Here is a 57,671-nt window from a genome sequence, read left to right as displayed (position 1 = left end):
CAAACGGCACTGGCACCGGAAGGGATCATCAATGTGCTGCTGCTCAAGATGCAGCTCATTGATCATCCGGTTCTGTGGCTTGGCGTCGGCAAATATTTCTGGGGAATTCTCGGAGCAACAGAGGTCTGGAAGAATGTCGGCTGGAACACCATCATTTATCTGGCGGCCATCACTTCTATCGACCCGTCCCAATATGAAGCGGCCGAGATTGACGGGGCTTCCCGTCTGCAAAGAATGTTCTACATTACACTTCCAGGCATCAAACCAGTTATTGTGCTGATTCTAATTATGAATCTGGGCCATATTCTCGAGTCCGGGTTCGAGGCACAGTACCTGCTGGGCAACGGTATGAATTTGGACTTCTCGGAGAATCTGGATATCTTCGTACTGAAATACGGGATGCAGATGAACAACTTCGGGCTTGCCACCGCAGCGGGTATATTCAAGACGCTGGTCAGCTTTATCTTCTTAATCTCAGCCAATAACATCGCCAAACGTATGGGCGAAAGCAGATTGTACTAGAAAGGAGGACACATGTTATGACTCAATCCAAATCATTCCGCAACTCTTCAGTAAGTGACCGGATCTTTGATATATGCAATTTTATCTTCATGATTCTATTGATTATTGTCACCCTCTATCCGTTCTTGAATATGTTCGCTTTATCGTTTAATGATGCGAATGATTCCGTCCGGGGGGATATTTACATTTGGCCGCGGGAATGGACGCTGCGAAACTTTGAATATGTGTTTAGCGAATCCAATATCTTCTATGCCACGTTTATCTCTGCGGCACGGACCATTGTTGGGACTGTGGTCTCTGTATTCTGTACTGCGATGCTGGCCTATACGGTAAGCCGCCCGGAATATAAGCTGAAGAAGTTTGTGTCCGTCACTTTTATTTTCACTATGTATTTCAGCGGCGGTCTGATTCCGGGCTACCTGCTGATCAAAGAGCTGGACATGCTTAATACCTTCTGGGTCTATATCATCCCGGGCATCATCGGCGTATTTAATATGATTGTCATCCGCTCCTTCATCGAAGCATTGCCTGAAGGGCTAATGGAATCAGCCAAAATTGACGGCGCTGGGGACTTCATTACGTTCGCGCGCATTGTACTCCCGTTGACCGTTCCGGCCCTTGCTACAGTCTCATTGTTTGTGGCAGTCTATCAGTGGAATTCCTGGTTCGACGTATTCCTGTATAACTCTTCCAAGCCAGGTCTGAGTACCCTGCAGTATGAACTGATGAAAATGCTGTCCACCACAAACACCTCCTCTGCAAGCTCGGCAGCCGATGCCTTTGCTAACGCACAAGCCAACAAGGGCGCCGTGACACCGACTTCTGTACGTGCAACGATGACTATTGTGGCCAGTGTGCCTATTATTATCGTGTATCCATTCCTGCAGAAGTACTTTGTCAAAGGGATGGTTGTCGGTGGTGTGAAAGGCTAAGGTGCAAGCTAAAAGACTACCAACAGGGCCAGCCCTCACGTAGTAAAATAGAGTCATTATAAACAAGCGATCTTCGAGCGGCAGCCAGCCTCTTCTTGAAGATCGCTTGTTTGCTTATAGGGGCTTAACTTTCTAAGGAGATAGTCTTGGGAATCAACGCTTACATCATCCTGATCAAGGATAAAGTTCATTACATATTGTCTGATTCGGGCGGCCGATTCCCGGTCTCCAACCAATTTCCGGACCATTTTGTACGTTCTCACAAGGTCAGGGAAGTCGGTAAATGTGAAATGTGAGGAATCTTTAATTTGAATCCATATCCGTTTATTCGTTGAATGGGCAAATGGATCCTGACTCAGATGTCGATCTGAGGCCTCATTCCTACGGGACCGAGGTCAAGAGAATGATCTGAAGAGGATAAATCGATAGGCGCAGCTATTATCAATGTTATTGTTAGTACTGGTATTAAAAGAATCTGCCGGCAGAAGAATGGTGGTTACATCCACTTTCGTATTCCTATTGCTATTGACGGCATCCCCCGCCGGTATATATATTGAAATTAATATATTCCCGTGGTGTAACGGGTTGACAGACTGCAGAGGAGAACAGAAATGAGCCCGACCCAAGTATGGATCCCCATCGTGTTTTATTGGTTGCCGATGCTCTTCTTCTTCTACATGGGGGTGGACGTGCTGCTGCGCAACCCCAAGAAGATTGAACATCGTCTGGTTAGCGCAACGATCCTGTGCTACTTCCTGCTGTTCCTGGAGGAGTATATCCGGTATATGCTGCCGATTGAATATAGTCCTGTGCTGGCTGCGTTCTGGTTCGCCAATGCGGGCATCTTCATTCCCGGGCTCGGCTTTCACCTCGTTGCCCGGTTGATTGGCTTGCATAAGCGGCTGCCGCGGCCCTGGTACCCATACCTGTTTCATGTACTGGTGCTGGCTATTCCGGCTGGCCTGATCAGTCATCAATCGTATACCTCTGTCCAGGTGTTCGTTACCGCAGGAGTCTGGAAATGGCCGGTGGCCAACGCGGCTTATTACGGTACCTTGACGGCAAGCCTGCTGCTTAGCTTCATCCCCATCGTGATGTTGCGCAGCGCACGCAAATGGAGCGCGGCGGATCCGGCTTACCAGGAGCATGGAGGCATCTTCAAGCTGCTGGAGCACGGCTCCTGGGTTACGTTCGTCTGGGTAGCACTGTTCGGCTATATCCGCTTCGAGGAATTCATGCCGCCCTATGCCTATATTTACGGAGGACTGATCTGGTGCTTCGTGCTGCGTCTATCCATGCAGAAATACGAGTTCCTCAATCATGCGGGACAACGCTACGAGAAGATGTTTCAGATCAACTCCCAGGCAGCACTGCTCGTCTCGCTGCCCGGCAGCATCAAGGAAGCGAATTCGAGTGCCGGTAAGATGTTCGACCGGCTGGCTCTCGGGACGGCCAATCTTACCGATCTGGGCGGTGCGGATATCGTAGCCAAGCTGAGGGAGCAAGAGGATATCGGCGAGATGGAAAGGGTGCTGCGTAACGGAGACAGTATGATCGAGGTCATGATTAATGGTGATTACGTGTCGGTGGATCATGAAATCCATGCTGTTCTGCTTATTCGTGACATCGGGGCGCGCAATCAGCATTTGCGTCAAATCGCGTTCATGGCCTATCATGATCCGCTTACAGAGCTGCCGAACCGCAGGCATTTCTATGATGAGCTGGAGAAGGCTCTTACGGAAGCGGACCGTAACGGTGACGAGCTGGCGATTATGCTGATTGATCTCGACGGGTTCAAGCAAGTTAACGACCGGTACGGCCATGCGGCTGGGGATCTTGTGTTATGCCGGGTGGCCGTCATTATCCGTGAGCTGGCCCAGCCATCCGGACTGGCTGCCCGCTTCGGCGGCGACGAATTCGTGCTATTCTGCCCCTTGGGACACGATGGCCTTACTGCCGCGGAACTGGAACGCCGGCTGCAGGTAGCCTCCGAACAGGCTGTACTGGATTACGGGGGCGAGCAGCTGAAGATTGATATGAGCATCGGCATCAGTCTGTACCCGCGAGACGGCAGGACATCGGACGATCTGCTGCGGCAGGCCGACAAACGGATGTATGAGGTGAAGCGAAGAAGTCCAGGAGCTCCCACTGACAGAGACGATATGGCAAGTGAGACATTGCTGTAAGCTTGTACACAACTGAATAGAACCAGCAATAAAAACCCTTCTGGCGAAGGGTTTTTATATCGTTTATACTGAATAAACCAATTTACTTCATAGGAGCTGTGCCCAGAACATGATAAAGAAAGAAGCCGCACATATACGTAAGCAATTTAAGATGGACCATGATCAGCTGCATCTGTTCGATATTCTGAACGTGTATATTATGAAGGAAACCAATGAGATCTATCATTGTGAGCGCCAGCCGTTCGCTATGCTGGACCGCGAGAAGCAGGAGCTGTACATGGGCAATTTCCGGAAGCTGCTGACCGGAGAGCTGGATCATAAATTGTTCGAGCTGAAGTTCCTGGAGGAAGCCGAGGAACCGTCCCAGGTCATGCTTCACCAGGGTCTGGTGACGGGTGATCCGGAGGAATGGCAGGATCTGATGCTGATGCTCGTGGACAAAATGCTGGTGGATGTCAAGTATGAGAAAGATGCGGTAATCACATTTGTCCGCGGACAATACTTCCGGCCGACCAAGGCACGGAATGACGAAGCCGAAGAGACCGGTAAGGATGAGATGTTCTCACATCCGTTCATTCTATGCAGTGTGAACTCTACGGAGCAGCAGCGCAAAACCCTTCTGTTCGATTACGTGGAGCGGGAGTTCAAATACAACGTGATGGTCGATCCGATCATCAAGCTAAGTACGCCGGAGCAAGGGTTCTTCTACCCGAGTGTGACGGACAACTATTCCGATGTAAATCGTGTTCTGTATTGTACGGGGAGCTCGAATAATCCGAACCCGCATTTCATCGAACAGGTGCTCAATGCGGAACGGTCCGTGACAGCCATGGAAGAGAGATCCATCTTCGAGGATATTGTGAAGGAAATAACGGGCGAACAACTCGACGTGGCGACCATTGCGCAGGTATACGAGGAGATTCACCAGGTCATCGAAGACCACGAGGATGAGGAAGAACCGCCGAAGCTCGATTACCGGGATGTGGAGCGTGTCCTGAAGGCGAGCGGTGTAGAGGAAGTGACAATGGACAAGGTAGAGCGTGCATTTGAAACCATCGTCGACAACAAGCATTATGAGATGAAGGCAACGAGTGTGATACCGAAATTCACATCCAAATCGATCAAGATTGATACGAAGGTAGCTTCGATTACGGTCAGCCCACAGGATCTGAAGTATGTGAGACAGGTGAATTATCAGGGGAAACGCTGCATCATGATTGAGATTGATGAAGATGCCGTAATTGAAGGCTTCACGCTGCTTACGGAGATATGATAATAATCTTGGGTGTGCAGATAGACTTATCATAGAAAATATAGATAGAAAAGTAATGGGTTATCCCCGAAGTCTCTACAGACAGGGGATAGCCCTTGTTGCATTTGTAAGAATAGTTACTAATAAATGCGGAATCCAAGCTTTGGCAGCAGATATTTGATGGGTCCCGTCGCCCTTAAGGTTATAAGCTCAGCACCTTGGGCGGCAGCATCCTGGGCTGCAGCAATGATTGCAGCGGTAGCAACGCCTCTTCTTCGGAACGCGCTAGACACTGCAACAAACTCCAGGGAGAAGATTCCATTATGATTCATAAGGGAGGATACGCCAGCCAGTATTCCTTGATCATATATATTGAAGCATGCAAGAATACCTTCCTGACACACAGGGTAATGAAACTCGGGATGGATAATCGGATAACCTTGGTGAATGACAAAATTATTCAATAGCGCCCATAGCTTGAAATCCTCAGCACTGCTAACCTTCTTGATGCTAATACCTTCGGCTATGTCTGGATAATCAGGCATGTCGGCAACCAGCAGAGCCATCCCTGCCTCATCCTCATTAGGCTCTGACAATGGCTCTGGTCTATGTGCGCCTTCCCCAAAGTACTGAAGCAATCGCTCAGAGGGATACATCCCCCAGAAGGTATGCTCCTTGTGGTCTTGGATCTCCTGAACAACGCGAAGCGCTTCGGATTCTGGCAGCTGATCGATTTGAATATTATAAATGGACGTTCCGCCATGCTGTCCCTTTATAGGACGTATGATCGTGTAATGTGGAAGCTGCGCTGTCTCCATGTGTTCAGATTTTCCTAGAATATCCAGATAAAAAGTAGCGCTTTCTTCGATATGCCTTCTTATAGTTTGGTGATCCATATTCATCGCCCATTTCATATTTTTTTGTAATGTATACGCTATCATTTTGCTTGATTATACGGAATACGGATGAGAAGTACTGTAATAAATGTCAGCGGACTTTAAATTAAACAGGCCTATTCTGTTCAGTGGACAGAGTAGGTTTTTTGTATTGTCTCATGATAATGCAAGGGCGAAAGATATATTAATATCACTTTTTGATATATTTTTTTGTCTAAATGATTAACTTTTTTGCGAAAAATGTCGATAAACTAGGATGTAAACAATTTAACGCTGTAATGGAGAACATCGCGTAAGCGCCATCAATAATATAGGAATGGTCATTCGACAAGGAGGAAAGCTATGTTAAAAAAGATAGGGAAAATAGGAATGGCTTTGATGCTGGTAATTGGGCTGCTGCCGGTGATGTCACTCCGGGCTTATGCTGCCATACCTTCATTCACTGAAAAGGCAGACTTTGTTATTGAGCCTCCGTTAGCGAACACCACGAACAAGAGTGTAACTGATGCTGAGGGTCTTCCGAACGGGAATACGGCAGTAATTCTAAGCACATTTAATTATGTAGGGAATTCGTATGTTTATACTCATTTTTTGAAGGTTTATGATAACACAGGAGCGCTGATTACTGATATTAATCTGAGCAGCTTAATGGATACCTATTACAAAATGACAGATGTGAGTATGCTTGCGCTAAGTGACGGAAATCTGTTGATCACGTACAACAAAAGCGACAGCAGCAGTAACAATCTGCAATTAGGAACCGTTATCGAGAGCACTCCCAATACCTATTTCATGGTGATTAACGAGTCGGGACAGAAGGTGACTAGTCAGACTCAGATTAATACATTTTCTGCCGCCAGCAATCCCGCACTCACGCGTTTTGTAACGATCGCGGAGTTGTCTGACGGCAATATAGCTTTTTCGTGGCAAAGAAATGACAATGTCAGCACGGTTACGCGTGTATTCAGTGCTACGGGCACACCTGTTTCAAGCGAAACACTTCTAGTGAACTATAATGCAAGCATGTCTTATGTATCCGCTGGAGACGGCGTGTATATGGTTGCATACAACTCTGGAGCGTCAGCCGATAACATCTATCTGAAGCTCTTCACTAACAGCGGTGCGCTGTTAAAGACCATTGACTTGGGAGCAAGAACAGGCGAGAAACAGCTGTTTCTGTCTACGCTGGGCAACGGGAATTTCATGTTTAGTCAATATGACTGGAGAACCGGGAACTCCGAGGTCTCCTTATATGACAACGAGGGTACAAGCCAAGGCGGATTTACAGTAAGCGGCTATCTGGGCGAAACCTCAGCTGCTGTTTACAGGAATGGTGCCATGCCGGGCTTTGTAACCATAAGCACGGACCCCACCTCCAATGCTGCAATCAACGATGCGTACAATATCGGTACAGAATGGTCAGGAACCCAGTATGCTTACCTGAATTATTATGACTATGACGGTTACCTGGTCTCAGCACCCAATCAGCCTGTGGATTCCGCTCCGGTGGTCTTTGAGGGCTACAATGAAGCGACCTGGATGTTCGATGTGGAATATTATCCGAAATTCTCTGTATATCCCGCCTTCGGCGATAAAGTTGTCTTCATCAAAACAGATAATACCGATGCCAGCCATTACAGGATTAACGGGAAGCTGTTTGATACCGGACCGGCTCAGGGCAATCATGTATTTACGGTCACTAATACGAATGACAGCGGTGCGGGTTCGCTGCGCTGGGCATTAGAGCAGGCGGGTGCTGTCAGTGGCGGGCAGGTTGATTTCGATCCTTCGCTTGCGGGCCAGACGATTACGCTTCAGTCGAATCTGACAGGCTGGAACGATCAGGACTGGAAAGGTACGACCATCGGCGACGCTTCAACCGGCGGCTTCAAGCTTACAGGTATACAGGATGCCACGGGTCAACCGGCCATAACGATTAACGGCAATGGATACCGGGGCATTCTGGCCACCGGTTCGGGGATATTCGAAATGTCGGATGTTCGCCTGACTGGCTTTGATATTACCGACAGCAGTGGTATGTATGATGCTTTCGGCTCCGCGCTGGCGGTCGGCGGCAACTACTACAGCAGTATTCAACTGAATAACATAGTTTTTGACGCTAACACAATGACGTATAAGCAGACCGGATCGATCGCATCTCTAGCCGCGCTTGCTGCTCCGTACGAAGTTGATCTTGACCGGATAGTGTTCAAGGACAATGTGCTCACAGCCACCAGTACGACTGAAGTAATTCAGGGAGCTGCGCTATACTACAATGGTTACATGGATGGCGTAATCAGCAATTCTCTGTTTGCTAATAACAGCTCGAACAGCAATTCTACAAATGATGCTTACGGATCGGCCATCGGTGTAATGTTAGATCCGCATCTGAAGATCTGGAATAATACATTCTATAACAATCATGCGAATAATACAGGGACAGGGGCATCTTATGGTCCGGCAATGTATGCTGTGTCCAGTTCTCCCGGCTCCAGCTCACTGGATATCTACAATAATGTGCTGATTGGGAATAAGCAGGAGGCGGCTCCGGCAGGCACTTTGGAGGAATTGTTCTACAATTATAATAACGATACTCTTGTTGAGAGCGGAAATAATGTCATTTCCGGCGATCCGTTTGTGGATGCAGCGGGCGGCAATTTCCTTCTGAAGGGCTCCGCAGTATCGGCAATTAATCAAGGGGATAACACGAAAACAGCTGGAGCCCTGGATTTGGCAGGAGTGGCGCGTATTTACGGGGGGACGGTAGATATCGGAGCATATGAGTATGTTCCCGGACCTGCAGTCCCGGTTGCACTGCAATCGGTGGTTGCTGACGGCGTATCCGGAACAACAACCTCTACGAAGATTGATCTGACCTTCGATACCGCGATTGCCGGACTTACGGCAGATGATATCACGATTACGGATGGCACAGGCTCCGCATTAAAAGGGACTTTGAGCGGCGCAGGCACCCATTGGAGCATAGCGCTGACTTCTGTAACACAAGAAGGTACCGTATCTGTAGCGGTAATTGCACCTAACGGTTACACAATCAGCGGTTCGCCGATGGAGGCGACCGTATCGCTGTTCACGGCATCGCCGGAAGCGACGCCATCAGCCGTCATTGACTATGCGGCAGAGCAGCTGATGGACCTAACGCCGAATGGTTCGTACACGGTGAACGGTATGTTATCGGTAACGGCGACAGCTGGCGGTAAGCTGGCGATCGAGAGCAGCTGGCTCGGAACATCACTGAGCATCGTGAAGAAGGGCAACGCATCGACGACTATAGACAGTGCGGTGCAGACACTGAGCCTTCCTGTTCGTCCGGAGGCACCGACTAGTGTGACAGCGACGGATGAAACAGCGATCAGTGCGAATAACGGGACACTGACAAACGTGACTACCGCGATGGAGTACAAGAATGGCGCGACAGGCGCCTGGACGAATGTAGCAGGCACAACCGTAACAGGGCTTATCCCGGACACGTATTATGTCCGGACGAAGGCAACCTCGATGGCGTTTGCCTCAGAAGCACAGAGTGTAACGGTTGTGGCGTTTGTGCCAACAACGGAAGCGACCCCGGTCGCAGAAATTGACTATGCGGCAGAGCAGCTGATGGATCTGACGCCGAACGGTTCGTACACGATAAACGGTACACTGGCGGTAACGGCGACAGCCGACGGTAAGCTGGCTATAGATAGCAGCTGGCTCGGAACATCGCTGAGTATTCTGAAGAAAGGCAACGGTTCGACAACTATAGACAGTGCGGCGCAGACAGTAAATATTCCTAATCGTCCGGCGGCACCTACTGGTGTGGCGGCAACGGATGAGACAGCGATCAGTGCGAATAACGGCACGCTGACAAACGTGACTATCGCGATGGAGTACAAGAAAGGCGCGACAGGCGCCTGGACGAATGTACTCACGACAAGCGTGACGGAACTGATTCCGGACACGTATTATGTCCGGACGAAGGCAACCTCGATGGCGTTTGCCTCAGAAGCACAGAGTGTAACGGTTGTGGCGTTTGTGCCAACAACGGAAGCGACCCCGGTCGCAGAAATTGACTATGTGGCAGAGCAGCTGACGGATCTGACGGCAAACGGCGAGTACACGATAAACGGTACGCAGACGGTAACGGCGACAGCCGATGGTAAGCTGGCTATAGATAGCAGCTGGCTCGGAACATCGCTGAGTATTGTGAAGAAGGGCAACGCATCGACGACTATAGACAGTGCGGTGCAGACACTGAGCCTTCCTGTTCGTCCGGAGGCACCGACTAGTGTGACAGCGACGGATGAAACAGCGATCAGTGCGAATAACGGCACGCTGACAAACGTGACTATCGCGATGGAGTACAAGAAAGGCGCGACAGGCGCCTGGACGAATGTACTCACGACAAGCGTGACGGAACTGATTCCGGACACGTATTATGTCCGGACGAAAGCGACCTCGATGGCGTTTGCCTCAGAAGCACAGAGTGTAACGGTTGTGGCGTTTGTGCCAACATCGGAAGCGACCCCGGTCGCAGAAATTGACTATGTGGCAGAGCAGCTGACGGATCTGACGGCAAACGGCGAGTACACGATAAACGGTACGCAGACGGTAACGGCGACAGCCGATGGTAAGCTGGCTATAGATAGCAGCTGGCTCGGAACATCGCTGAGTATTGTGAAGAAGGGCAACGCATCGACGACTATAGACAGTGCGGTGCAGACAGTAAATATTCCTAGTCGTCCGGCGGCACCGACTAGTGTGACAGCGACGGATGAAACAGCGATCAGTGCGAATAACGGCACACTGACAAACGTGACTACCGCGATGGAGTACAAGAAAGGCGCGACTGGCGCCTGGACGAATGTAGCAGGCACAACCGTAACAGGGCTTGTCCCGGACACATATTATGTCCGCACGAAAGCGACCTCGATGGCGTTTGCCTCAGAAGCACAGAGTGTAACGGTTGTGGCGTTTGTGCCAACATCGGAAGCGACCCCGGTCGCAGAAATTGACTATGTGGCAGAGCAGCTGACGGATCTGACGGCAAACGGCGCGTACACGATAAACGGTACGCAGACGGTAACGGCGACAGCCGATGGTAAGCTGAGTATCGAGAACAGCTGGCTCGGAACATCACTGAGCATCGTGAAGAAGGGCAACGCATCGACGACTATAGACAGTGCGGTGCAGACACTGAGCCTTCCTGTTCGTCCGGAGGCACCGACTAGTGTGACAGCGACGGATGAAACAGCGATCAGTGCGAATAACGGCACACTGACAAACGTGACTACCGCGATGGAGTACAAGATTGGCGCGACAGGCGCCTGGACGAATGTAGCAGGCACAACCGTAACAGGGCTTATCCCGGACACGTATTATGTCCGGACGAAGGCAACCTCGATGGCGTTTGCCTCAGAAGCACAGAGTGTAACGGTTGTGGCGTTTGTGCCAACATCGGAAGCGACCCCGGTCGCAGAAATTGACTATGTGGCAGAGCAGCTGACGGATCTGACGGCAAACGGCGCGTACACGATAAACGGTACGCAGACGGTAACGGCGACAGCCGATGGTAAGCTGAGTATCGAGAGCAGCTGGATCGGAACATCACTGAGCATCGTGAAGAAGGGCAACGCATCGACGACTATAGACAGTGCGGTGCAGACGATAAGCCTTCCTGCTCGTCCGGTGGCGCCTACTGATGTAGCCGCTACGGATGAAACGGCGTTAAATGCTAACGATGGTACATTGACGAACGTAACAACCGAAATGGAATATAGGAAGGGGACTGCGGGTGCCTGGACAGATGTAGCAGGCACAACCGTAACAGGGCTTATCCCGGACACGTATTATGTCCGGACGAAGGCAACGGCAGCGGCATTCACCTCGGCTTCGGTGCAACTGACGGTATTGTCGTTCACGGCAACGCCTGAAGCGACTCCGGCAGCGGACATTGAATATGCGGCTGAGCAACTGACCGGTCTGACACCGAACGCTTCATACACAGTGAACGGTATACCTATAACAGCGGCAGCGGATGGTAATTTAGCCATCGATAAGAGTTGGCTGGGATCGTTACTGAGTATCGTGAAGAAAGGTAACACCTCGACGACTACAGACAGTGCGGCGCAGACATTGAGTCTTCCAGCCCGTCCGGCAGCACCGGTTGGTGTCAGTGTTACAGATGTAACGTACAACGGGGCGAATGACGGTATTCTGCAGAATCTGACAGTACAAATGGAGTACAAGATAGGCAGTACAGGCCTTTGGTCAGAAGTTACAGACACAATCATTACTGGCCTTGCACCAGACACGTATTATGTACGGGAGAAGGCAACGGCAACAGCATTCGCTTCTAATATTGCTCAGGTTACCGTTCATGACTCGGATGCAGTCATCCCGGCTGCACCTGAAGTGGCAGCGGATGACCAGAACAATACCATTGTTGGTCTGGATACCAGTATGGAATTCTCAGTGGACGACGACGGAACTTTCGTACGCTACGACGGAACCAACCTGCCGGACCTCAGCGGTGAACACACCGTTAAGGTAAGGGTTGCGGCCAGCGGATCGGTTCCGGCGGGGCCGGCAACTACGCTAACCTTTACAACTAATGAGCTTATCCCTGCGGGGGGCTTGACCGTGAGCGCCAGCGATCCAAGTGGTACGGGGAATAACGGATATACGCAGATCAGCGTTACACCGGAGCCAGCTCCAGGACATAAGCTGCTGTACAAGAATTTTGGCACTGGCAGCGTTGTTGCACCTAATGCGGGGGAAATCCTGACGGGATACACCCTTATAGGAATCAATGGGCTGATTCCAGCGGCTAATGGCGATAGGATCGGGATAGCAGAAGTAGATGCTGACGGTAAGGTAGTGAAGTACGGCAGCACAACAGCTGCTGTGGTGGCTGAGGTTGTTGCACCGGAACCCGATCCGGTTAGCCCGGGAAGCGGAAGCAACCCGAATAGCGGAACTCCTACCGGGAACACGGCGGGCAATGTTACCGATGTGATCGTCCTTGTTAACGGCAAGGAAGAGAACGCAGGCAAAGCAACAACAACGACCTCCGGAAACTTGAGAACAACTACAATTGCCGTAGACCCCGCTAGACTCCAAGCCAAGCTGGATGCGGAAGGTAATGGAGCTGTAGTTACCATTCCGATGATGCTGGATTCGAATATTATCGTTGGCGAGTTGGACGGCCAGATGATCAAGAACATGGAGAATGTATCGGCTACCCTGGTGCTTCAGACAACCAAAGGTACGTATACTTTGCCGGCATCCGAGATCAACATTGGTGCGTTGGCCGAGAGACTAGGAAACGGGATTAAGCTGGAGGACATTACGCTGAAGATTACGATTGGCGGGACCCCGGCATCCATGAACCAGGTAGTGACAGCTGCTGCAGGCAGAGGGAGCTTTACCCTTGTTGCACCGTCTCTGGATTTCACCGTTACCGCAACTTACGGTACATCGACAGTGGAAGTGAGCCGGTTCAATGCTTACGTGGAGCGGACAGTAGCTCTTCCGGATGGTATTGACCCTAACCGGATTACGACGGGAATCGTGGTTGACCTGGATGGAACAGTACGTCATGTACCAACCAGACTCGTCCAGAAGGACGGCAAATATTACGCAGAGATTAACAGTCTGACGAACAGCACGTATTCTGTGGTCTGGCATCCGCTGACTTTTGCGGATGTAGACAATCACTGGGCGAAGAACGCAGTGAACGATATGGGATCGCGTCTGGTCATTAACGGTGTGAATGAAACGACCTTCAACCCGAATGCAGATATCACCCGTGCAGAGTTCGCAGCGATTATCATACGCGGCCTGGGATTGAAGCTTGGGGAAGGAACATCGGCGTTTGCAGATGTTGCAGCGGATAGCTGGTATGCAGCGGCGGTGGAAACAGCATCCGGATACGGGCTGATCACCGGATTCGAAGATGGAACCTTCCGTCCGGAAGCCCGGATCACACGTGAGCAGGCCATGAGTATTATCGCCAAGGCGATGAAGCTGACAGGCCTGGCAGACCAGACTGGTACAGTGGATACAGCAAGTGTACTTGCAGCCTTTACAGATGCAGGCAGCATAGGCGCCTGGGCCGGGGATAGCCTGGCACTTGCTGCTAAGGCGGGCTTAATCACCGGCCGTGGGGACAGCAAGCTGGAGGCGAAAGCTAATGTTACCCGCGCGGAAGTGGCAGTGCTGATTCAGCGGCTGCTGCAGAAGTCGGATTTAATTGATTAATTAGGTTAATTAAGGAGAAGCGAATTCAGACGTAGAGCTGAATTCGCTTTTTTATTGTTTAGAAAATTATACAATTTCCAGAAATATGGAGATGGAGTTAATTGATATTGATTATCAATATCAATTATGTTAATATAATTTTGTTCACTAGCGAACAAAATAAAACAGTCTATAGCTGACACTGAACTTGGTCTGCAACTATTACAAGAGAGGGGAGATAGCGAAATTGGAGTTTCAAAATAATTTTAAGGGTCATCTTTACGAGCAATATATTAGAATGCTGCATCTAAATGAGTTGTATACAGAACAAGAATTTAACTCGTTTCGGCAACAGGCCAGAAAATACCAGATTGATATGCTCTCTAACAATATTACGAGTGTACACGTGATTGATTGCATTGGTGACAATGAACCGATAAATCACACCGGGATTGTGGAGAAGATGGGGTTGTCCAAAGCTGGCATTAATAAAATTTGTTCAAAGCTGCTGGAAATGGGCTTCATTATGAGAAGTCAACTGAACAACAATCGTAAGGAGATTTACTTTAGTTTAACGGATAAGGGAAGACACGTTTATGATTTGCATAAAGAGCTCCACAAAGAAAAAGAAGAAAGGTTCTACCAATTCATTGAATCCTATACAGAGGCTGAACTGCAGACTATTGGCAAATTCATGAGCGATTTGGTGGCGCGTGCCGAAGAATACTCCGAAGGGAAGTTTACGATAGATGACGACATTGAAGATTGAGGAATTAAGATCCAAGATTGAAGGGAAAGAAATTTTAAAAGGGCTCTCACTGGAGATTCAGGGCGGAGAGATTCATGCGATTATGGGGCCCAACGGGACGGGGAAAAGTACGTTAGCTTCAGCTTTAATGGGCCATCCCAAATATGAGGTTACTGGCGGCAAGGTGACACTAGACAATGAAGATCTTTTGGAGATGGAGGTGGATGAGCGTGCCCGGGCAGGCTTGTTCCTCGCTATGCAATACCCAAGTGAAATTGCCGGTGTAACCAATTCGGATTTTCTCAGAAGTGCCATCAATTCACGGCGTGAAGAAGGAGAAGAAATATCCTTAATCCGTTTCATCCGTGAAATGGAGAGCAAAATGAAGGGGCTGGAGATGAACCCGGAATTTGTACATCGTTATTTAAATGAGGGTTTCTCCGGCGGTGAAAAAAAGCGGAATGAGATTTTGCAAATGATGCTGCTTGAACCCAAGTTTGTGATCCTGGATGAAGTGGACTCCGGGCTTGATATTGATGCACTGCGTATTGTGGCCAATGGTGTAAATGAGATGCGCAGCGCGGATAGAGGCTTTTTAATCATCACCCATTATCAACGATTGCTGAATTATATTACCCCGGATTTTGTGCATGTCATGATGAAGGGCCGGATCGTTAAATCTGGCGGTCCGGAGCTTGCCAACCGTTTAGAGGCAGAAGGGTACGATTGGGTAAAAGAAGAGCTTGGGATTACCGATGAGGCAGTAGGCGAGGAAGTTTAAGGGCCGGAGAGGAGGAATAGCAAATGGCTATACAAGCAAGAAATTCAATGAATGTGGACAATTTACGCGCCTTGTCAAACGGTAAGGATGAACCCCGTTGGCTGCTTGAACGCCGGATTCAGGCACTCGGGCTGGCAGGGACGCTGGAGCTGCCAAGCGTGGAGAAAATCAAACTCGAAAAATGGGATATCCACGAAAGTGGAGATTACAAAGCTGAGAATGCGTGGTCAGGTTTGGAAGATGCGCCAGAGATTGTTCGAGGTTTGGTGGCTTCTCCAGTGAAAGGCGGACTAATCGTTCAGTTCAATTCGGATGTAGTGTATACGGAATTGTCCGGGAGCTTAGCCGCCCAGGGAGTAATTTTAACAGACCTGCATACTGCGGCAAAAGAGCATGAGGAGTTGGTTCAACGTTATCTCTTTCATGCAGTGAAGCCGGAAGAGCACAGATTGTCCGCTGTGCACAGTGCCTTATGGAGTGGTGGCGTTTTTCTATATGTCCCAGACGGTATAGAGGTAGAAGTTCCCATTCAAGCGATCTTTTATAGCGATACGAGCGGGGGGCGCTTTGCTCCTCACATCTTAATTGTGACTGGTAACAACAGCAAGATCAGCTATGTGGATCATTATATATCGAGCAGAGATGATATCAAGGTTTTGCATAACGGTGTGGTAGAGGTGTTTGCAGGAGCAGGCTCCAAGGTGCAGGTCGCTTCTGTTCATCAGCTTGCTGCAGCAACAACGGACTTCACCCAGCGGCGTGCGGTTGTGCTTGCGGATGGCGGTGTAGAATGGATTGTCGGCGAGATGAATAATGGCTATACCGCCAGTGATACCAAGACATTACTCCAAGGCAACGGGTCCATCTCTGACGCTAAGGTGATTGCGATAGGCTCTGGGGGGCAGAAATTGAGTTTCACTACGCAAGCCCAGCATTTTGGCAGAAGCTCGGTGAGCCAGATGATCACACGCGCAGTAATGCGTGAAGAAGCTACAGCCATTATCAACGGGATTACAAAAATTGAAAAAGGTGCGATCCATTGTGATGGTCAGCAAACAGAACGTGTACTGATGTTAAGTCCAAATGCGCGCGGCGATGCCAATCCGATCCTGCTGATAGATGAGGATGATGTAACCGCCGGTCATGCTGCATCCGTGGGGCAAGTCAATGCGGAACAAATCTATTATCTGATGTCGCGCGGGATCTCACGGAGTGAAGCCGAATATCTTGTTATTTTCGGATTCCTCGCTCCTGTCATTTCGGAGATCCCGCTGGAGGGAGTGCGTAGCCGTCTGCAGGATGTAGTGGAGAAAAAGCTTGGCAGATCATAGGGAATCAGGGGCCAATCAAAGTGAGTCGTATGAAGGTTAAAAGGAGCGATACTAATGGCTAAAAAAGCGCCGGATATGGGTGAATATAAATATGGGTTTCGCGATGAACACCAGTCTATTTTTCAATCTGGAAAAGGTCTGACTGAAGAGATTGTCCGGGAAATTTCCCGAATCAAGGAAGAGCCGGAGTGGATGCTCGATTTTCGGCTGAAAGCTTTGAAGCAATTCTACAAAATGCCGATGCCTGGGTGGGGAGCGGATTTGTCCGGGCTAAATCTTGATAACATCCAATATTACGTTCGCCCTTCCGAAAAACAGGGAAAGACCTGGGAGGAGGTTCCCTCCGAGATTAAAGCAACCTTTGACAAGCTAGGTATTCCTGAAGCGGAGCAAAAATTTCTGGCAGGCGTATCCGCTCAATACGAGTCGGAAGTAGTCTATCACAGTATGCGGAAGGAACTGGAGGATCAGGGAGTGGTTTTCCTTGATACGGATACTGCTTTAAAGCAATATCCTGAAGTGTTCAAACAACATTTTGGAACGATCATCCCTCCCGCCGACAATAAATTCGCTGCGCTTAACAGCGCGGTTTGGTCAGGTGGCAGCTTTGTATACATCCCGAGAGGTGTTCAGGTTGAGGTTCCGATCCAAGGGTACTTCCGGATTAATTCTGAAAATATGGGACAATTCGAGCGGACATTAATTATTGCCGAAGAGGGCAGCTTTGTCCATTATGTTGAAGGATGCACAGCGCCTATTTATAGTACCAGTTCTCTGCATAGCGGAGTTATTGAAATTATTTGCCGGAAAGATTCCCGTGTCCGTTACACGACCATCCAGAACTGGGCTCCTAATATCTACAATTTGGTAACCCAAAGGGCTGTGGCAGAGGAAAATGCCACAATGGAATGGGTGGACGGCAACATCGGCTCCAAGGTAACCATGAAGTATCCGGCTGTACTATTGAAAGGAAGGGGAGCTAAGGGGTCCATCCTGTCTATTGCCGTAGCCGGAAAAGATCAGCATCAAGATGCCGGCGCGAAGGTGATTCACCTTGCTCCCGAGACAACATCTACGATTATATCCAAATCCATCAGCAAGCAGGGCGGCAAAGTAAACTACCGGGGATTGTCCAGCTTCAGCCGTGATTCCGCAGGCTCCAAGGCTAATATTAAGTGTGATACGTTGATTTTGGACAATCTGTCATCATCAGATACGATTCCGTACAATGAAATTAAGAACGATCAGATTACCTTGGAGCACGAGGCAACAGTATCCAAAGTGTCCGAGGAGCAATTGTTTTACTTAATGAGCCGCGGGCTTACAGAACAAGATGCCACACAAATGATTGTAATGGGCTTCATTGAGCCGTTTACCAAAGAATTGCCGATGGAATATGCCGTTGAAATGAATCGGCTGATTCAATTTGAGATGGAAGGAAGCATCGGTTGATTCATAAAGGAAGTACGAGGTGTTGGTAATGAAGAAAAAGAATTCGGACAATTCAGAACTAGCTCAACTTACCCGGGAGATACGGAAACTTCAGTTCTACTACAATATGCTGTCAGGATTGAGCGCAAGCTGTGGTGCGTTGATACCTTTAGACTCTGTTTATACGCTTATAAGGGAACTTTCGGATCAAGAGGCCAATCTTAGGAAAAAAGCAAAGGACCACTCAGTAAAACAATGAGAGGAGTTGGCATAATGGAGGAGAATGGAATTTTATTCGATGAAGTAGCGGAAGTGCTACTCAAACTACGTCCTTTCTTACTGCGTGACGGTGGTGATGCTGAACTCGTCGAGGTTGAAAACGGTATAGCCAAATTAAGATTTTTGGGAGCTTGCAACGGTTGCCCAAGTGCTACGATTACGTTAAAGGCTGCTATTGAGCGCGCAATTCTTGAGGAAATCGATGATATTAAAGAAGTTGTACAAGTATTCTAAATTCCTTTTAACAGAAGAGGCTGTTATACAAAAATCCGCATAGAAGATGTCGCCGGAAAGGAACTCTTCAGGGGTTCCTTTTTCAATACTCATACCGTTCTTCATCATGAGGATGACATCCGCAGAAAAAAAATGCCGAATCATTAAGACATACGAAGGAAAGGATTGATTTAAAAATGTTCGAGAAAATTTTCGTGGCCATCGATAATTCTGAAATAACTAACAAAATCCTTGAAGCAACCGTTGAAATTGCACATAACAAAAATACTCAGGTAACTTTGGTGAATGTCAGCCATGCATATGTAAACAGCGGAATGTCATATATACCAGAGAGCTACTTGGAAGAAATGTTAAATGAAATGGAAAAGATGAGTTTAGAACAGCTTCAACAAGCCCAATCCAAATTAGCGACTGAAGGGATCTTTGCAGAAACGATTCATCTTAAGGGAGACCCTGCGCATGAAATATTAAATTATGCTAAAAACACCAAACAGCAACTAATTATTATTGGAAGTCGTGGGCTAAGCGGTATAAAAGAAATGATGTTAGGTAGTGTCAGTCACAAAGTTTCACAGTTATCGAATTGCCCCGTCCTGATTGTTCACTAAATTTCATATTTTTTGGGTGGAGGCCAGAACGAGCACGGCCCGACGGACCTGAACCGGATCGGATCTCTGATGGGGCACTAGTTGGAATTTCTCCACTTGCTCATGAACGGAGGCACCCTTGCCGGGCAACAGTTGGATAATCAGCACTTAATATGCCGGAAATAGTCCACAATAGAGGGAATGCATGAAATTAAATGACGTTTATACAACTAATTACTCCAGTCACTCCGAAACGTCTAAATTAAGATACGTTTATCCATTTACTAATGTTATCAATCGATTGATGTAGCGGGGAAATATCTGATGCCGGGCTGATCAATGCGCATATCCATCTGTTTGTAGATGGTAAGCCGTTCACGTTGTCCGTCAGCGAAGGGCTGCTGCATTTTGCCTATCATCATATTCTGAAACGAAGCTTGGCCGGAGTGTACTGAAGAAAAGAATGAAGCGGAATGCTCTGACCGCACTGCATTCGGGGGTAACCACTATGCGCAGTGTAGGGGAGTTCTTCTATACAGATGTTCAGTTAAGGGATGAAATGAAGGCGAAACCAGTATGTTGGGCCTAATCTGCTGGTCAGTGGATGAGCTACTTGATTCGGTATAGGGCATTCAGGAGTGATCCTCTGCGAGTTTATCCACCTGCTTGTTGTAAGACGCACGTAAACCAAGTTCCCGCATGTACTTTCCTACTGTCCGCTCGCTAATAATATAGCCCTCTTCCCTTAAGAGGAGGGTGATTCTTGGACTGCCGTATTGGCCGTGGTTAGCCTCAAAGAGGTAAGCGACCCGCTTTAGCAGTAAGGCTTTGCGCTTCGCCTGAGGGCTGACTTCGGCACTTCTCCATTTGTAAAATCCGCTCCGCGATACTTCAAGAAGGCTGCACAGCTTCTCTACCGAAAATTCGGAGCTATGGTCTTCGATGAACTGAAATCTCTGTGCTTTAGATGGCGGAAGATATGCGCGGGTCTTTTTTAGGACGGCAAGCTCCTCTTCTTTTGCCAGCACCTGCTTGTTCAGTTCGTGAATCTTGTCTGCAAGGATAGACTTTTCACCCTCATTATTCATTCTCAAACCCACCCCGTAAATTCCAGAATACTTGCCTTCGCCGACTGCGTCTCGGACTGTGCACTCTTACGCCATTCCTTGGGCGACGTGCCCATTAGCTTAGAGAAACAGCGGTTGAAGCTGGAGATGGAATGAAACCCCACCTTTTCAGAAATCTCAAGAATAGAATCCTCGGTGCTTTTCAGCTGCTTGCAGGCCTCTTCGATCCGGGTACTGCTCAGGAAATCGAGAGGGGCGGTGCCCATCATTTCATGGAATTTGCGGCGGAAGTGGGTGGTGCTCAGGTGGCAGAGGTCAGCCAGGAAGTCGATGGTCATCGGCAGCATATAGTTTCTGGTGATATACTCCAGCGCCGGGGAGATGACGAAGTCGCCCTTCAGATTATGCCCTGCTTCCTGATCGGTCAGCGCCTCATTCGTGGAATGGATTCGGAGCAGCTCGATATACAGCGACAGCAACATGCCGTAGGCGCTCTCCTGATAGTAAGGCTTCTGCTGCAGCAATTCCTCTACGATCGACGTGGCCAGGGTATACACCATAGGATGCTTGTCCTTATTCAAAATACAGTTCATCCCCTGCACAGCCCACAAATTCGGCTCGAAGTTGCTATAGGCGCTTTTGAAGGAATGCTGAAAGAGGTCCTCCGGCGAGAAAAAGAGATAAGACCACAGACTGGCCTCACCCGGAGAACTATACGTCGTATGTGGAAGGTACCGGGGGAGGAAGGTCACATCACCGGCTGTAAAAGGTACAGACTCGCCCTTGATCTCCATGATGCCGCTATCCGAATAGCAAATTCCAATCTCCAGGTGGTTATGGAAATGGAGGTGCTCACTTTTGATATCGGAGATCTTCCAGCGTTCACCGCAGAGCAGCAGCACCGGGAAATGGATCGGCAGGCTGTAGTGGCGGTACTCGATGACGGGCTTCTTTTTTCTGGGCATATCCGGGGTCTCCTCTAGAATATTAATTAGATAAATGGTCGAAAATGCGCAGTTTTGCTATGAATGTGCTTAGATATAGAGTATTTTACTGCTTACAATGGAGTATGTAAAGCGCTTGCAAATGAGACGGTTAGTAAGCGCTCTTGAGGTGCGTGAGACAAGAGAGGGGTATGGAGATGATTCAAGTGGATTTCAACAGGGAAGAGATTCTGAGTATTATCGACAAGATCACCCAAAAGACACTGGCGATGGATTTAACCTGGGAATGGCCTTGCGGCGTAGCATATTACGGGGTAACAAGAGCTTACCAGACTACGGGTAACAAAGAGTATATGGACAGGCTTGTGCAGTGGGTGGATGAATATATTGAGCTGGGGCTGCCGGACTGGACGGTCAACACCTGTGCCATGGGCCACATGCTGATCACCTTATATGAAGCGACTGGAGAGCAGAAATATTGGGATATTGCCATGAGCAAGGTGGAGTACATCCGTAAGAATGCGCTGCGGTTCGGAGACAATGTGCTGCAGCATACGGTATCAATTTCTAATGATTTTCCGGAGCAGGCTTGGGCGGATACGCTGTTTATGGCGGCATTTTTCCTGCTGCGTGTGGGCAGTAAGCTGAAGGATCAGGAGCTGATCCAGGATGCCCTCAACCAATACTACTGGCATATCAAGTATCTGCAGGACCCTGGCACCGGCTTCTGGTTCCATGGCTACAACCATGTGAAGCAGGATCATATGTCCGGATTATACTGGGGCAGAGCGAATGCCTGGGGTGCGTATACGATGTCGCAGGTGAAGCCGCTGCTCAAAGACTGGTATTTGTATCCGCAGTGTATGGACGTGGAATGCTCGCTCCGTGATCAGCTGGCGGCGCTGAAGCTTGTCCAGACGGAGAACGGCTTGTGGCGGACGGTGCTGGATGACGAGGAATCTTATGAAGAAGTATCGGCATCCTGCGGAATTGCAGCAGCAATGATTAATAACGGCAATCCGCTGCACACCAAATATGTGCAAAAAGCGCTAAAGGGCATTCTTGCAAACATCAGCGAAGACGGACGCGTACTGGGCGTATCGGGCGGCACAGCCGTAATGAAGGACCGGGAAGGGTACCGCAATATTCCAAAAGACTGGATTCAAGGCTGGGGCCAGGGCTTAGCACTTGCTTTCCTGTCCGATATGCTTAAATAGGAGGGAAGCGAATTGTCCAAACCATCAACAGGCGCTTTCACACTGCCGGGAGAATCCGGTTACGAAGCGCTGACGCTGGAGCTTGCTGAACGCTGGGGTGCGGATGTCATCCGTGACAGTGACGGTACGCAGTTGTCGGATGAGATTATCCATGCCGGATACGGCATTTACTCGACGATCTGTATCATTCGGGATCATAACGAATGGGCATCGCAGAATCCGGATAAGCTGCAGCAGAGCTTCCTCATTACGAATCCGAAGGTGGCTGTGCAGGATTATTTGTGGGTCTACCTGATGGAGGATTTCTTCGCTGCACAATTCAGGGTGAACGATTCCCGTGAGGCGTATAAGTACTGGCAGGTGTATGACCGGACGACTGGTGAAGAAGTACCGAGAGAGCAGTGGAATTACGACCGGGAATCAGGCAATGTGGTGCTTACCGGAATCATACCCTGGCATAAATACACCGTCAGCTTTCTGGCCTACCGGATCTGGGAAGAGATCTCCATGTACAATCACACCACGAATAACTGGAATAAAGAGCATCTGATGCAGATTGATCCTATGTATCGAGACACGCAGAAATACCTGCTGGATTGGATGGAAGACTGGTGCGAACAGCACAAGGAAACAACGGTTGTCCGCTTTACTTCTCTTTTCTATAATTTCGCCTGGATCTGGGGCAGCAGTGAGCGTAACCGCCATCTGTTCTCAGACTGGGGTTCATACGATTTCACGGTGAGTGCCAGAGGTCTGGATCTGTTCGCCCGGCAATACGGCTACTCGCTGACGGCAGAAGATTTCGTGAACGGCGGCAAATACCGCGTCAGTCATATCCCGGCGGAGCAGCGTAAGCTCGACTATATGGCTTTTATCAATGATTTCGTGATCGGATTCGGCAAGCAGCTAATTGAGATTGTACATAAGCATGACAAGCTGGCGTATGTCTTCTACGATGACAGCTGGGTTGGCGCAGAGCCTTACAATGACCGCTTCGGTGAGTTTGGTTTCGACGGAATGATCAAATGCGTGTTCTCGGGTTATGAAGCAAGGCTCTGTTCAGGGGTGAAAGTGGATACGCATGAGATCCGGCTGCATCCGTACTTGTTCCCGGTGGGTTTAGGCGGCACGCCTACCTTCATGGAAGGGGGGAATCCGACACTGGATGCCAAAAAATACTGGATCAACATCCGGCGAGCCCTCCTGCGTGAGCCGATTGACCGGATTGGCCTGGGCGGATATCTGCATCTGGTTGAGCCTTACCCGGATTTCTGTGATTATATCGAGAAGATTGCGAATGAATTCAGAGAGATTAAAGAGCTGCATCAGCAAGGCAAGCCTTATCATATCAAGACCAAGGTTGCTATTCTGCACAGCTGGGGCAAGCTGAGATCTTGGACCTTGTCCGGCCACTTCCATGAGACGGATATGCATGATCTGATTCACATTAATGAAGCCTTGTCCGGCTTGCCGGTTGAGGTGAAGTTCATTGATTTCGAGGATATCCGCCAGGGCGTGCTGCAGCATGTGGATGTGGTGATTAATGCAGGCAGCGCCGGTACAGCCTGGAGCGGCGGGGACTACTGGAAGGACAATAAGTGTGTGGACGTTCTGACTGAATGGGTCTATGGGGGCGGTACCTTTATCGGAGTTAACCAGCCTTCAGCGGTTGAGGGTTACGACTGTTACTTCAGAATGGCGCATGTTCTAGGTGTGGATGAGGACACGGGTGCGCGGGTAGCACATGGCAAATGGACATATGAGGTTCAAGCTGAGCAAGGTCTTGTGCCTGATGGCACCAGCATTACACCGAAGAATGGCATCCATCTTACGGATGGTTCCGCTGCGGTGATCAGTGAGGCAGATGGAAAAATTACATTGTCTACGAATAACTTCGGCATTGGAAAAGGAATCTATCTGCCTTCCTTCGAATTCGGCTGGGAGAATACCCGCCTGCTGCTAAACCTGATCCGCTATGCCGGTAAGGAGCTACAGGAAACGAAGTATATTCCGGATAACCTGTATACCGAGTGCGCGTATTATCCGGAGAGCAAGATGCTCGTCGTGATCAATAACAGCGACCAGCTGCAAAAGACTACGATCGAGACGGAGTATGGACCGCAGACGCTGGAAGTAGAACCGTTCGATACGATTATTCGGACTATTGGGGAATAGGAATAATGAAAAGCTCAAGCCTGGGGTATTATGCCGGACTTGCGCTTTTTTTGTGTGGTGTGAGGTGTTAACCGGGCCTAGTGTATGCGAAAAATTGTGTCACTAGAAGGAGTTCCTTAACATCTGTGGAATTACAAAGCAAAGATGCTGAAGCTTTCAGCGACAAGCTCCCGGAGGACATTCCATGGACAAATCCGCCCGCTTCAAGCAATCCATAGCCTTCATAGAGGAACATTTATACGAAGACATCAACCTCGGACAAGCTGCGCAGGCCGGGTACACCTCGCTGATGCAGCTGTATCGAGACTTCTATACCTATACCGGACACTCGGTGAAAGAATACATACGCAAGCGCAGGCTGTCAGCCGCGCTCGGGCTGATCCGGGCTTCGCAGAGACCGCTTGCCGAGATTGCTTACTCCTGCGGCTATAGCTCCCAGCAGGCTTTGTGCAAATACGTGAAATCCGCAACCCATATGACACCGCTAGCCTACCAGAAGAGTGAAGCCTGCTACTTCTTCCCCAGATTCGACAGTGAAGCCATCCGGCAGGTAACCGTCACCGCTGAAACGATCCCCAAGACTATACACATACAATTCTATGATCCCAACCAGCATGGCATTGAACAGCAGGCGTTGGCTGCACTGCGTTCCTTTTTACCTGAATACCAGGGCAGAATCTTTGGCAGAGAAGGGCAGCTGCGGGACGGCTTATTCTGTTATGAGCTCGCTGTGGAGTATAATACAGATTTACTAGACAGACTTGCAGACAGCACTATTCAGGGAATAAAGGTGGCTCAAGAATTCAGTTTAACCTTCGCGAAGACAACCGTTAGGAACGATGAGGCCGAGATCAGGCTGGCGTGGGATTATCTCTATCTGAAGTGGCTGCGAACCAGTATGTTCGTGCAGGATAACGGGCGTTATTTCGAAGAATACATCTGCAAAAGCGGGCAAGTGAGGAAGCTGATTCTATATTTGCCGGTGAAGAGGCGGACGGATTATGACAAGAGCAGTGTAAATTTCTGTGCAGGCTTAGAGTTTCTGGTATCGTCCCGGGAAGGGGGTCAGGCAGAGGAAGAGGCATCTGCTGCGGTGATGAACTATATTTCCCGGCATACCCCTGAGGCGATAAGCATAGTAAGGGAATTCTATGTAGCCCAAAACGGCTTAAGCTACACCTGCGGAGTGCGGCTGGAACAGGCCATCGAGCTTCCGGTGAATAGCGGGCTTGAAATACTGCGGATTACCGCAGGCCGTTATGCGATGCTTGAGAGCGGCAGCTGTAGTGACCGCGGAGTGTTTATTGCTCTTTTGGATGCATGGGTACAGGAGAACGGATGGAGTAAGGACGATCTGCCCGCTTTTACAACCTATGAGACCGGAGGTCAGGCTGACCCGGACGCTATCACAATGAGAGTGTGGATCAAGCTGAAAGATGTTAAGAACGGATAATATTTAGCATGCGTTCATCTATAAACTAGATCTATATAGGAAAGGAGCACAATAATGAATCTAAGAAAACAAGCACTGCCGCAGCAAACGCCCGAAGACTACAGCCCCCGTGTGAAGCCGGTAATCCTGAGAATGGTGGAGGAGATGAAGCAGATGGAGATTCCAAGTGAGATTCAGGTAGAACAGATTACGGAGCTGTGCAGTATTGTGGACCGGCCGGAGATGAAAGTGGTGGGTATCGCGCTGCCGGTTTCGTATGAGAGCCGGGGGTATGGCGGTTTCTATGGTTTTGAGCATGCGAGCTGTACGTTGAATGATTACTTTTATACCAAGAAGCTGACTTCAGAAGGCGATATGGCGCTCCTCTCTGGTCTCATCAGCCGGCAAATCAAAGGCAAAGAGGTTGTTACCGTACGATCAGAGGTGCAGGGTGACGGCAATTATAAAGTCATTGTGGGTTATGAGGTAAGCAGCTTCGACGGGTTGCCCGCCCATTTGCCGGAATATACGGAGACGCTTACAGTACCTGCTTGCCGCTATGCCAAAGTCCTGATCAACGAGACTAAGGAGGCTGGACGGATCGGCTACGATGAGCGGATGCATGCAGATGAATATTTTATCGGCCAATTCCGTAATGACACCGGCTACGTCTATAACTCTTCCGGCCTTAGCTTCAATACATATGACGACTCAGGGGATATTCTCACCAAATACGAGCCCGTTAGAATTCCGGAAAATGATGCGGAGCGGTTTGACTCTTTGCGCTTCAAGGCGGTGACATTGCCGGAGATGAAGATCGCGTGCAGCATGACGCTGCCGGATGATGAGGAGTTTGTGATCACGAAATATTTCGGTGTGCAAGACCAGGTATTCGCCACTGAGGCGGCTAAATATTATCTGCATGATTATTACGGTTTTCCGGTGAATAGTGAGGAGGAGGGGAAGATTAACTCCTGCTTCGGCACAAGAGTCAGCACCTTTGAGTCACTTCCTGACTGTGTTGAAAAAATTACGGTGCCCGGAGGCATCTATCTGCACATTACCCAGCTCGAAGTGAATGGTGATAATCCCGGAATACCGTATGATGTGGCGTTCAATCATCTGGATGAGCTGTTTCTGAATGCTCACCCGGAGTATACGCGTGATTGGAGCAGGCATGTGATCGCCCGTTTCCGGCAGGCGAACTGTGCCTCTGTATTTGTGCCTCTTGTGCTTGAATAACTTCCCCGGAGCCTGTGAGGGGGAATTATGATAGTATATATAAAGGTATATTTAGTTTTCCCCGCGGGGGTAGAAAAGAGAGCAGCATGAGAATCATTATATCGCCTGCCAAGAAGATGAAGACGGACACGGATTTCTTGGATTACCGCCAAGTGCCGCAGTTCATCAGCGAATCGCAGACTCTTCTGGCCTTATTACGCAAGTTGAATTATGAAGAAGCCAAAGCGCTATGGAAATGCAATGATGCCATCGCCACGCTGAATATGGAACGGATCCGGGAGATGGATGTCACCAGGAATCTGACGCCGGCTATCTTCTCATATGAGGGAATACAGTACCAGTACATGGCGCCCGGAATCTTTCAGACGGAGGAGCTGGATTATCTTCAGCAGCACTTGCGGATTTTATCCGGATTCTATGGAATCGTTAGACCTTTTGACGGCGTTGTGCCGTACAGGCTGGAGATGCAGGCTAAGCTGGGCGGGAGGGGCTTCAGTTCTCTCTATGCGTTCTGGAATAGAAGACTGGCGGATCAGCTGTTCGCGGAGAGTGACATCATTCTGAACCTGGCCTCTAAGGAATACAGCAAGTGTATCTCCCCGTACCTTGGCAAGGACGCTCGAATGATTAGTGTGGTGTTCGGGCAGGACATCGGCGGCAAGGTGGTTGAGCGGGCGACGCTGGTCAAGATGGCCAGGGGTGAAATGGTCCGCTACATGGCCGAGCGGCAAATAACCCGCGTAGAGGATATCCAAGGCTTTAACGGGTTTGATTTCGCATTTGCTGAGGCCTTGTCGGATGAGAAGACTTATGTGTTTATCCAGCAGAAGCATGATAAGAATGAAATGGTAGAGTAAGCCATACAACAGGCAATCTTGAAGACGGTTGAATAACCGTATTTGGGATTGCCTTTTTTTGAAATATAAGAATTTATATGTTTCACGCTATAAATTATCCTTCTATTTCTCGCTGGAACGGTACCGTCCTTTATAAGGACGGCGAAGCCGTTTCTGCTTGTTAAGAAGATTATCTAAGATGAATACAAGAAAATAACAATAGCGCAAAGGATCGGAGGGCTTATGATTTTGGCTGGAAGCAGCGAAGAAGCTGGGCACATCCCTGGTAATCAACGCCATTGCCGTCTCGCCTCCATAAGACCTATAAAAATTGGGATTAAACCTTTAATTTGGAGAGAGAAATGTAAACGCTTACCTTATATAATTTACTCGTGAAGGAGGACAAGTAAATATCTGGGAGAAGACTCAGGATAAGTTAGAATCTGCGGACAGAAGCTACGGCAAGTGAGGGCGGGGAAGAAAGGCTGTACACCACAAATTATTCTTAGGAGGTAATTCAATGTTTAAGCTAAACAAGAAAATTCTAACGGTATTCATGGCAGCCACAATGAGCTTCAGCGCGTTTGCAGCGACCTCAAGTGCAGCGACAGATTATTGGCAGAACTGGACTGATGGCGGAGGTACAGTCAATGCTACGAACGGAACTGGCGGAAATTACAGTGTGAACTGGTCTAATACCGGAAATTTCGTGGTCGGTAAAGGCTGGAATGTTGGATCGCCAACACGAACAGTCAACTACAATGCAGGCGTCTGGGCGCCATCCGGCAACGGGTATTTGACCCTGTACGGCTGGACAAGAAATTCACTCATCGAATATTACGTTGTTGACAGCTGGGGGACCTATAGACCTACCGGAACGTATAAAGGCACTGTGAACAGTGACGGGGGTACCTATGATATCTATACCACTATGCGCTACGACGCGCCTTCCATTGATGGTAATGCCACATTCCCTCAATACTGGAGTGTAAGACAGTCGAAGAGAGCGACGGGAAGCAACGCTGCTATCACGTTCAGTAACCATGTTAACGCATGGAAGAGCAAAGGGATGAATCTGGGAAGCAGTTGGTCCTATCAGGTGCTTGCAACAGAAGGCTATCAGAGCAGCGGCAGCTCTAACGTAACGGTGTGGTAACAGGCGGCTGACAGGCACTAACCGGGTTCTTAGCTATTGAGCAAGACGGCTGATCATTGATAGGACTGAGGCCTGCCGGTTACACAGCCGGCGGCCTTAATAAGCCAGCTATATGGGCTGAACTCCACATGAGACCTATATGATAATCCTGCACCTAATACATTTATGTACTGTGCTTCCTATATAGATGTTGTTTAGCAGGTCCGTACCTTTGCCAATCGTTTCAAAGGAGATATATCCATGCGAAAACTATTGATTGTCTTATTAATAGCGTTAACGGGTATTGCCAGTGCCTGCTCGCAGGAGAAGCCTGCCAGGGAAGAGCGCCTTGTATGGGTCGAGGGCGGTGCCTTTGTAGACACGAAATCCAATTATTATGGAACAGATGTGACCCTCCCAGACTTTTATATCAGTAAATATGAGGTGACTCAACAAGAATGGCTGGAGGTGATGGGGAATAACCCTTCCCAGTTTCAAGGGGATAATCTGCCTGTAGAGAGTGTAACCTGGTATGATGCTGTGGAGTACTGTAATCAGCGGAGTATCAAGGAGGGCCTGAAGCCCTATTACAACATAGACAAGAACACTGTTGACCCGAATAATACAAGCGACCGGGATTTCATGAAATGGACAGTAACGGCCAATGAAGGAGTGAACGGTTACCGTTTGCCGACAGAAGCCGAGTGGGAATATGCAGCAGGCGGAGGCCAGATGAGCAAGAGCAACAGCTATAGTGGAAGCAATAAGCCAGAAGATGTGGCGTGGTACTGGAGGAATTCCGGAGATCAATTCTTAACCGGGGACTGGAACTGGCCGGCGATCGAGAATAATCATAGCCAGACGAAAATTAGCGGCCTCAAGAAACCCAATGAGCTGGGGCTATACGACATGTCAGGTAACGTAAGAGAATGGTGCTGGAACTGGTACGAGAACCCGGACAGCAACAGGGGCTCCCTCAGACTGGTGAAGGGCGGCGGGTGGATCGGCGGCGTTAATAATACAGAGGTATCGTTTCGGGGCAAGTTTGAGGGGAGCAGCAGGGGGAATGACCAAGGTTTTCGTGTGATCCGCGGTGAGTAAATGGCCAGACCTGTCTAAAGAGGGGGGCTACTCCGTCATTAGCCCCCAGCGGAATCCCAATTTATCTGTAACAGAAGCCATACAGGAACTGTAAGTCGTGCTGCGTAAGGGATGAAGGATACTGCCTTCCCTCGTAAGAGCCTCGTAAGCTAGCTTTACCTGAGCGTCCGTATAAAAGTAACGGTGAGAAAGAAGGAGCGGCTTCCGGCGGAGTCCTGTTATACCCTATCGCGATCCGGGAGTGAACCTGAAGGGTGGGTTAGCAAAGCGGCGGGGAACTGTTTTTTCCACTTTCTGATCTTCCCCCGGAAGGATTTGAACGGAGCGGCTGAATTGATATGAATCCACCGGGCCATGGGCCAGTGTTCCTTGGTCCCGGTCCATTTACGTGAGCCCTGGGTGAACAGCTCTTCTTCCGTCAACGTGCTGACCCAGTCCAGCCACTGCTGCTCTGATTGCCGGAATAAGCTGCGCAGTTCAGCCAGTGAATACTCAGAATATTTGTCGTAAAAGGACTGATATAATCCGCCCAGCTCATTCCATTTATATTCCTGATCCGGCATGAGGAAGGCCCGTCCTTCCAGCTCGTTCTGATCCCAGCTCCTCACCAGCTCCAGCCATCCCAGCTGATAGGCGATGATCTCGGCGGGGGTTTTATCCACTTCAGGAATTCGCGTATCCTTGTACTTATCGTCTATACCGTCATACTCGGCGTCTAAGAGCAGGTATAGGGTGTGGATCGTTTCCAGCAGCTCCTGTTTGGAAGAATATTCATAGCTTGCCATAGCGTTCACTCCTTTACATTGGTTATACCATAGAGCTGTGACAGCAGTCTGTCCAGTTTAACCAGAGTCAGGTCCTGTTCCAAATCCGCTGCACGCCGGTAAGTGTGTCTCCATTGAAGCTTAGCTTATAGATATCCGGCATATCCAGCTGCTTCCAGAAGCCGTAATCATAACGCTTATCCAGCGCATTCATGATTAAGACCATAATATTACCGTGAGTCCCGATGACCGCGTTACTGCCTTGGTATTGCTGCAATACTTTGTGGAGTGCCTGAACTCCCCTGTCCTGGGCAATCAGGTTAGATTCTCCGCCTTCCCAGGCAAAAGAGGGATTCTCCCATACCTTCGTAATGGCCTGGCCGAAGTCGCTGACGGGTCCGCCGGACAATAACCGTTCTCTGAAATCGTCTTCGATTACAGGTTCAAGGCCCAGGGGGCCGGCCAGTCCTTCAATGGTCTGTATTGCCCGTTTATAGGGACTGGAGATCAGGACATGAATATTCTCATGGATGAGCCGTCCGCTGACCTTCCGCGCATCTGCCTGTCCACGTTCAGATAAAGGTCTGTTTAATTCATCGGCCGAATAAGCCGAGTGCGCATGCCTTACCAAAAACAAATTTGTAACCATTATTCATCCCCTCATCTGCTAATATTTGTAATGCATTGTATCATGAATGAAGCGGGGAATTCAGCGATGAATCTTGATTATAGAGAGCGAATCGATAAGGTCATTGCATACATAGAGGAACACAGCAGTCAGCCGCTTAAGCTCGATACCCTGGCGGAGATCTCCCATTTCTCCAAATTTCATTTCAGCAGAATATTCACAGCTATGGTCGGTGTGACTCCGATGGTATTTGTAAACAGGAAGCGTATACAGCACTCACTGGTGCTGCTGACCGAAACGAATAAGACCATCCTGGAGGTTGCGGGTCAATGTGGTTTCGAATCGGTATCGGTCTTTAATGCCCATTTCAAACGGTATTATGGCTGTACACCGGGCAGTATCAGGAACAGCAGCCGGAGAAACAGCAATTTCGCATCATCCTTCAGCAATATACAGGCAGAATCAGCTTCCCTGGCAGATTACAATAGAGCAAGAAGTAATCCGCTGTTAAGGAGGGCTTGGGATAGTATGGTAGAAATCAGACAGATCCCGGAGATGGAAGTTGCTTATATCAGGCATATTGGAAGTTACCTGGATACGTATAGCGCATGGGACAAGCTAAGCCGCTGGGCAGACCAGCACGGTCTTCATGCAGGGAATCAGCAGTTTATCGGAATATCTTTGGATGACGGGGATCTCGTAGAAGAGTCTGCGTGCCGGTATGATGCCTGCGTTACAGTTCCGGAAGGGTTTGAGCAGGGAGCACACCGGCCGCAGGTAGAATTCAAGACAGTGTCCGGCGGCATGTATGCGGTGTATTCATACTATGATACGGTGGACAAACTGGTCCTCGCGTATGACAGCATGTTCAGCGTGTGGTTACCCCGCAGCGGGTACGAAGCGGACGACAGGCCGTGTCTTGAATTCTGTCTGAATGATCCCATGAAGGATCAGCAAGGCAAGTGTAAGGTTGATTTGTATATCCCCATTAGGCAGCGCGTATAAGTTTCGGAGAATGGAGTGGCGGGAATGAATGTGGACGTTGTGTTTGACCGGTTTCCTGTACTAAGATCAGATGAACTTGTATTGAACAGAATTGAGGAGACTCATCTGGACGGGCTATTTGATATTTACAGCAATGACAAGGTGTTTGAATATTGCGGGATCATTCCGAAGCATAACAAGGCTACAGTCAGCAATATGATAGGACATTTCGAACGGGACTACGCCAAAAGATCAAGGATCAAGTGGGGCATCTTTGCTAGTGGTGAGGAGGGGCGTCTGCTCGGAATTATTGAAGCCTGCGATTTCAATCAGAAGGTGAATATGGTGACGATCGGCTACTTCCTGGCAGAAGCCCATTGGGGACAAGGCATTGCCTCTAAGGCTGTTGAAATCCTGCTGGACTATATCTTCAGAGAGGTTCAGGTGAACAGAATTCAGGCCGAAGTCATGCTGTTGAATGAACCGTCCAAGAAGGTGCTCCTGAAGACAGGGTTCATCAAGGAGGGGGTTCTGCGGCAAGCCGCCTTGTGGTCAGGCAAAGGAATTGTTGATCTGGAGATATACAGTATGCTTAGGGGAGATTATATTCAGGTGTGACCATAAGATAAAAAAGCTCAGGCCCGTTAATAGGCTTGAGCTTTTTGGTGCTGTAAGAACTAATAATCTGTCTGGGGTCCCCGCAAAGTACCTGAGTCAGCTTCGAAGCTGGAGCCTCACTTTGTGGGGAAACTGTTTATGCTTCCATCTTCTGCGCCGTATAGAGCCGGTGGTAGAGGCCGCGGCGGGCGATCAGCTCATCATGCGAGCCGCTTTCCGCAATACCCTTGTTCGAGACATACATGATGCGGTCGCAGTTCTTCACGGTGGACAGCCGGTGCGCGATGATGAACGAGGTACGTCCCTTGAGCAGCTCATTCAGCCCCTTCTGGAGCAGACGCTCGGTCTGCGCATCAATGGAAGAAGTGGCTTCATCCAGAATGAGAATACGCGGGTTGGCCAGCAGGGTTCTGGCGAACGAGATGAGCTGCCGCTGTCCCTGGGACAGCTTGGAGCCGCGCTCATTAACCTCCGTCAGGTAGCCCTGGTCGAATTCACGGATGAAATCATCGGCGCAGACGGCCTTCGCAGCGGCGATGACTTCTTGCTCGGTGGCATCCGGTCTGCCGTAGCGGATATTATCCAGAATCGTTCCCGAGAAGATGAAGCTGTCCTGCAGCATAATGCCCATCTGGCTGCGCAGCGATTTCAGCGTGATCTCGGCAATATCCTGCCCGTCGATCAGGATTCTGCCGCCGGTAAGGTTATAGAAGCGCGAGATCAGATTGACGACCGTAGTTTTGCCTGCACCGGTCGGACCGACCAGGGCGATGCTCTCTCCGGCCGCGACATCGAAGGAGATGTTCTCCAGGATGTTCAGCCCCGGATCGTAGGCGAAGGTTACATCGTCGAAGGTGACCCGGCCCTGAACGGGCGGCAGCTCCTTCGCCCCGGGAATATCGCTGACGGTAACCGGCTCATCCAGCGTTTCGAAGATACGCTCCAGGTAAGCTACCGCATTAATGAAGTTATTGTACAGCTGGGATAGATTGAGAATCGGCTGCCAGAAGCGGGCGGCATAACTGCTCATCGCGAGAATGACACCAAGCGTCATGCTCTGCGGGTTCAGAGTCAGCAGGCCAACCAGGAAAATCATTGCCGTAACCATGGTAGACAAGTTATCGACAGTGAACGGAATAAGCGTATTGTAACGCAGCGCCCGCATCCATTCCGTGCGGAAATTACCGGCTAGGCGAGTAAAGACGCCCTCATTGCGCTGTTCCCGGGAGAACATCTGCGTTACGCCGATCCCGCTGATACTTTCCTGCAGATAGGCGTTCAGATTGGAGCTTTTGTTCGATACCGCCTGCCATGCCCGGCGCTGCCGGGTTTTGATGAGCAGCATGACACCGAGGAATACAGGCAATCCTGCAAGGATGACGAAGGAGAGCCGGACATCAACGGCGAACATGAAGGCAGCGATGAAGATCAGATTCACGATTTCTAGGATAAAGTTAATAATTCCGTTCGACAACACATCGGACACCGCATTAACGTAGTTTACAACCCGGATCAGGATCTTGCCCTGTGGCCGGTCATCGTAATATTTGAACGGCAAATCCTGCAGATGCTTGAACAGATCGGTACGGATATCGAAGATAATATCCTGCCCGACACTGGTCATTATCCGTGAGCGGATGGTAGCCAGAATTACGCTGACCACAATAGTCGCCAGCATCAGCGCGGACCAGCCAACCAGCGCGCCCATTTCTTTTGCCGGAATGGTTACGTCTACCACATGCTGCATAATCAGCGGGGCGGATAGGGCGATAGCCGCTGACAGTGCGCTAAGCACGAATGCGAGAATCATCGGTTTCTTCTTGCGTCTGATATAGACCATGGCCCGCCGGAAATGCTTAATATTAAACGGCGATTCCAGATTCTCATCGACATCGAATTTATTCCTGGCCACTCTCGGTCACCTGCCTTCCAATGCCCTCGTTCTGCAGCATGAATACATCGTAGTAATACCCCCGCTTGGCCAGCAGCTCGGCGTGGGTGCCTTCCTCAATCAGACGGCCGCCCTCTAAGATCAGGATGCGGTCTGCCTGGGCGGTAGTGGATACCCGCTGTGCAATGATAATCTTCGTGCAGGGATATTCCAGCTCACGCAGACTCCGCTGAATATGCTCCTCCGTCTCCAGATCGACGGCAGACGTCGTATCATCCAGGATTAGGATCGGGCGGTGCACCGCCAGCGCGCGGGCAAGCGCAATACGCTGCTTCTGTCCCCCGGACAAGCCGACACCGCGTTCGCCGACTACCGTATCATAGCCTTCCGGCATTTTGACGATGAAGTCATGGGCTGCTGCGAGGCCGGCATAGGCCTGCGCTTCTTCCTCCGTAAGATCGGGGTCGCCATAGGCGATATTGCCGTCAATCGTATCGGAGAACAGGAGGACGTCCTGCGTAGCCATCCCGATATTCCCGCGCAGTTCATCAAGCTCAAGCTCACGGACATCCCGGCCGTCTACCAGCACGCGGCCTCCGGCCACATCGTAGAACCGGGGGATGAGGTTGATCAGCGATGTCTTGCCTGAGCCTGTCGCGCCCATAATGGCGATCGTTTCACCGGGTTCAATCGTAAAGCTCAGGTCATCAAGCACGGTAGCGCTGTCATATTTGAACCGGACATGCTCGAACTCAATCCGGCCCTCATAGCGGCGGCGCTCTGTGATATTATGCTCGTTCACAATAGCGGGGCGGGCATAATAGATATCGACGATTTTGGATAAGCTGGCAAAAAAGCGCTGGATATCATTGATAATGATCCCGATATTGCGCATAGGGTTGGATACCGCCCAGATTAGCGAGGAGAAGGCTGCGAACTCACCAAAGGTGATCCGGCCGTGCATCAGGAAGTAGCCGCCGGCCAGCATCAGGATGACGTTGAAGGCTTGGGCGAAGGACTCCAGATAAGGAAAGTAATCGAGCCAGACGAGGGCCGCCTTCTTGTTCGCCACAGAGTAGTTGACATTCTTCTCCGTGAATTTGGCAATCTCAAACTCTTCACGGGCGAAAGCCTTGACTACACGGTTGCCTGAAATGTTCTCCTGGGTCGTCGTGTTAAGCTGGGACAGCCGCTCGCGCAGATCAATGTACATGGGACGGACACGTTTGGCGAAGATAAAGGCCACGACAAAAATCGGTGGCGACAAGATCAGCATCCACAGCGTCAGCTGGACATCAATTGTAAGGAAATAAATGACGGCAGCCAGAAAAATCGTCAGCGATTCAATGATCATCTTGAAAATCCACGCCATCGAATGCCGGACCATATCCAGATCGCCTGTCATCTTAGTCATAAGATCACCGGTACGATTGCGGTCATAATATTCCCGGTCCTGCCCCTGAATCTTGTTGTACAAATAAATGCGGATGTTGTACATCATATTCTGGGAGGATATTTCGTACTGCATGGTTGTAAGATAAGCCAGACCTGTGCGCAGCAGGGAAAAGCCGATCATGCCCAGGCAGAGCGCAATGAGCAGTCCCCTTTCTGTAGCAAGATTCTGCCCTGCGTGGTCGCCGGCTATAAACGTATCGACGATACGCTGGCTGAGGTACGGGTTCACTATCGTAAGACTCGAGCCCACTACCGAGAGACAAAGCGCCATGATATACCGTGCCCGGTTGCCCTCGAGGTTTTGCCACAGCCATTTAAGTTCAAACATCTGATCACCTGCTTCTGTTTTCTTATTTTCTTGTGAATAAATCAAAGTGATTATAACACTATGAATCAAAATGTATAGGTTTACAGCTAATTTTCTTGTTACAATCAACCGAACTTCTGCAGGAATAGGTATTATAAAAAAGAGCCGGTCCCTGATCATCATCTGGGTACGGGCTCTTTTAATGTAAATCTATAAGTAAACACTATAGCGGTCTACACAGAACCGGTCTCTGCCACACACGGCAGGCCTATAAATCTAATTCGAAGAAGACGAGGCCGCAGCAGCGGATGTTGCGGCTGCAACCGCAATTGCCGTCTGCTGGGCAATGATGATGTTGGTAATGCTGGTGGATAACGCGGAAGTGATAATGCCGCTTTTCACGTCGTCTATATACGTATAGGACACCAGTGCCGCAGACAGCAGGAGTAGCTCCTGCTTGTTAATCGACCAGTTCCCGAAGCCCTTCCGGGTACGCAGTAACTCATACGTCTCTGAGACATCGCTTACTAGCTCTTTCTGTTCATAGGGGAGCAGCGACAGGATGCCAAGCGAAGGTAGTGTATATTCCTTGTCCATCCGGATGTCCTGTGCACGGAAGGCCTCGCGCAGGCTGAGCACCCGTTCTGCAGATCCGCCATCTTCCTCCCCAAGCAGCATTACCTGTGTCAGCGCCTGAACGCTGTTGCCGGAGAAAAACTCAGGCTTAAGAGCAACATAGAGCTGTTCCAGGCGCTCTACTCCGTGCTCGATTCCGATAGTGGAAATTCCAAGCATGGCAGCGAAGATATAGTCATCCTGTCCAGTCAGGAAAGGATGCTTCGCTCTCATGCCATCGAAGAATGCCTTCGTGCGTTCGATCACCTGGACATACTGCTCGGATGTAGTATGGGCAGCAATCTGATAGGCGGCAATAACGAGATAGTCAGAAGCTCTGAATTTGACATCCTTCATCAGATCATAGACGGCCAGCGTTTCGGCAAGCTGCTGCTCCGGTTTAGCACTAAGAGAGAGCAGGGTAGCAATACTGATGGCGGAAGTCCCGCGGAAGGAAGAGAACATCCGGGTGTTCTCCTTGATCAGCGCATGGTTCGCACGGATCGCTTCAGGATCGGCTGTTTTGTTCTCCACGGTGTAGAGCAATGCGGCCAGGCGGTTCACCTGAGCATTTTGCCAGGGGAATTCTTTCTTGATTCTCTGTGCATTTTCAGCGAACAATTCAAGTCTTGCCAGGTATTGTTCCTTCATCGGGTACACCTCTCATCTATACTTGGACACTTGGGCTAATTCTACTATACAAACCCAAATGATGAAAATGAATCTAATCGCATACTTGCCGCTTAACCTATGAGAGCGTATTCTTGAATTAAGAGAACATGCAGCGCAGTAAACAATTCTTGGAAGAGAGGCATGAGAATGATAAGAGCATCTGAAGATAACGAGTATTACGAGTTGTCGAGTCCGACAATTCTGCCCAAGGCTTCAGGATTTCTATGGAATGAGCGGATGATGATTCATATGAATTGCCGCGGGTATGCGGTAGCCCAGTTCATGCAGCCCGAGCCAGCCAAGTACTCCTATGCGCCGAACCTGGAAGCCAAGACCTTCATGCAGCCGGAGCAGCCCTATTATGCCCACCATCCCGGCCGGTTTGTCTATGTGAAGGATGAGGAAAGCGGTGAGATATTCTCTGCCCCGTATGAGCCCGTCCGCTTGCCCCCTGATCACTATACCTTTGCTGTAGGCAAACATAATATTGTGTGGAAAATTGAGAAGAGTGGTATCGCCATCGAGATGACGCTGAGCCTGCCCAAGGATGAGCCGATGGAGCTGTGGCGGGTGAAGGTAACCAATCTGTCTTCAGCTCCACGGAAAATAAGCATTTATCCCTACTTCACCATCGGCTACATGTCATGGATGAACCAGTCCGGCGAGTATAAGGAGGCTCTGCAAGGGGTCGTAGCTACAGCCGTTACGCCATATCAGAAATATCAGGAATATGACAGGATCAAACACCTGAAGGACAAGACCTTCCTGCTGGCTGATCACGCTCCGGCATCCTGGGAGGTGAATCAGGAAGCGTTCGAGGGGGAAGGCGGGATTAGCTCCCCATCAGCGCTGAGAAGCAGTCTGCTATCCAAAGGGGAAGCCCGCTACGAATCACCGGTTGCCATTCTGCAGTATAGTATCGGCCTGGAGCCGGGTGAGGATCGTGAATACCGGTTCATCTTCGGACCCGCCCGGAATGAACAGGAGATTGCTGATATCCGCCAGCGGATGTTCCTGAATGCTGATGCCAACGGCGCAGACGGATTTGAGCTTGCGGAACGTGAATACGCGGAATACATCCGCGAAGGCAGAGGCTGCATTGAGATCACGACTCCGGATGCGGACCTTGATAATCTGGTGAACCACTGGCTGCCCCGGCAGATGTACTATCACGGGCAGACGAACCGCCTGACGACTGACCCACAGACCCGTAATTATCTGCAGGATAATATGGGCATGAGTTATATTAAGCCGCAGACGGCGAGAAGTGCCTTCCTGACTGCTCTAAGCCAGCAGGCGGTAAGCGGAGCTATGCCGGATGGCATTATTTTGCATGAGGCCGCTGAACTGAAATATATTAATCAGGTTCCGCATACGGATCACTGTGTCTGGCTGCCCATTTGCCTCAGTACCTATCTGGATGAGACGGATGATTACAGCATTCTGGAAGAGATTGTCCCGTATGCGGGCGGTGAGGAAGCCGAATCTGTCTTCGAACATATCGATCGGGCGTTGCAGTGGCTGATTCATGAGCGGGATGAACGGGGTCTGAATTATATCAATCAGGGTGACTGGTGTGACCCGATGAATATGGTAGGCTACCGGGGCAAGGGGGTATCCGGATGGCTGACGATAGCTACAGCATATGCCTGCATGATCTGGGCGGATATCTGCGTTCACAGCGGCCGGCTGGAGGCTGGCAAGGCATTCCGCCTTGCGGCCGATGAGACGAATGCGGTCGTCAATCAGTATTTCTGGGATGGTGAGTGGTACGCGCGGGGAATCACCGATGACAATGTCGTGTTCGGAATCAGTGAGGATAAGGAAGGCCGGATCTTCATTAATCCGCAAGGCTGGGCGCTGCTCAGCGGTGCGGCCGATGAAGAGAAGCGGGAGAAGCTGATGAAATCGGTCACGGAGCAGCTGGAGACACCATATGGGGTAGAAAAGCTGGCACCCTCCTATACCGCCATGCGGGAGGATGTAGGCCGGGTTACGCAGAAGCATCCGGGCACTGCCGAGAACGGGGCAGTCTATAATCATGCCGCAGCGTTCTATATCTATGGCCTGTATGCGGTGGGAGAGCAGGATCAGGCCTACCGTCTGCTGCGCAAAATGCTCCCGGGACCTGACATCGGGGATATCATCAGACGGGGCCAATTGCCTGTCTTCATCCCCAACTATTACCGAGGTGCTTACAAGCAATTCCCGAAGACTGCCGGACGCTCCAGCCATCTGTTTAATACTGGCACCGTTCCATGGGTATACCGCTGCCTGATAGATGGCCTGTTTGGACTCCAGGGCACGCGCGAAGGACTGCAGGTGAAGCCGCAGCTCCCTTCCGATTGGCCGGAGGTTACGGTTAAGCGTAACTTCAGAGGTGCCGGGCTGCATATCAAGATGCAGCGTGAAGCTGGGGTTAAGGGGACAGAAGTCTATCTGGACGGCCAGTTAGCAGAGGCAGGTCTTCTTAAGGATCTGAAACCTGGTACGGAGTATACTGTGCTGGTTAAGCTTCCTCAAGTCACGAACTGATAGCTTATCATAACAACTGAGTGGGCCGGGATCTTTGGAAGATTCCGGCCTTCTTCCATAGGAGGAATATAGTGAATACGAAACTGGCCGCGGGCGGGCTGGATAAGTCCATCGCCGCGCTTGCAGGCGCAAGTAATCATCAGGTGTTAGCGCTCTGGGCTGCCGACTGCGCCGAACGCGTGCTGCCTTATCTGGAGGCAGCATGCCCGGAAGACCAGCGGCCGCGGCAGGCGGTTGAAGCAGGGCGCGCCTGGGTTCGCGGTGAGCTTAAGATGGCCGCAGCCCGCCAAGCTGCGTTTGCCGCTCATTCGGCGGCCCGTGCCGCCGGTCCGGCAGAGGCTTGCGCTGCAGCCCGCGCTGCCGGACATGCTGCGGCAACTGCGCATGTTGCCACCCATGCAGTGCATGCCGCAACCTATGCCGCCAAGGCGGTACATGCCGCAGCGGCTCCTGCCGGAGCCGAACTCGCCGTCACGCAGGAGCGTGAATGGCAATACCGGCATTTGGCCCAGCTTACGAGGACTGATTAGTGATTAAATCGACCGTAATCGGAAATTGTTGTACAAAAGGCAATTTTTCTCCTCTTGCAGGCGGCTTAGCGGTAGAATTCTTGTACTTCATACAACAATTGCGAATTATGGCTATGCCGGCTGAACTAAAGATCCCGATTTAGTCATCCTGATGTCTATGAAAACCAGATCAGGGGGATGAGGGGCGGCGGGTATCCGCGCCTCCTTTTGGAGTATAGAAATCCGGGTATTTAAACCTGGCCGATTATATTATAATTAGTTCAAAAAACAGGATCTTTGTCGCGAAAAGGACAGAGAAGAAGGGCTTTGTATGGGAATTAGTGAAGATCAGCGAATCGCGGCGAGACAGAAGCTTATCCAGGTATTCACCTATCTGCAGGCTCTGCACCAGCTGAAGCAGCCGATAATCAAGCAGATATCCGGGCAGTTATGGTCGCAGTCCCTTGCGGATTTGCCGGTTCATTCTAATGTGACCTGTGATTTCACAGAGGGGATAAGTCCCTCTGAACGTATAGACGAGGAGATGACTGAGGTTCTGCTTCGCGTGAAGCGGCCTGACCGGACAGCCTGTCCGAAGCCGCCCGAGCTGCTGCAGCGCTGGCTGAAGCCGGATTGGGAGAGGATCCATACCCGCCCGGAACGGCTGGAGAGCATGGACAGCTACCGGGAGGCTGCGGATTCCGGGGAATATGAGGCTTATGTCGAACGTTTCGATCAGGACGAAGAGAGAGTGCGGCTCTGGGAGAATTGGATTCTGGAGCATGAGGCCTGGCAGGAGCGGGAGTGGCCTGTCCGCAGAACGATTAAGCTGTTCGAGGATTTGTACATGCTCTATTCTTGGATTGAGCGTGAGCGGGACGCTGTGGAGCTGATGATCGGCGACGGGATTCTGCACTGGGAGCTTACACCGGAGACGATTCACCATCCGGTGCTGTTACAGAGAATCGAGCTCATCTTCGATCCGGAGGGACCCGGATTTACAGTCATAGCCTCCGAAGCCGCCCCCGAATTTCATGGCTCCTTGTTCAGAGATGTGCCCGAAGTCAGTCCGGGGTCAATTAAGAAATGCACCGCGGATTTGCTCGAGGCTGCATGCTCCCCTTTGGATTTCACGGATACGGATGAATATCTGCGCAAAGTATCCGGATACTTGTCTGCCCAGACAGCGTTTATTCCTTATAATAGAACATCTGCACAACCGGCTCAGGACAAGGCAGCAGTGTATATCCGGAGAGAACCGGTTATTTTCCTGCGCAAGCGGTCGGCCGGTTTCGATCATGCCTTCGAAGAGATCATACAGGATCTGAATGACAGAGAGGAACTCCCGCAGGCAATCGCCAGAATAACCGGCATTGATCCGGGGGAGGCTTCGGAAGGAACCCAGGTTTTTTCGTATTCGAATTTGAATGTGAATGGTGAGAATGAAGAGATTCTGTTTACCAAAGAAGCGAACTCAGAGCAGCTGGATATTGCTCTTAAGCTGGGCAGATACGGTTCTGTTCTGGTGCAGGGCCCGCCGGGTACCGGGAAGACGCATACGATTGCCAATCTGCTGGGCCATTTCCTGGCGGAAGGCAAAAGCGTACTGGTCACCAGTCACACCTCAAGGGCACTCGCCGTGCTGCGTGACAAAGTGGCAATGCCGCTTCAGGATCTGTGTGTCAGTGTGCTGGATGATGCCAGCGGACAGAAGCAGCTGGAGAACTCCATCGATAAGATTACTTCCACCTTAAGCTCTATATCCATTGAACAGACGGAAGCGGAAGTAGAGCAGCTGACTGCCGGACGCAAATCCATTCTGGAACAGATCAGAGTCATTGAAGACAGATTGCGGCTCTCCAGAGAGAACGATTACCGGTCTATTGTTATGTTTGGTACTTCCTTCGATCCATCTGCAGCTGCCAAAATGATCTCCGCAGGCCGGGATACGATGGAGCTGGTGCCGGGAAGGATAGCGGCCGGACAGGCTTGTCCGCTTACCCCTGACGAGCTGGAACATTTATATAGAAGCTCTGGGGAAATCAGCGTACTGGATGAAGCGGAATTCCGGTACTTACGCAATCGTATAGAACTGCCTGTCACTCCTGAAATTTTCCATGAGCTTGTGATGGAATATCAGGCACTTGCCGCTGCAGATACCGTCAGACATCTTCCCTACTTCAAGCCCGGTCTGACTGTACATCCCGGGAAGCTGAACGCTGCTCTCCAGCAGCTGCGTGAGGCGTTTGGTGCCGTTACTGAGGAGGACTGGAAGCTGAATCTGGTCTCATCCAAGGAAACGGAGAAGAAGGATTGGACTGATCTGCTGGAGGAAGTGGAGAAGTGGCTTGAGCTGTACCGGGCCGCCAGAACTGCGCGGTACAGATATGGTTTTGAACATTTGGTCGATACGGATCTGCAGCCGCTGCTGCCTGTACTGGAGGAGATGAAGCGGTATCTGGAAGACGGGGGGAAGCTGAGCACGTTCCAGCTGTTGCTTAAGAGGCAGTGGAAGAAGGCCTGCGAGCTTATTGCGCCTCCCGGCAAAGGCATTGAAGAGGTCAACGCTGCCTACCTGGAGGCTCTGCTTACTATCGGTACCTATCAGGCGCAGCGGGCCAAGTCCGTCATCCGCTGGAAGCGTCAGGTTACGGACGGGGGCGGATATGATCTGGCCCGGTTCGGACCGCAGCCCGAAGAGTATATGGATAACATTATTCAGGAGATCCGCAGCCTGCTGGACTGGCGGCAGACAAGCTTTGATCCGCCGCTTCATTCCCTCGAGAGCGAGGGGCTGCTGTGGAATGTTCTGCTGAACGCCAAGCCTATGACGGTAGGCAAACATATGGATTGGGTTCATATGCGGGGGCTGGTAGAGCAAGAGCTTCCTTCTATTATTGGTTCCATTATTAATGCAGAGAAATGGAGAACAGTTAAAGAGCAGATTGCGGAAGCAGGCAGGGCTGCAGATTCGCTGGCAGATTCCCGTTCCGCTATAGCCCGCCGGCTGCAGGAGAGTGTAGCCCGGCTGGATCCGCAGTCCTATGAGCAAGCGTATCAGGCAGTTCGGCGAATATGGGATAAAAGCGCGCTGATCGGCCAAAGGGAAGAATGGCTGGAGCGGCTGCAGCAGAGTGCTCCGGATTGGGCGGAGGCGCTCAGGGACAGAAGCGGGATCCACGGAGAGCACCGGGCCCCCGATGGACTTGAAGCGGGTTGGCTGCTTAAACAATTGGATATGGAGCTTGATCAGCGGGCGGAAATCTCGGCACAACAACTTCAAGAAGAACTGGTGGAGATTCGTAAAAAGTTCAAAGCGGCCACACTTCAATTAGTGGAGAAGAAGGCCTGGCTGGCGCTTGCCCGGAAAACTACGCTGAAGCAGCAGAACGCTCTTCACGGCTGGAAGCTGCTGATGAAGAAAGCCGGCAAGCGTACGGGAAAAGCGGCTCCCCATCTGCTTGCCGAAGCACGGAAGCTGATGCCGGTCTGCCAGACGGCTGTTCCAGTCTGGATTATGCCCACATACAGAGTGGTCGACAGCTTCACTCCATCGGAGAACCGGTTCGATGTGGTTATCGTGGATGAAGCCAGCCAGGCAGATATTATGGCGTTGACAGCACTGTATCTGGGTACACAAATTGTCGTGGTAGGTGATGATGAGCAGGTAAGCCCGGAGGCCGTCGGCCAGCGGCTGGATGAGACCAGAAGACTGATGGATGCCCATTTGGAGGGGATTCCGAATGCTGCACTTTATGACGGCAGCACCTCAATATATGACTTAGCCAAAACCTCATTCGCGGGCATGACGCAGCTTCGGGAGCATTTCCGCTGTGTGGAGCCGATTATCCAGTTCAGCAACCTGCTCTCCTATAATGGTTCCATTCTTCCGCTCCGCGATGCCGGCGGCGTTACCACGAAACCGTATACTGTGGAATACCGGGTCCAGGGCGGGAACCGGAACAGTAAGCGCAATGAGGCAGAAGCAGAGGCCATTGCTTCGCTAATTCTGTCTGCAATCCAGCTGGAAGAATACAAGGATGCTACATTTGGCGTGATTACGCTGCTTGGCGAAGAGCAGGCCATTCTGATTGACCAGTATTTGCAGAAGTATATTCCGGCAACGGAATACAAGCGGCGGAAGATACGCTGCGGCAACTCCGCCCAGTTTCAGGGGGATGAACGCGATATTGTGTTCTTGTCTATGGTGGACGCTTCAGAGGAAGCTGTGCCTTTGCGCCTCATCTCTGATCCGGGGAACCGCACCAAGAAACGGTATAACGTAGCTGTAAGCCGCGCCCGCGACCAGTTATGGCTCGTACATTCGCTTGATTCCTCAACCCAGCTCAAAGAAGGGGATTTGCGGAAACGTTTAATTGAATATGTCAGAAATCCGTATGCAGCGGATGGAGCGTATAAACAGCAGGAGCCCGTGCTGGAGTCCGAATTCGAGCGTCAGGTTATGCGGCGGGTGTTGGACGAAGGCTACAGAGTATTGCCTCAATGGAAAGTAGGGGCGTACCGGATTGATATGGTTGTTGAAGGCGGCGGGAAACGTCTGGCTGTGGAATGTGACGGAGACAAATGGCATCCGGCAGAGAAGCTTAAGGAAGATATGGACAGGCAAGCCATACTCGAACGCCTTGGCTGGAGTTTTGTGCGGCTTCGGGGCGGTGAATATTTCCGGAATCCGGAGCAGGCGCTGCAGCCGCTGTTCCGCAGACTGGAGGAGCTCGATATTCCCCGTGAGCTTCACCGGCAGGAGGCGGATGCGGATGACGGAAATGCCGGACAACCTGCGCTTAAGACGGTTATCGTAAACAGGGCAGCGGAGATCCGGCGGGAATGGCAGGAGCTTATACGGGAACCTGGTGTTGAAGATTCGATCTCTCCGGGGTCAGCGGCGGAGCCGGCGGGGTTCATTGCTGCGGAGCAAGCGCAAGAGAAGACGGCGGAATTCTTTTATCAGGAAATCAGCCGGCAGCCGAATTTGACGGACTATTGGACGGAAGAAATGCGAAGCAGGGAAGAAGACAGACAGGCGGTGCTGGAGCAGGAGCTTAGCTTGCTGGAAGCGGATGCGGGTCTGGAGCTTCCTTACTGGCAGGGCTTATCGGCCGACAGTGCTGAAACGGGAGATGATGGGGACTCCGGCCCCGGATTTAACCTGGTGGAATATTTGTACTGCCGGAATTTGCAGTTTGTAGATACCAGAGATCAGGACGGTGCAGTCTGGATCATTGAAGACTTGAATCTGATCCGCTACTTGCCGGAATTACGGCGGAAGGCTGTACCGTTTAATTATCTGAAGGAAGGGGTCTATGCTACCCGCTGGAGAGCCGCCTGGTATAGCAGATCATGAGAATAATGATATGGGAGATTTTGATATTACCTTCATTCTTTGCGATAATGTAAGCAACTATCTTAATAGAGGAGGCTGCATCATCATGGCTAATCACATTCCAGAAGTATTGTTGAACGACGGGCTGAGTATGCCTGCGATTGGCTTTGGAACGGCGTGGATTAAAGGCACGAAGGGTGTACAGAGTCTGAAGACTGCCCTCGATTTGGGCTACCGCCTGATTGATTCAGCATTTAACTATGAGAACGAAGGCGTTGTCGGGGAAGCGGTGCGGCAGGGCGGAGTGCCAAGAGACCAGCTGTTCATTACCTCCAAGCTGCCGGGACGTCACCACAAGTATGATGAGGCGATCGTGACCGTTCAGGAATCGCTGTACCGGGCAGGGCTGGATTATTATGATCTATACCTGATCCACTGGCCGAATCCGAAGGTGAACCTGTATGTAGAAGCATGGCAGGCACTTATCGATGCCCAGAAGCAGGGGCTGATCCGCTCGATAGGGGTAAGTAATTTCCTGCCGGAGCATCTGGATCGTCTGGTTCAGGGAACAGGAGTAGCACCGAGCATCAATCAGATTGAGCTGCATCCGTATTACAATCAGGCAGAGCAGCGTGCTTACCACGGGAAACACGGGATTATTACAGAATCCTGGAGTCCGCTGGGACGCGGCACGGAGCTGCTGAAGAATGAACAGCTCGGTGCAATTGCCGCCGCCCATCATAAATCCATCTCACAGATTGTTCTTCGCTGGCATGTGCAGCTGGGTGCTGTTCCGATTCCGCGATCCTCTTCGGAAGAGCATCAGCGGGAGAATATTAATATTTTCGACTTTACGCTGTCAGATGAAGAGATGAAGCTGATCGCGGAACTCCCGGCAACCGGACCGCTGTGGGATCAGGACCCTGCGGTGTACGAAGAGTTTTAAGAAGGGTTGAATGGGAAGTGTTAAGCCTCTTGCTTATTTAAGCAGGGGGCTTTTTCATATCCTTGTCATACATAATTCGTTTAGGAAAATGGGAAGCTGGTTACATAGAAAGAGTCAGAAGTTTGCAGAGGAGGAATACACAATGAGCGATCAGTATACGATTCAGGACCCTGCGAAGCAGTATGAAAAAGCTACGCCGGAGTTTGAACAGCAGCAGCCGAGTCCCGGCCTGGAGAAGAAGATGCACCCGCGTCCCGATGATGGGGCGGGAACGTACCGCGGCAGCGGACGGCTTACCGGCCGCAAGGCCGTGATCACCGGAGCGGACAGCGGAATCGGGCGGGCGGTAGCCATTGCTTTTGCACGTGAAGGGGCTGATGTGGTACTTGCCTACCTGCCGGAGGAAGAGGCTGACGCGAAGGAAGTTGTCCAGCTGGTGGAGGAAGCCGGCCGCAAAGCCGTTGCCGTGCCAGGCGATCTGAAGGATGAGAAATACTGCGAGCAGCTGATAGCCAAAGCCGTAGAGGAGCTTGGAGGGATTGATATCCTGGCCAATATCGCCGGCAAGCAGCAGTTTGTGCCGGATATCGCCGATCTGACCACCGAGCAATTCGATGCAACCTTCAAGACCAATGTATATGCGCTGTTCTGGCTCTGTAAAGCAGCGGTGAAGCACATGAAGCCGGGCAGTACAATCATTAACACTGCATCCATTCAGGCTTATGAGCCTGCGCCGATTCTGCTGGATTATGCCACCACCAAAAGCGCAATCAATACCTTCAGCAAATCACTGGCTCAGCAGGTAGCCGCCAAGGGGATCCGGGTCAATGTTGTAGCACCTGGACCTGTATGGACTCCGCTTCAGGTAAGCGGCGGACAGCCGCAGGAAGCGCTGAAGGATTTCGGAGCCAAAACACCACTCGGCCGTCCCGGACAACCGGCTGAAATGGCCCCGGCCTATGTATTTCTGGCCAGCCAGGAATCCAGTTATGTCAGCGGCGAGACTTTGAATGCTAACGGCGGCATGCCGACACCTTAAATCAGCGTATAGGCTCAAACCTCCGCAAGGAGGTTTTTTATTATACTGGAAACTATGATATTCGTTTGTAGTGGATAAAGTCGGATTAGAGCAGATTCGTCTGACGGACGAATGTGTTCTTATAGCAGGATTCCCAGTGAATCCGCCGAAAGTGGGCGATATGGGGAAATCAAAGGGATAAATCCCTCTAAATCAGCCGAAAGTGGGCGGGAGGCGGAAATGAGGAGCATTAGTGCCCTTGATTTCACTGAATGCGGGCAAAAGGAGAAAATGAGGAGCATTAGTGCCCCTGATTTCACTGAATGCGGGCAAAAGGAGAAAATGTGGAGCATTAGTGCCCCTGATTTCACTGAATGCGGGCAAAAGGAGAAAATGTGGAGCATTGTGGAGTGGCCTTTATATCTACATAAGCTGCACAGCCTGCATAACCGCATAAGCTACGGCTTGATTTACCGTTAAGGTGATTTTGGTTTGACCCTAGTATCCTGGAGAAGGAATCAAGCCGGGGTGCCGGAACTCCCCTTTTGTATTTATAGGGGACTCTTGTGCTAAACTTGAGAGCAGGACTGCATTTGCCGCTACGTATGCAAAGTGCAAAGGCCGCATGTGGAAATGACAGGAGGAGATGGCATGGCGTTTGTTACTGTGAAAGGCGAATATAAGCGTTACAAAATGGGGGAGACCCTGATTGTCGCCAATGACGGGATTGATTTTGAAATTGAACAGGGCGAGTTCGCTGTGATTGTAGGACCCAGCGGAGCGGGGAAATCGACGGTGCTTAACATACTGGGCGGGATGGATTCCGCCGACGAAGGCCAGGTCATTGTGGACGGTACCGACATCGCTCGTTTCAGCGCCAAAGAATTGACCGGCTACCGCCGTAATGACGTGGGTTTTGTGTTCCAGTTCTATAATCTTGTGCCCAATCTGACAACGCTGGAGAATGTTGAGCTGGCGTCCCAGATCTCTCCGCGTGCGCTGGATGCCCGCAAGGTGCTGGAGGATGTAGGACTTGGAGAGCGGCTGAATAACTTTCCGGCCCAGCTGTCCGGCGGGGAGCAGCAGCGCGTCGCCATTGCCAGAGCGTTGGCCAAACAGCCGAAGCTGCTGCTCTGCGATGAGCCGACAGGTGCGCTCGATTATAATACCGGCAAACAGGTATTGAAGCTGCTGCAGGATACCTGCCGCAATACCGGAACCACGGTTATTGTTATCACGCATAACCTGGCTATTGCGCCGATGGCGGATCGGGTTATTGAAATCAACAACGCCAAAGTACGGAAAATGGTGAAGAATGCATCGCCGGTATCCGTGGAAGATATCGAATGGTAAGGAGCCGGAAACCATGAAGAAACGGGCATTATGGAAGGATGTTTTTCGGGAGATCCGTCATACGAAAGCAAGGTTTCTCTCGATTTTTGCCATTATTATGCTGGGGGTAAGCTTCTTTGCCGGGATCAAGTCAGCGGGGCCGGATATGCTGGATACCGCAGCGACTTATTATAAGGATCATAGGCTGATGGATTTACGTGTTCAGTCCACTTATGGGCTGACAGAGAAGAGTATTGATAATCTTCGGGACATCCCCGGAGTGAAGAGTGTTCAGCCTGTGTACAGCTCGGATGTGTTTCTTGGTGAGAGCGGACTGATTGCTAAAGTGTATTCCTATGCTGACGATAATGAACTGAACGGGTACAAAATTATCTCCGGGCATCTGCCTGAGGCATCCGGGGAGATCGTACTTGACGCCTATCTGCTGCAGGAGGAGAAGTTCTCGCTGGGAGATTCAATTACCTTCAGCGGGGACGCCGTGGATGATCTGGCGGGGAATTTCCAGACCTTGAGCTATACCGTGGTCGGCTTCGCGCAGAGTCCGCAATATATTGAAACGTCGACCCGTGGAACGAGCCGGATCGGCAAAGGGACAGCCGATGCGTTTGCTGTCATCCGGGAGGATGACTTCAGCCTCCCGGTGTACACAGAGGCCTATCTCAGCTTCACGGATACGGCTGCAGAAACAGCTTATACGCCGGCTTATGATGCTCTCATCGAGCGGCATCTGCCGGAGACCGAGGAAGTACTGAAGGATTACCCGCAGCAGCGTCTGGAAGAGCTGAAAGCGGAAGCCGCAGAGCTACTGGCTGCGGGCCAGCAGCCTATGGACGCGGCGCAGCAGCAACAGCAAACGCAGCAACAGCAGGCGGAGGCATCGGCAGCGCAGAACCCGCTGGAGCTGCCGAAGGTGTATGTGACAGACCGGACGATCAACCCGGGTTACGCCGAATACAAGGATAATGCAGACCGGCTTTCGGCGATCGCCACGGCTTTTCCGGTGTTCTTTTTCCTGATTGCGGCACTCGTCAGCTTAACAACGATGACCCGTATGGTTGAGGAGCAGCGTCTGCAGATCGGTACCTTGAAGGCCCTGGGGTATGGTGCCATGGACATTATGACCAAATTTCTGGTCTATGGCACATTGGCCAGTCTAGCCGCGTCCATTGCGGGGCTTGCGATCGGCTTCACCTTATTTCCGGGCATTATTTATAATGCCTACAGCCAGCTCTATAACCTGCCGGGCGTGATCAAAAGCTTCTATCCCGCCTACGCTATTATTTCCATAATAGTAGCGCTGGTATGTACAGCCATGACGGCAATGATCGCTTCCCGGGTAGAGCTGCGCAGCAATGCGTCGGTGCTGATGCGGCCCAAAGCGCCCAAGAGCGGACAGCGTATTATGCTGGAGCGGTTCAGCTTTTTGTGGAAACGGCTTAGTTTTGTGCAGAAGGTGACGGCCCGCAATCTGTTCCGCTACAAGCAGCGGATGTTCATGACCGTAATCGGGGTGGCGGGCTGTACCGCGCTTATTCTGACCGGCTTTGGGCTGAAGGATTCCATTGGCAGCATAGCAGGCCGGCAGTTCGGCGGGATTATGAAATATAGCGCCCTGGTGGCGCTGCATGACAATGCAACAGCCGAAGATAAGGCGTCCTATGCAGAACTGATTAAACAGGAGTCCGCAATTACGGGAACGCTGGATGTGCTTCAGGAAGCAATGACTGCCCGGGCCAAAGGGGTTAACGATCAGGAGGTGCGGATTTTTGTTCCTGCGTCTACAGATCAGCTAGCTCCGTTCGTTGTACTGAAGGACCGCATAACGGATGAACCGAAGATGCTTACTGACGAGGGCGCAATCATTACCGAGAAGCTCGCCAAGCTGTATGATCTGGTTCCCGGAGACAGCCTGACTGTTGTGGACAGCAACAATGAGGAATTTCAGGTCAAGGTGTCGGCGGTTACCGAGAACTATGTACTGCATTATGTGTATATGACGCCGGCTTACTATGCAAAGGTATTTGGCGGCGGGCCGGTCTATAACACTCAGCTGTTGAACTATAGCGCACAGGATAAGCAGTGGGAAGACACCTTCGGGGAAAAATTAACCGCGAGCGGGCAAGTAGCGCTGGTCAGCTTTTCCAGCGGGGTGGGCGAGGCTTTTGACGGGACCATGAAGAGCATGGACGTTGTTATTGTAGTACTGATCGTGTCCGCTGCTGCGCTGGCCTTCGTGGTACTCTATAATCTGACCAATATTAATGTGTCTGAACGGGTCCGGGAGCTGTCCACAATCAAGGTTTTGGGGTTCTACGATAAGGAAGTCACTATGTATATATACCGGGAGAATATCCTCTTAACACTGCTCGGGATCATCTTCGGCGGTGCACTGGGGATACTGCTGCATAGCTTTGTCCTGTCTACGGCTGAGCTGGATGCCACGATGTTCGCGCCGCTGATCAAGTGGCAGAGTTATCTGTATGCGGCCCTGCTGACCGTGCTCTTCTCGGGGATTGTAATGGCGTTCATGCACCTTAAGCTGCAGCGGATTCATATGATTGAAGCGTTGAAATCTGTGGAGTAGCGTAGTCACTACTTTGTCAAAAATATAATAAGAGCAAGAAAATGAGGAAGAAAAACAGGCTGCCGGAAGAGTTCTCTGGCGTGTTTTTCTTCCTCTTTGTGTATGGAAAAATAGAAATCACTGTGCGACTAAGCTCGAAAAAAAGATAATCATGCTGAAAAATGTCGAATTAACACGAAAATGACAATATTAAGTTATGAAAACTAACCGCATTAAACATAGTCGAATAGTTTGGAAAGGTGGTTTAAAGGTGTTTATTTTACTATATTGGAAGGAATTATTTTTTGTACACATAAATAAGATAGGGAAGTGATGAATAAATATATTGACGTAAGATATATTCACATGTAATATAAACCATAATTTATAGGGAATTGTTAAGACTCCCAGCCGGGAAGGTTACCCCTGTCTCGAATTGACCTGTGGTCTATTCGATCCTTGAATGTCATATGTACTGCATGTAATGTTTTATTACATGGGTTACAGGTGTCAGCTCAATTATAGCGGCAGGGGCAGAATCATCCAGAACATCCCAGTCTCCCGAGAAGCTTTGAAGAGAAGGCGGGTGAACCGGGCTTATGGTTCCGGGTATCGCTCACTACACGCACTTAACTAAGGAGGAGTAAAAGGAATGGCGAAAAAGAGAAAATGGTGGTCTGGTTTACTTGTTTTATCGTTGGTAGGGGTTCTATTCACGGGTTGCAGCACCAATAACACTGCGAGTTCTCCAACTAATGCTCCTGCAGCAACTGCTGCCCCGGCTGAGAGCGCGGCCCCTGATGCTACTGAAGCGCCTGCGGCAGACGGACCCGTTGACGGCGGAACTCTCGTTACAAGCACATTCTCCGATATTGTTAATCTTAACCCTCTCTTAATCAATGACACCTCTTCAGGCGATGTAGCCCAATTCGTATTCGCCAAGCTCTATAACCTGGACCGCGAAGGCAATGTACAGGCAGAGGATTGGTCACTGGCTGCCGAGCTTCCTGAAATCTCCGAAGATGGTCTGAGTTATACAGTTAAATTGAAGGATACTCCCAAATGGAGTGACGGCCAGCCGATCACTGCGGATGATGTAATTTATACCATTGAAACCGGCAAAAACCCGGAAACGGGTTCACCGCTGATCAGCCAATATGACAAGGTGAAAACGGTGGAGAAGATCGATGACCATACCGTGAAATTTACATTGTCCCAGATTTATGCCCCATTCCTGTATGCGCTGGTTCAAGAAATTGTGCCTGCCCATATTCTCAAGGATGTAAAGCCAACTGAAATCCAAACTAATGCCTATGGTACGGACCCGGCCAAGACCGTAACCAGCGGACCATGGAAATGGACAGCCTGGAAACAAGGCGAAAGCCATACCCTTGATGCCGATCCGAACTACTGGGGTACGGTTAAGCCTCATATCGCTCAAATCGTCTACAAAATCTACGCAGACCAGAACACTGAAGTTCAGGCAATCATGAAGGGCGACACGGACCATATCAGTGCGATTCCGGTAACGCAGGTTGAAGCCGTTAAAGCTGACGGCGATATCGACATTATTCAGAAGCCAGGCGCACAGTATGAATATGTAATGTTTAACTTCGACGGTAAGAACTTCCCGGATAGCTATGGCCTGTTCGCAGGACAGAAGACCAGACAGGCAATTGCACATGCACTGAACCGTCAAGGTATGGTAGACAATATTCTTAAAGGCGTAGGCGCCCTGATGAATGCCCCATTCCTTCCGGACACTTGGGCTGACCCGGGTGATGCCGCTGTGAACTATGATTACAACGCCGAAACCGCCAAGAAGCTCCTGGCAGAAGACGGATGGGTTGCCGATGCCAAAGACGGTATTCTCACTAAAGACGGACACCGCTTCTCCTTTGAACTGCAGTACAATGCCGGCAACAGCCGCCGCGAGCAAGTAGCCGCTGTTATCCAGCAGAACCTGAAGGATGTTGGTATTGAAGTAACACCTAAGGCAATCGACTTTGCAGCTTGGATTGACCAGAACGTAACACCGGGTAAATTCCAGGCTCTGCTGCTGGCATGGTCTCTGAATACACCGGATCCGGATGCAGAGAGCATTTTCTCCTCCAAATACTTCCCGCCTGCCGGCCAGAACAGCGGCTGGTATAAGAATGAGAAGCTGGATCAACTGTGGGTTGATGGTTATTCCACGGTTGACCAGGCTGAACGTAAAGAAATCTACAAAGAAGTAGGTAAAGAAATTTCCACGGATCTTCCTTATGTATTCCTGTATCAATATGGTCAGGCTATCGGAACAGGTCCTAGAGTTCACTGGGCAGAAGAAGATGCTCCTGAGCCATCACTGGGCTACGGACAATTCTTCCACGCTATCAAATGGTGGGTAACCGACTAACGAACCGAACTAACTGAATAGAATTACGGGAGGTGAAAGAGAATTCTCTTTCACCTCCCCCTTTTGTATGAATGGGGGAGTCTTCCGTAATCTATCGCCTTACCATCTCTAGGAGGATAGCCCATGACAGAATATCTGATACGTCGAGTGCTTCAATCGGTATTGGTCATCTTTCTGATTACCATACTAACATTTCTACTCATCCACGCTGCTCCGGGTGGACCGACTCAAGTGATGCTCTCTCCGGGACTCACGCCGGAAATATTCGAACAGCAAGCCAAGAACCTTGGCCTGGACCAGCCTATTCCCGTACAGTATGTCCGCTGGATCGGTGACCTGCTGCAAGGGGACTTGGGTTACACTTTTAAGAACCACATTGCGGTATCCGATCTTCTCTGGCCGCGTATTGGCAACACCGTGATCCTGATGGGTTCGGCTTGGCTGGTATCACTGCTGATCGCAATTCCTTGGGGAATCTATAACAGTACCAAAGTATATGGTCTATCTGACCAGACGGCTTCATTCATTTCTTACTTAGGCTTCGCGATGCCGACCTTCTGGTTCGGAATACTCCTCCAGCAATGGTTGTCACTGAAGCTGGACTGGTTTCCGTTGTCGGACATGTATACAAGAGGCAAGGAAGGCGATATAGGGGATTTGTTCATGCATCTGGTGCTGCCGATAACAGTGCTTGCACTTGGTTTCCTGGCCTCTTATATGAAATATGCGCGGGCAAGTATGCTGGAAGTGCTCGATCAGGATTATATCCGTACGGCACGCGCCAAGGGCGTCAAAGAACGCAAAGTGGTCTTCCGCCATGCGCTGCGCAATGCACTGATTCCAATTATTACAATACTCGGCCTTGATCTTCCCATACTAGTGGGAGGGGCTGCATTAACTGAGAATGTATTCAACTGGCCGGGAATGGGCCGTTGGTTTGTAGAGATGGCAGGCGCGCGCGAATATTCGGCACTGATGGCTGTTACTATAGTGACGGCTGTTATAGTCGTTATCGGCAATCTCCTTGCTGATATACTGTATGCCGTAGTTGATCCCCGGGTGAAGCTCGGTAAGCAAGGGGGGAAGACGGCATGAATACAGAGAATACTGAGCTTACCAAAGGGGCTGTATCTAAGCCGCTTGGAACCCCGGACATGAGTCCGATGCCCGGAGGGACAGACCCTGAGATTCCGGTATTGGATTCCAAGCGGCCGCCGGGCCCCTGGAGAGTTTTATGGAAGAAATTCTCGCGCAATCCGTTCGCAATGGGTGGTTTGCTAGTCCTGATTATATTTGTGCTGCTGGCGGGCTTCGCACCCAAACTGACCCAATATAGACCGGAAACGATTGATTTGATGTTCGCCAATCTGAAGCCGGGAGCAGAGGGGCACCCTCTTGGAACAGACGAGCTGGGCCGCGATATTCTCAGCAGACTGCTGTACAGTGCGCGTGTTTCACTCGCCATCGGTTTCTCCGTTGCGTTTGTTTCCGTAGTTGTCGGATCGGTTGTCGGTGCGATCTCAGGTTATTTCGGCGGGTTTGTAGATACAGTATTCATGCGCATTGTAGATGTGATGAACTCAGTTCCGACCCTGTTCCTGAACATCCTGATTATGGCGCTGTTCGGCACACAAATTAAATACATGATTCTTATTCTGGCATTTACCAGCTGGATGAGTATTGCCCGGCTCGTCCGGGGGACCTTCCTGCAGCTGCGTGAAATGCAATATGTGGAAGCAGCCAGAGCGATTGGAGTATCTAGCTGGGGTATTATTTTCCGGCATCTGCTCCGTAATGCAAGCTTCCCGATTATCGTAAATGCGACCCTGATGGTCGGCGGTGCGATTCTAAGTGAATCTGCATTGTCGTATCTGGGCCTCGGTATTCAGGCACCGGCCACAAGCTGGGGACTAATGCTCAGCAACGCTCAGGAATTCATGCTTGTAGATCCGATGCAGGCGGTATATCCAGGACTCTGCATCCTGCTCGTAGTACTCGCGGTTAACTTTATCGGCGACGGCATCCGGGATGCGCTAGATCCCAGACAGCAAGTGACCAAATCCCGGAGGAGGCTGGAACAATGGCGGAAAAACTACTCGAAATCCGGAAGCTGACCGCCGGCTTTGCGGCAGAGAAGGGGCTGCTCAAAGCAACTGACGGTATCTCCATTTCTATTGATAAAGGCCAGACGGTCTGTATTGTCGGTGAATCCGGCAGTGGCAAAAGTGTGACCTCACTCGCGATAATGCGTTTGATTGATTATGCCGGAGGGATGATTCTTGACGGCAGTATTGAATTTCACGGCCAGGATTTGGCGGCGAAGAGTCAGGAAGAGATGCGGGAAATCCGGGGGAATCAGATTGCCATGATCTTTCAGGACCCGATGTCGTCGTTGAATCCGGTATTTACGGTAGGCGAACAGATTGCGGAGAGCCTACGGCTTCATCAGAACAAGAGTGATGCCGAAGCTATGAGGATGGCCGTTGATCTGATCAAATTAGTTGGTAT

Annotated in this window: 39 protein-coding genes (2 of these 39 running past the window's edge); 31 read left to right on the top strand and 8 right to left on the bottom strand. The window is 50.5% G+C overall.

Annotated elements, in window-relative coordinates; genetic code table 11:
- From MKZ24_RS00750 to MKZ24_RS00735, 4 genes are all read left to right on the top strand, one after another.
- Positions 1–522, top strand: the 3' portion of a protein-coding gene (locus MKZ24_RS00750; RefSeq protein ID WP_442950499.1) for an ABC transporter permease. It extends 438 nt beyond the left edge of the window; only the last 522 of its 960 coding nucleotides appear in the window; its start codon lies beyond the left edge, outside the window; the stop codon is at positions 520–522.
- 17 nt (positions 523–539) lie between these two features.
- Complete coding sequence (locus MKZ24_RS00745) at positions 540–1,454, top strand: carbohydrate ABC transporter permease (RefSeq protein WP_042232562.1); 915 nt, start codon at positions 540–542, stop codon at positions 1,452–1,454.
- A 611-nt stretch (positions 1,455–2,065) separates the two neighbouring features.
- Positions 2,066–3,640: a GGDEF domain-containing protein gene (locus MKZ24_RS00740; RefSeq protein ID WP_042232563.1), complete on the top strand. Its 1,575-nt coding sequence runs from the start codon at positions 2,066–2,068 to the stop codon at positions 3,638–3,640.
- A gap of 109 nt (positions 3,641–3,749) precedes the next feature.
- The gene (locus MKZ24_RS00735) at positions 3,750–4,913 is read left to right on the top strand and encodes a DUF4317 domain-containing protein (RefSeq protein ID WP_042232566.1); all 1,164 of its coding nucleotides are present in this window, start codon (positions 3,750–3,752) and stop codon (positions 4,911–4,913) included.
- 119 nt (positions 4,914–5,032) lie between these two features.
- Here the strand turns inward: MKZ24_RS00735 and MKZ24_RS00730 are convergent, their stop codons facing one another.
- Complete coding sequence (locus MKZ24_RS00730; protein WP_197073033.1) at positions 5,033–5,788, bottom strand: GNAT family N-acetyltransferase; 756 nt, start codon at positions 5,786–5,788, stop codon at positions 5,033–5,035.
- A gap of 342 nt (positions 5,789–6,130) precedes the next feature.
- On the opposite strand from MKZ24_RS00730, the gene MKZ24_RS00725 reads away from it, so the two are divergent.
- The 7 genes from MKZ24_RS00725 (at position 6,131) to MKZ24_RS00695 (ending at position 19,438) form a co-directional block, all read left to right on the top strand.
- On the top strand, positions 6,131–14,047 hold the full coding sequence (locus MKZ24_RS00725) for an S-layer homology domain-containing protein (protein WP_340780988.1): 7,917 nt from the start codon (positions 6,131–6,133) through the stop codon (positions 14,045–14,047).
- 226 nt (positions 14,048–14,273) lie between these two features.
- On the top strand, positions 14,274–14,795 hold the full coding sequence (locus MKZ24_RS00720) for a MarR family transcriptional regulator (protein WP_042232571.1): 522 nt from the start codon (positions 14,274–14,276) through the stop codon (positions 14,793–14,795).
- Positions 14,776–15,555 carry a Fe-S cluster assembly ATPase SufC gene (gene sufC, locus MKZ24_RS00715; RefSeq protein ID WP_042232573.1) on the top strand — a complete coding sequence of 260 codons (780 nt, stop codon included), beginning with the start codon at positions 14,776–14,778 and terminating at the stop codon, positions 15,553–15,555. The genes MKZ24_RS00720 and sufC overlap by 20 nt, the downstream gene beginning before the upstream one ends.
- A 23-nt stretch (positions 15,556–15,578) precedes the next feature.
- Positions 15,579–16,886, top strand: a complete 1,308-nt coding sequence (gene sufD / locus MKZ24_RS00710; RefSeq protein ID WP_340780986.1) for a Fe-S cluster assembly protein SufD — start codon at positions 15,579–15,581, stop codon at positions 16,884–16,886.
- A 54-nt stretch (positions 16,887–16,940) separates the two neighbouring features.
- Positions 16,941–18,338 carry a Fe-S cluster assembly protein SufB gene (sufB, locus tag MKZ24_RS00705; RefSeq protein ID WP_042232577.1) on the top strand — a complete coding sequence of 466 codons (1,398 nt, stop codon included), beginning with the start codon at positions 16,941–16,943 and terminating at the stop codon, positions 18,336–18,338.
- A gap of 252 nt (positions 18,339–18,590) precedes the next feature.
- Positions 18,591–18,830, top strand: a complete 240-nt coding sequence (locus MKZ24_RS00700) for a NifU family protein (protein ID WP_340780985.1) — start codon at positions 18,591–18,593, stop codon at positions 18,828–18,830.
- Positions 18,831–19,006: 176 nt separating this feature from the next.
- On the top strand, positions 19,007–19,438 hold the full coding sequence (locus tag MKZ24_RS00695) for a universal stress protein (protein WP_042232581.1): 432 nt from the start codon (positions 19,007–19,009) through the stop codon (positions 19,436–19,438).
- 611 nt (positions 19,439–20,049) lie between these two features.
- On the opposite strand, the gene MKZ24_RS00690 is transcribed toward MKZ24_RS00695, so the two are convergent.
- Positions 20,050–20,505: an IS3 family transposase gene (locus MKZ24_RS00690; RefSeq protein WP_052415968.1), complete on the bottom strand. Its 456-nt coding sequence runs from the start codon at positions 20,503–20,505 to the stop codon at positions 20,050–20,052.
- Between the two features lie 2 nt (positions 20,506–20,507).
- Entirely contained in the window at positions 20,508–21,449 is a 942-nt protein-coding gene (locus MKZ24_RS00685; RefSeq protein ID WP_340780983.1) for an AraC family transcriptional regulator, read from the bottom strand.
- 176 nt (positions 21,450–21,625) lie between these two features.
- On the opposite strand from MKZ24_RS00685, the gene MKZ24_RS00680 reads away from it, so the two are divergent.
- The 7 genes from MKZ24_RS00680 (at position 21,626) to MKZ24_RS00650 (ending at position 30,566) form a co-directional block, all read left to right on the top strand.
- Positions 21,626–22,645: a glycoside hydrolase family 88/105 protein gene (locus tag MKZ24_RS00680; RefSeq protein WP_340780982.1), complete on the top strand. Its 1,020-nt coding sequence runs from the start codon at positions 21,626–21,628 to the stop codon at positions 22,643–22,645.
- Between the two features lie 12 nt (positions 22,646–22,657).
- On the top strand, positions 22,658–24,820 hold the full coding sequence (gene gnpA, locus MKZ24_RS00675) for a 1,3-beta-galactosyl-N-acetylhexosamine phosphorylase (RefSeq protein ID WP_340780981.1): 2,163 nt from the start codon (positions 22,658–22,660) through the stop codon (positions 24,818–24,820).
- A 184-nt stretch (positions 24,821–25,004) separates the two neighbouring features.
- Positions 25,005–26,273, top strand: coding sequence for an AraC family transcriptional regulator (locus MKZ24_RS00670; RefSeq protein ID WP_340780980.1), 1,269 nt, complete (start codon positions 25,005–25,007; stop codon positions 26,271–26,273).
- A 54-nt stretch (positions 26,274–26,327) separates the two neighbouring features.
- The gene (locus tag MKZ24_RS00665) at positions 26,328–27,494 is read left to right on the top strand and encodes a GyrI-like domain-containing protein (protein WP_340780979.1); all 1,167 of its coding nucleotides are present in this window, start codon (positions 26,328–26,330) and stop codon (positions 27,492–27,494) included.
- Positions 27,495–27,580: 86 nt separating this feature from the next.
- Positions 27,581–28,351 (top strand): peroxide stress protein YaaA, encoded by a 771-nt coding sequence (gene yaaA / locus MKZ24_RS00660; protein ID WP_042232592.1) that lies wholly within the window; start codon positions 27,581–27,583, stop codon positions 28,349–28,351.
- A 499-nt stretch (positions 28,352–28,850) separates the two neighbouring features.
- Positions 28,851–29,486 (top strand): glycoside hydrolase family 11 protein, encoded by a 636-nt coding sequence (locus MKZ24_RS00655; protein WP_042232594.1) that lies wholly within the window; start codon positions 28,851–28,853, stop codon positions 29,484–29,486.
- A 240-nt stretch (positions 29,487–29,726) separates the two neighbouring features.
- The gene (locus MKZ24_RS00650; RefSeq protein WP_042232596.1) at positions 29,727–30,566 is read left to right on the top strand and encodes a formylglycine-generating enzyme family protein; all 840 of its coding nucleotides are present in this window, start codon (positions 29,727–29,729) and stop codon (positions 30,564–30,566) included.
- A gap of 218 nt (positions 30,567–30,784) precedes the next feature.
- Here MKZ24_RS00650 and MKZ24_RS00645 read toward each other — a convergent pair whose 3' ends face one another.
- Entirely contained in the window at positions 30,785–31,351 is a 567-nt protein-coding gene (locus MKZ24_RS00645) for a ClbS/DfsB family four-helix bundle protein (RefSeq protein ID WP_340780977.1), read from the bottom strand.
- A gap of 67 nt (positions 31,352–31,418) precedes the next feature.
- Positions 31,419–31,979, bottom strand: coding sequence for a histidine phosphatase family protein (locus MKZ24_RS00640; protein WP_042232599.1), 561 nt, complete (start codon positions 31,977–31,979; stop codon positions 31,419–31,421).
- Between the two features lie 66 nt (positions 31,980–32,045).
- On the opposite strand from MKZ24_RS00640, the gene MKZ24_RS00635 reads away from it, so the two are divergent.
- Complete coding sequence (locus tag MKZ24_RS00635; RefSeq protein ID WP_340780976.1) at positions 32,046–32,963, top strand: AraC family transcriptional regulator; 918 nt, start codon at positions 32,046–32,048, stop codon at positions 32,961–32,963.
- A gap of 24 nt (positions 32,964–32,987) precedes the next feature.
- Positions 32,988–33,560: a GNAT family N-acetyltransferase gene (locus MKZ24_RS00630; protein WP_042232602.1), complete on the top strand. Its 573-nt coding sequence runs from the start codon at positions 32,988–32,990 to the stop codon at positions 33,558–33,560.
- A 136-nt stretch (positions 33,561–33,696) separates the two neighbouring features.
- Here the strand turns inward: MKZ24_RS00630 and MKZ24_RS00625 are convergent, their stop codons facing one another.
- The 3 genes from MKZ24_RS00625 to MKZ24_RS00615 form a co-directional block, all read right to left on the bottom strand.
- Positions 33,697–35,472 carry an ABC transporter ATP-binding protein gene (locus MKZ24_RS00625; RefSeq protein ID WP_340780975.1) on the bottom strand — a complete coding sequence of 592 codons (1,776 nt, stop codon included), beginning with the start codon at positions 35,470–35,472 and terminating at the stop codon, positions 33,697–33,699.
- Positions 35,459–37,234 carry an ABC transporter ATP-binding protein gene (locus tag MKZ24_RS00620; RefSeq protein WP_340780974.1) on the bottom strand — a complete coding sequence of 592 codons (1,776 nt, stop codon included), beginning with the start codon at positions 37,232–37,234 and terminating at the stop codon, positions 35,459–35,461. Before MKZ24_RS00620 ends, MKZ24_RS00625 begins: the two co-directional genes overlap by 14 nt.
- A 255-nt stretch (positions 37,235–37,489) precedes the next feature.
- Positions 37,490–38,479, bottom strand: a complete 990-nt coding sequence (locus MKZ24_RS00615; RefSeq protein ID WP_042232608.1) for a DUF4003 family protein — start codon at positions 38,477–38,479, stop codon at positions 37,490–37,492.
- 168 nt (positions 38,480–38,647) lie between these two features.
- Between MKZ24_RS00615 and MKZ24_RS00610 the strand changes: the two genes are divergently transcribed.
- The 11 genes from MKZ24_RS00610 to MKZ24_RS00560 form a co-directional block, all read left to right on the top strand.
- A complete protein-coding gene (locus MKZ24_RS00610) occupies positions 38,648–41,035 on the top strand; it encodes a GH36-type glycosyl hydrolase domain-containing protein (RefSeq protein WP_340780973.1) in 2,388 nt (795 codons plus the stop codon).
- Between the two features lie 71 nt (positions 41,036–41,106).
- Positions 41,107–41,565, top strand: coding sequence for a putative immunity protein (locus tag MKZ24_RS00605; protein ID WP_231637766.1), 459 nt, complete (start codon positions 41,107–41,109; stop codon positions 41,563–41,565).
- Positions 41,566–41,875: 310 nt separating this feature from the next.
- Positions 41,876–46,906: an AAA domain-containing protein gene (locus tag MKZ24_RS00600; RefSeq protein WP_340780971.1), complete on the top strand. Its 5,031-nt coding sequence runs from the start codon at positions 41,876–41,878 to the stop codon at positions 46,904–46,906.
- A gap of 85 nt (positions 46,907–46,991) precedes the next feature.
- The gene (locus MKZ24_RS00595) at positions 46,992–47,831 is read left to right on the top strand and encodes an aldo/keto reductase (protein WP_340780969.1); all 840 of its coding nucleotides are present in this window, start codon (positions 46,992–46,994) and stop codon (positions 47,829–47,831) included.
- Between the two features lie 142 nt (positions 47,832–47,973).
- A complete protein-coding gene (locus tag MKZ24_RS00590) occupies positions 47,974–48,870 on the top strand; it encodes an SDR family oxidoreductase (protein ID WP_042210599.1) in 897 nt (298 codons plus the stop codon).
- A 630-nt stretch (positions 48,871–49,500) separates the two neighbouring features.
- Positions 49,501–50,202, top strand: coding sequence for an ABC transporter ATP-binding protein (locus MKZ24_RS00585; protein WP_340780965.1), 702 nt, complete (start codon positions 49,501–49,503; stop codon positions 50,200–50,202).
- A gap of 13 nt (positions 50,203–50,215) precedes the next feature.
- Complete coding sequence (locus MKZ24_RS00580; RefSeq protein ID WP_042232614.1) at positions 50,216–52,786, top strand: ABC transporter permease; 2,571 nt, start codon at positions 50,216–50,218, stop codon at positions 52,784–52,786.
- Positions 52,787–53,417: 631 nt separating this feature from the next.
- On the top strand, positions 53,418–55,163 hold the full coding sequence (locus tag MKZ24_RS00575) for a peptide-binding protein (RefSeq protein ID WP_042232615.1): 1,746 nt from the start codon (positions 53,418–53,420) through the stop codon (positions 55,161–55,163).
- A gap of 123 nt (positions 55,164–55,286) precedes the next feature.
- Entirely contained in the window at positions 55,287–56,258 is a 972-nt protein-coding gene (locus MKZ24_RS00570) for an ABC transporter permease (protein WP_042232617.1), read from the top strand.
- Positions 56,259–56,317: 59 nt separating this feature from the next.
- On the top strand, positions 56,318–57,277 hold the full coding sequence (locus tag MKZ24_RS00565) for an ABC transporter permease (RefSeq protein WP_042241515.1): 960 nt from the start codon (positions 56,318–56,320) through the stop codon (positions 57,275–57,277).
- Positions 57,244–57,671 carry the 5' portion of an ABC transporter ATP-binding protein gene (locus MKZ24_RS00560; protein ID WP_042232619.1) on the top strand. Its footprint extends 589 nt past the window's final position, so 428 of the gene's 1,017 nt are visible here — the first part of the coding sequence; the start codon lies at positions 57,244–57,246; the stop codon falls past the right edge of the window. Before MKZ24_RS00565 ends, MKZ24_RS00560 begins: the two co-directional genes overlap by 34 nt.

Source organism: Paenibacillus sp. FSL R7-0297, from assembly GCF_038009025.1.
Classification (GTDB): Bacteria; Bacillota; Bacilli; order Paenibacillales; family Paenibacillaceae; genus Paenibacillus_AQ.
The sequence above is the reverse complement of the archived record's forward strand: the minus strand, read 5'-3'. Positions and strand labels throughout refer to the sequence as shown.

What these genes read in the sequence shown, in the direction of transcription:
- MKZ24_RS00745 (WP_042232562.1), top strand. Translation starts at nt 540, where the DNA reads ATGACTCAATCCAAATCATTCCGCAACTCTTCAGTAAGTGACCGGATC.
- MKZ24_RS00740 (WP_042232563.1), top strand. Translation starts at nt 2,066, where the DNA reads ATGAGCCCGACCCAAGTATGGATCCCCATCGTGTTTTATTGGTTGCCG.
- MKZ24_RS00735 (WP_042232566.1), top strand. Translation starts at nt 3,750, where the DNA reads ATGATAAAGAAAGAAGCCGCACATATACGTAAGCAATTTAAGATGGAC.
- MKZ24_RS00730 (WP_197073033.1), bottom strand. Translation starts at nt 5,788, where the DNA reads ATGGATCACCAAACTATAAGAAGGCATATCGAAGAAAGCGCTACTTTT.
- MKZ24_RS00725 (WP_340780988.1), top strand. Translation starts at nt 6,131, where the DNA reads ATGTTAAAAAAGATAGGGAAAATAGGAATGGCTTTGATGCTGGTAATT.
- sufC (WP_042232573.1), top strand. Translation starts at nt 14,776, where the DNA reads ATGACGACATTGAAGATTGAGGAATTAAGATCCAAGATTGAAGGGAAA.
- sufD (WP_340780986.1), top strand. Translation starts at nt 15,579, where the DNA reads ATGGCTATACAAGCAAGAAATTCAATGAATGTGGACAATTTACGCGCC.
- sufB (WP_042232577.1), top strand. Translation starts at nt 16,941, where the DNA reads ATGGCTAAAAAAGCGCCGGATATGGGTGAATATAAATATGGGTTTCGC.
- MKZ24_RS00700 (WP_340780985.1), top strand. Translation starts at nt 18,591, where the DNA reads ATGGAGGAGAATGGAATTTTATTCGATGAAGTAGCGGAAGTGCTACTC.
- MKZ24_RS00695 (WP_042232581.1), top strand. Translation starts at nt 19,007, where the DNA reads ATGTTCGAGAAAATTTTCGTGGCCATCGATAATTCTGAAATAACTAAC.
- MKZ24_RS00690 (WP_052415968.1), bottom strand. Translation starts at nt 20,505, where the DNA reads ATGAATAATGAGGGTGAAAAGTCTATCCTTGCAGACAAGATTCACGAA.
- MKZ24_RS00685 (WP_340780983.1), bottom strand. Translation starts at nt 21,449, where the DNA reads ATGCCCAGAAAAAAGAAGCCCGTCATCGAGTACCGCCACTACAGCCTG.
- MKZ24_RS00680 (WP_340780982.1), top strand. Translation starts at nt 21,626, where the DNA reads ATGATTCAAGTGGATTTCAACAGGGAAGAGATTCTGAGTATTATCGAC.
- MKZ24_RS00670 (WP_340780980.1), top strand. Translation starts at nt 25,005, where the DNA reads ATGGACAAATCCGCCCGCTTCAAGCAATCCATAGCCTTCATAGAGGAA.
- MKZ24_RS00665 (WP_340780979.1), top strand. Translation starts at nt 26,328, where the DNA reads ATGAATCTAAGAAAACAAGCACTGCCGCAGCAAACGCCCGAAGACTAC.
- yaaA (WP_042232592.1), top strand. Translation starts at nt 27,581, where the DNA reads ATGAGAATCATTATATCGCCTGCCAAGAAGATGAAGACGGACACGGAT.
- MKZ24_RS00655 (WP_042232594.1), top strand. Translation starts at nt 28,851, where the DNA reads ATGTTTAAGCTAAACAAGAAAATTCTAACGGTATTCATGGCAGCCACA.
- MKZ24_RS00650 (WP_042232596.1), top strand. Translation starts at nt 29,727, where the DNA reads ATGCGAAAACTATTGATTGTCTTATTAATAGCGTTAACGGGTATTGCC.
- MKZ24_RS00645 (WP_340780977.1), bottom strand. Translation starts at nt 31,351, where the DNA reads ATGGCAAGCTATGAATATTCTTCCAAACAGGAGCTGCTGGAAACGATC.
- MKZ24_RS00640 (WP_042232599.1), bottom strand. Translation starts at nt 31,979, where the DNA reads ATGGTTACAAATTTGTTTTTGGTAAGGCATGCGCACTCGGCTTATTCG.
- MKZ24_RS00635 (WP_340780976.1), top strand. Translation starts at nt 32,046, where the DNA reads ATGAATCTTGATTATAGAGAGCGAATCGATAAGGTCATTGCATACATA.
- MKZ24_RS00630 (WP_042232602.1), top strand. Translation starts at nt 32,988, where the DNA reads ATGAATGTGGACGTTGTGTTTGACCGGTTTCCTGTACTAAGATCAGAT.
- MKZ24_RS00620 (WP_340780974.1), bottom strand. Translation starts at nt 37,234, where the DNA reads ATGTTTGAACTTAAATGGCTGTGGCAAAACCTCGAGGGCAACCGGGCA.
- MKZ24_RS00615 (WP_042232608.1), bottom strand. Translation starts at nt 38,479, where the DNA reads ATGAAGGAACAATACCTGGCAAGACTTGAATTGTTCGCTGAAAATGCA.
- MKZ24_RS00610 (WP_340780973.1), top strand. Translation starts at nt 38,648, where the DNA reads ATGATAAGAGCATCTGAAGATAACGAGTATTACGAGTTGTCGAGTCCG.
- MKZ24_RS00600 (WP_340780971.1), top strand. Translation starts at nt 41,876, where the DNA reads ATGGGAATTAGTGAAGATCAGCGAATCGCGGCGAGACAGAAGCTTATC.
- MKZ24_RS00595 (WP_340780969.1), top strand. Translation starts at nt 46,992, where the DNA reads ATGGCTAATCACATTCCAGAAGTATTGTTGAACGACGGGCTGAGTATG.
- MKZ24_RS00590 (WP_042210599.1), top strand. Translation starts at nt 47,974, where the DNA reads ATGAGCGATCAGTATACGATTCAGGACCCTGCGAAGCAGTATGAAAAA.
- MKZ24_RS00585 (WP_340780965.1), top strand. Translation starts at nt 49,501, where the DNA reads ATGGCGTTTGTTACTGTGAAAGGCGAATATAAGCGTTACAAAATGGGG.
- MKZ24_RS00580 (WP_042232614.1), top strand. Translation starts at nt 50,216, where the DNA reads ATGAAGAAACGGGCATTATGGAAGGATGTTTTTCGGGAGATCCGTCAT.
- MKZ24_RS00575 (WP_042232615.1), top strand. Translation starts at nt 53,418, where the DNA reads ATGGCGAAAAAGAGAAAATGGTGGTCTGGTTTACTTGTTTTATCGTTG.
- MKZ24_RS00570 (WP_042232617.1), top strand. Translation starts at nt 55,287, where the DNA reads ATGACAGAATATCTGATACGTCGAGTGCTTCAATCGGTATTGGTCATC.
- MKZ24_RS00565 (WP_042241515.1), top strand. Translation starts at nt 56,318, where the DNA reads ATGAGTCCGATGCCCGGAGGGACAGACCCTGAGATTCCGGTATTGGAT.